The sequence below is a fragment of the Pseudomonas sp. MYb118 genome (assembly GCF_040947875.1).
In the GTDB taxonomy this organism is placed as follows: Bacteria; Pseudomonadota; Gammaproteobacteria; order Pseudomonadales; family Pseudomonadaceae; genus Aquipseudomonas.
In genome coordinates, this window is the sequence record NZ_JBFRXN010000003.1 from 396,694 (window position 1) to 450,431 (window position 53,738).

The 53,738-nt window shown below is 60.6% G+C and carries 60 protein-coding genes and 1 pseudogene (2 of these 61 only partly in view); 21 read left to right on the top strand and 40 right to left on the bottom strand.

Annotated features, from left to right (window positions below; genetic code table 11):
- A protein-coding gene (locus tag ABVN20_RS23210) for a LysR substrate-binding domain-containing protein (protein WP_368558084.1) crosses the window boundary here: on the bottom strand, positions 1–57 show its 5' end (the start). 849 nt of this gene lie to the left of the window's left edge; the window shows 57 of its 906 coding nt (coding positions 1–57); the start codon lies at positions 55–57; the stop codon falls past the left edge of the window.
- Positions 58–188: 131 nt separating this feature from the next.
- On the opposite strand from ABVN20_RS23210, the gene ABVN20_RS23215 reads away from it, so the two are divergent.
- Entirely contained in the window at positions 189–938 is a 750-nt protein-coding gene (locus ABVN20_RS23215) for an SDR family NAD(P)-dependent oxidoreductase (RefSeq protein ID WP_368558085.1), read from the top strand.
- A 68-nt stretch (positions 939–1,006) separates the two neighbouring features.
- Complete coding sequence (locus ABVN20_RS23220) at positions 1,007–1,963, top strand: zinc-binding dehydrogenase (RefSeq protein ID WP_368558086.1); 957 nt, start codon at positions 1,007–1,009, stop codon at positions 1,961–1,963.
- Between the two features lie 18 nt (positions 1,964–1,981).
- On the opposite strand, the gene alaE is transcribed toward ABVN20_RS23220, so the two are convergent.
- The 4 genes from alaE to ABVN20_RS23240 form a co-directional block, all read right to left on the bottom strand.
- On the bottom strand, positions 1,982–2,431 hold the full coding sequence (gene alaE / locus ABVN20_RS23225) for an L-alanine exporter AlaE (RefSeq protein ID WP_368558087.1): 450 nt from the start codon (positions 2,429–2,431) through the stop codon (positions 1,982–1,984).
- A gap of 198 nt (positions 2,432–2,629) precedes the next feature.
- Positions 2,630–2,923, bottom strand: a complete 294-nt coding sequence (locus ABVN20_RS23230; protein ID WP_368558088.1) for an antibiotic biosynthesis monooxygenase — start codon at positions 2,921–2,923, stop codon at positions 2,630–2,632.
- A gap of 19 nt (positions 2,924–2,942) precedes the next feature.
- A complete protein-coding gene (locus tag ABVN20_RS23235) occupies positions 2,943–3,914 on the bottom strand; it encodes a zinc-dependent alcohol dehydrogenase family protein (RefSeq protein ID WP_368558089.1) in 972 nt (323 codons plus the stop codon).
- Positions 3,915–4,065: 151 nt separating this feature from the next.
- A complete protein-coding gene (locus tag ABVN20_RS23240) occupies positions 4,066–4,368 on the bottom strand; it encodes an ArsR/SmtB family transcription factor (RefSeq protein WP_368558090.1) in 303 nt (100 codons plus the stop codon).
- Positions 4,369–4,477: 109 nt separating this feature from the next.
- Between ABVN20_RS23240 and ABVN20_RS23245 the strand changes: the two genes are divergently transcribed.
- Positions 4,478–4,834 carry a VOC family protein gene (locus ABVN20_RS23245; protein ID WP_368558091.1) on the top strand — a complete coding sequence of 119 codons (357 nt, stop codon included), beginning with the start codon at positions 4,478–4,480 and terminating at the stop codon, positions 4,832–4,834.
- Between the two features lie 143 nt (positions 4,835–4,977).
- A complete protein-coding gene (locus ABVN20_RS23250; protein ID WP_368558092.1) occupies positions 4,978–5,307 on the top strand; it encodes a DHCW motif cupin fold protein in 330 nt (109 codons plus the stop codon).
- Between the two features lie 37 nt (positions 5,308–5,344).
- Here ABVN20_RS23250 and ABVN20_RS23255 read toward each other — a convergent pair whose 3' ends face one another.
- A complete protein-coding gene (locus ABVN20_RS23255) occupies positions 5,345–5,671 on the bottom strand; it encodes a barstar family protein (RefSeq protein ID WP_368558093.1) in 327 nt (108 codons plus the stop codon).
- 114 nt (positions 5,672–5,785) lie between these two features.
- The gene (locus ABVN20_RS23260; protein ID WP_368558094.1) at positions 5,786–6,250 is read right to left on the bottom strand and encodes an Lrp/AsnC family transcriptional regulator; all 465 of its coding nucleotides are present in this window, start codon (positions 6,248–6,250) and stop codon (positions 5,786–5,788) included.
- Positions 6,251–6,460: 210 nt separating this feature from the next.
- On the opposite strand from ABVN20_RS23260, the gene rarD reads away from it, so the two are divergent.
- The 3 genes from rarD (at position 6,461) to ABVN20_RS23275 (ending at position 9,021) form a co-directional block, all read left to right on the top strand.
- Positions 6,461–7,420, top strand: coding sequence for an EamA family transporter RarD (gene rarD / locus ABVN20_RS23265; RefSeq protein WP_368558095.1), 960 nt, complete (start codon positions 6,461–6,463; stop codon positions 7,418–7,420).
- Between the two features lie 118 nt (positions 7,421–7,538).
- Complete coding sequence (locus ABVN20_RS23270; protein WP_368558096.1) at positions 7,539–8,759, top strand: colicin E3/pyocin S6 family cytotoxin; 1,221 nt, start codon at positions 7,539–7,541, stop codon at positions 8,757–8,759.
- Positions 8,760–8,766: 7 nt separating this feature from the next.
- Positions 8,767–9,021: a colicin E3-like toxin immunity protein gene (locus ABVN20_RS23275; RefSeq protein ID WP_368558097.1), complete on the top strand. Its 255-nt coding sequence runs from the start codon at positions 8,767–8,769 to the stop codon at positions 9,019–9,021.
- Between the two features lie 380 nt (positions 9,022–9,401).
- Here the strand turns inward: ABVN20_RS23275 and ABVN20_RS23280 are convergent, their stop codons facing one another.
- The 3 genes from ABVN20_RS23280 to ABVN20_RS23290 form a co-directional block, all read right to left on the bottom strand.
- Positions 9,402–11,822, bottom strand: coding sequence for a TonB-dependent siderophore receptor (locus ABVN20_RS23280; RefSeq protein ID WP_368558098.1), 2,421 nt, complete (start codon positions 11,820–11,822; stop codon positions 9,402–9,404).
- Between the two features lie 86 nt (positions 11,823–11,908).
- Positions 11,909–12,829 carry a FecR domain-containing protein gene (locus ABVN20_RS23285; RefSeq protein ID WP_368558099.1) on the bottom strand — a complete coding sequence of 307 codons (921 nt, stop codon included), beginning with the start codon at positions 12,827–12,829 and terminating at the stop codon, positions 11,909–11,911.
- On the bottom strand, positions 12,826–13,338 hold the full coding sequence (locus tag ABVN20_RS23290) for a sigma-70 family RNA polymerase sigma factor (RefSeq protein ID WP_368558100.1): 513 nt from the start codon (positions 13,336–13,338) through the stop codon (positions 12,826–12,828). The genes ABVN20_RS23285 and ABVN20_RS23290 overlap by 4 nt, the downstream gene beginning before the upstream one ends.
- Before the next feature lie 226 nt (positions 13,339–13,564).
- On the opposite strand from ABVN20_RS23290, the gene ABVN20_RS23295 reads away from it, so the two are divergent.
- Positions 13,565–14,104 (top strand): kinase inhibitor, encoded by a 540-nt coding sequence (locus ABVN20_RS23295; protein ID WP_368558101.1) that lies wholly within the window; start codon positions 13,565–13,567, stop codon positions 14,102–14,104.
- Positions 14,105–14,149: 45 nt separating this feature from the next.
- Here ABVN20_RS23295 and ABVN20_RS23300 read toward each other — a convergent pair whose 3' ends face one another.
- The gene (locus ABVN20_RS23300; protein WP_368558102.1) at positions 14,150–15,613 is read right to left on the bottom strand and encodes an ATP-binding protein; all 1,464 of its coding nucleotides are present in this window, start codon (positions 15,611–15,613) and stop codon (positions 14,150–14,152) included.
- 346 nt (positions 15,614–15,959) lie between these two features.
- Here ABVN20_RS23300 and ABVN20_RS23305 point away from each other — a divergent pair, with 346 nt between their 5' ends.
- Entirely contained in the window at positions 15,960–16,580 is a 621-nt protein-coding gene (locus tag ABVN20_RS23305) for a LysE family translocator (RefSeq protein ID WP_368558103.1), read from the top strand.
- Positions 16,581–16,636: 56 nt separating this feature from the next.
- Here ABVN20_RS23305 and ABVN20_RS23310 read toward each other — a convergent pair whose 3' ends face one another.
- Both ABVN20_RS23310 and ABVN20_RS23315 read right to left on the bottom strand, forming a co-directional pair.
- Positions 16,637–17,074 (bottom strand): acetyltransferase, encoded by a 438-nt coding sequence (locus ABVN20_RS23310; protein ID WP_368558104.1) that lies wholly within the window; start codon positions 17,072–17,074, stop codon positions 16,637–16,639.
- 182 nt (positions 17,075–17,256) lie between these two features.
- Positions 17,257–17,673 carry a winged helix-turn-helix transcriptional regulator gene (locus ABVN20_RS23315; protein ID WP_368558105.1) on the bottom strand — a complete coding sequence of 139 codons (417 nt, stop codon included), beginning with the start codon at positions 17,671–17,673 and terminating at the stop codon, positions 17,257–17,259.
- Positions 17,674–17,772: 99 nt separating this feature from the next.
- On the opposite strand from ABVN20_RS23315, the gene ABVN20_RS23320 reads away from it, so the two are divergent.
- Positions 17,773–18,693, top strand: coding sequence for an aromatic alcohol reductase (locus ABVN20_RS23320; RefSeq protein ID WP_368558106.1), 921 nt, complete (start codon positions 17,773–17,775; stop codon positions 18,691–18,693).
- 19 nt (positions 18,694–18,712) lie between these two features.
- Here ABVN20_RS23320 and ABVN20_RS23325 read toward each other — a convergent pair whose 3' ends face one another.
- Positions 18,713–19,297, bottom strand: coding sequence for an ABATE domain-containing protein (locus ABVN20_RS23325; protein WP_368558704.1), 585 nt, complete (start codon positions 19,295–19,297; stop codon positions 18,713–18,715).
- 129 nt (positions 19,298–19,426) lie between these two features.
- On the opposite strand from ABVN20_RS23325, the gene ABVN20_RS23330 reads away from it, so the two are divergent.
- The gene (locus ABVN20_RS23330; RefSeq protein ID WP_368558107.1) at positions 19,427–20,302 is read left to right on the top strand and encodes an alpha/beta fold hydrolase; all 876 of its coding nucleotides are present in this window, start codon (positions 19,427–19,429) and stop codon (positions 20,300–20,302) included.
- Positions 20,303–20,366: 64 nt separating this feature from the next.
- On the opposite strand, the gene ABVN20_RS23335 is transcribed toward ABVN20_RS23330, so the two are convergent.
- Complete coding sequence (locus ABVN20_RS23335; RefSeq protein ID WP_368558108.1) at positions 20,367–21,398, bottom strand: alpha/beta hydrolase family protein; 1,032 nt, start codon at positions 21,396–21,398, stop codon at positions 20,367–20,369.
- Positions 21,399–21,591: 193 nt separating this feature from the next.
- On the opposite strand from ABVN20_RS23335, the gene ABVN20_RS23340 reads away from it, so the two are divergent.
- A complete protein-coding gene (locus tag ABVN20_RS23340; protein WP_368558109.1) occupies positions 21,592–22,392 on the top strand; it encodes a GNAT family N-acetyltransferase in 801 nt (266 codons plus the stop codon).
- A gap of 73 nt (positions 22,393–22,465) precedes the next feature.
- Here ABVN20_RS23340 and ABVN20_RS23345 read toward each other — a convergent pair.
- The 5 genes and pseudogenes from ABVN20_RS23345 to ABVN20_RS23365 form a co-directional block, all read right to left on the bottom strand.
- Positions 22,466–22,768 (bottom strand): annotated as a pseudogene (locus tag ABVN20_RS23345) (tyrosine-type recombinase/integrase); the annotation flags it as partial.
- An 18-nt stretch (positions 22,769–22,786) separates the two neighbouring features.
- The gene (locus ABVN20_RS23350) at positions 22,787–23,695 is read right to left on the bottom strand and encodes an aldo/keto reductase (RefSeq protein WP_368558110.1); all 909 of its coding nucleotides are present in this window, start codon (positions 23,693–23,695) and stop codon (positions 22,787–22,789) included.
- Positions 23,696–23,710: 15 nt separating this feature from the next.
- A complete protein-coding gene (locus tag ABVN20_RS23355; protein ID WP_368558111.1) occupies positions 23,711–24,022 on the bottom strand; it encodes a DUF1330 domain-containing protein in 312 nt (103 codons plus the stop codon).
- A gap of 123 nt (positions 24,023–24,145) precedes the next feature.
- Positions 24,146–25,114: a quinone oxidoreductase gene (locus tag ABVN20_RS23360; protein WP_368558112.1), complete on the bottom strand. Its 969-nt coding sequence runs from the start codon at positions 25,112–25,114 to the stop codon at positions 24,146–24,148.
- 23 nt (positions 25,115–25,137) lie between these two features.
- Complete coding sequence (locus ABVN20_RS23365) at positions 25,138–25,662, bottom strand: NAD(P)H-dependent oxidoreductase (protein ID WP_368558113.1); 525 nt, start codon at positions 25,660–25,662, stop codon at positions 25,138–25,140.
- 141 nt (positions 25,663–25,803) lie between these two features.
- Between ABVN20_RS23365 and ABVN20_RS23370 the strand changes: the two genes are divergently transcribed.
- The 4 genes from ABVN20_RS23370 to ABVN20_RS23385 all read left to right on the top strand — a co-directional run bounded on the left by ABVN20_RS23370 (position 25,804) and on the right by ABVN20_RS23385 (position 29,445).
- Positions 25,804–26,757 (top strand): LysR family transcriptional regulator, encoded by a 954-nt coding sequence (locus ABVN20_RS23370; protein WP_368558114.1) that lies wholly within the window; start codon positions 25,804–25,806, stop codon positions 26,755–26,757.
- Positions 26,758–26,895: 138 nt separating this feature from the next.
- Complete coding sequence (locus ABVN20_RS23375; RefSeq protein WP_368558115.1) at positions 26,896–27,642, top strand: SDR family oxidoreductase; 747 nt, start codon at positions 26,896–26,898, stop codon at positions 27,640–27,642.
- A gap of 41 nt (positions 27,643–27,683) precedes the next feature.
- On the top strand, positions 27,684–28,595 hold the full coding sequence (locus tag ABVN20_RS23380) for a LysR family transcriptional regulator (RefSeq protein WP_368558116.1): 912 nt from the start codon (positions 27,684–27,686) through the stop codon (positions 28,593–28,595).
- A gap of 424 nt (positions 28,596–29,019) precedes the next feature.
- A complete protein-coding gene (locus ABVN20_RS23385) occupies positions 29,020–29,445 on the top strand; it encodes a PaaI family thioesterase (protein WP_368558705.1) in 426 nt (141 codons plus the stop codon).
- Positions 29,446–29,729: 284 nt separating this feature from the next.
- Here the strand turns inward: ABVN20_RS23385 and ABVN20_RS23390 are convergent, their stop codons facing one another.
- The 8 genes from ABVN20_RS23390 to phnD form a co-directional block, all read right to left on the bottom strand.
- On the bottom strand, positions 29,730–30,242 hold the full coding sequence (locus ABVN20_RS23390; RefSeq protein ID WP_368558117.1) for a DUF433 domain-containing protein: 513 nt from the start codon (positions 30,240–30,242) through the stop codon (positions 29,730–29,732).
- Between the two features lie 17 nt (positions 30,243–30,259).
- Positions 30,260–31,087 (bottom strand): phosphonoacetaldehyde hydrolase, encoded by an 828-nt coding sequence (gene phnX / locus ABVN20_RS23395; protein WP_368558118.1) that lies wholly within the window; start codon positions 31,085–31,087, stop codon positions 30,260–30,262.
- An 80-nt stretch (positions 31,088–31,167) separates the two neighbouring features.
- The gene (locus ABVN20_RS23400) at positions 31,168–32,037 is read right to left on the bottom strand and encodes a LysR substrate-binding domain-containing protein (RefSeq protein ID WP_368558119.1); all 870 of its coding nucleotides are present in this window, start codon (positions 32,035–32,037) and stop codon (positions 31,168–31,170) included.
- A 10-nt stretch (positions 32,038–32,047) separates the two neighbouring features.
- Positions 32,048–33,343, bottom strand: coding sequence for an MFS transporter (locus ABVN20_RS23405; protein ID WP_368558121.1), 1,296 nt, complete (start codon positions 33,341–33,343; stop codon positions 32,048–32,050).
- 125 nt (positions 33,344–33,468) lie between these two features.
- A complete protein-coding gene (gene psrA / locus ABVN20_RS23410) occupies positions 33,469–34,560 on the bottom strand; it encodes an iron-containing alcohol dehydrogenase PsrA (RefSeq protein WP_368558122.1) in 1,092 nt (363 codons plus the stop codon).
- A gap of 127 nt (positions 34,561–34,687) precedes the next feature.
- Entirely contained in the window at positions 34,688–35,506 is an 819-nt protein-coding gene (gene phnE, locus ABVN20_RS23415; protein WP_368558123.1) for a phosphonate ABC transporter, permease protein PhnE, read from the bottom strand.
- Positions 35,503–36,300 (bottom strand): phosphonate ABC transporter ATP-binding protein, encoded by a 798-nt coding sequence (gene phnC / locus ABVN20_RS23420; RefSeq protein ID WP_368558125.1) that lies wholly within the window; start codon positions 36,298–36,300, stop codon positions 35,503–35,505. Before phnC ends, phnE begins: the two co-directional genes overlap by 4 nt.
- Positions 36,297–37,166 carry a phosphonate ABC transporter substrate-binding protein gene (gene phnD, locus ABVN20_RS23425; protein WP_368558126.1) on the bottom strand — a complete coding sequence of 290 codons (870 nt, stop codon included), beginning with the start codon at positions 37,164–37,166 and terminating at the stop codon, positions 36,297–36,299. The genes phnC and phnD overlap by 4 nt, the downstream gene beginning before the upstream one ends.
- A 109-nt stretch (positions 37,167–37,275) precedes the next feature.
- Between phnD and ABVN20_RS23430 the strand changes: the two genes are divergently transcribed.
- The gene (locus ABVN20_RS23430) at positions 37,276–38,133 is read left to right on the top strand and encodes a LysR substrate-binding domain-containing protein (protein ID WP_368558127.1); all 858 of its coding nucleotides are present in this window, start codon (positions 37,276–37,278) and stop codon (positions 38,131–38,133) included.
- Between the two features lie 10 nt (positions 38,134–38,143).
- On the opposite strand, the gene ABVN20_RS23435 is transcribed toward ABVN20_RS23430, so the two are convergent.
- The 3 genes from ABVN20_RS23435 to ABVN20_RS23445 are packed head-to-tail and all read right to left on the bottom strand — an operon-like array spanning position 38,144 to position 40,017.
- Entirely contained in the window at positions 38,144–39,037 is an 894-nt protein-coding gene (locus ABVN20_RS23435) for a DMT family transporter (RefSeq protein WP_368558128.1), read from the bottom strand.
- A 9-nt stretch (positions 39,038–39,046) separates the two neighbouring features.
- A complete protein-coding gene (locus ABVN20_RS23440) occupies positions 39,047–39,499 on the bottom strand; it encodes a DMT family transporter (RefSeq protein WP_368558129.1) in 453 nt (150 codons plus the stop codon).
- On the bottom strand, positions 39,496–40,017 hold the full coding sequence (locus ABVN20_RS23445) for an N-acetyltransferase family protein (RefSeq protein ID WP_368558130.1): 522 nt from the start codon (positions 40,015–40,017) through the stop codon (positions 39,496–39,498). Before ABVN20_RS23445 ends, ABVN20_RS23440 begins: the two co-directional genes overlap by 4 nt.
- Positions 40,018–40,177: 160 nt before the next feature.
- On the opposite strand from ABVN20_RS23445, the gene ABVN20_RS23450 reads away from it, so the two are divergent.
- Entirely contained in the window at positions 40,178–40,738 is a 561-nt protein-coding gene (locus ABVN20_RS23450) for a helix-turn-helix domain-containing protein (protein ID WP_368558131.1), read from the top strand.
- A gap of 393 nt (positions 40,739–41,131) precedes the next feature.
- Here the strand turns inward: ABVN20_RS23450 and ABVN20_RS23455 are convergent, their stop codons facing one another.
- Together ABVN20_RS23455 and ABVN20_RS23460 are read right to left on the bottom strand one after the other, a co-directional pair.
- Positions 41,132–42,070 carry an AraC family transcriptional regulator N-terminal domain-containing protein gene (locus tag ABVN20_RS23455; protein WP_368558132.1) on the bottom strand — a complete coding sequence of 313 codons (939 nt, stop codon included), beginning with the start codon at positions 42,068–42,070 and terminating at the stop codon, positions 41,132–41,134.
- Positions 42,071–42,092: 22 nt separating this feature from the next.
- Positions 42,093–42,926 carry an oxidoreductase gene (locus ABVN20_RS23460; RefSeq protein WP_368558133.1) on the bottom strand — a complete coding sequence of 278 codons (834 nt, stop codon included), beginning with the start codon at positions 42,924–42,926 and terminating at the stop codon, positions 42,093–42,095.
- A 416-nt stretch (positions 42,927–43,342) separates the two neighbouring features.
- Between ABVN20_RS23460 and ABVN20_RS23465 the strand changes: the two genes are divergently transcribed.
- Positions 43,343–44,272: a ZIP family metal transporter gene (locus tag ABVN20_RS23465; protein ID WP_368558134.1), complete on the top strand. Its 930-nt coding sequence runs from the start codon at positions 43,343–43,345 to the stop codon at positions 44,270–44,272.
- 62 nt (positions 44,273–44,334) lie between these two features.
- Here the strand turns inward: ABVN20_RS23465 and ABVN20_RS23470 are convergent, their stop codons facing one another.
- From ABVN20_RS23470 to ABVN20_RS23490, 5 genes are all read right to left on the bottom strand, one after another.
- The gene (locus ABVN20_RS23470) at positions 44,335–45,357 is read right to left on the bottom strand and encodes an SMP-30/gluconolactonase/LRE family protein (RefSeq protein WP_368558135.1); all 1,023 of its coding nucleotides are present in this window, start codon (positions 45,355–45,357) and stop codon (positions 44,335–44,337) included.
- Positions 45,358–45,394: 37 nt separating this feature from the next.
- Positions 45,395–46,783: a tripartite tricarboxylate transporter permease gene (locus ABVN20_RS23475; RefSeq protein WP_368558136.1), complete on the bottom strand. Its 1,389-nt coding sequence runs from the start codon at positions 46,781–46,783 to the stop codon at positions 45,395–45,397.
- Entirely contained in the window at positions 46,780–47,256 is a 477-nt protein-coding gene (locus ABVN20_RS23480; RefSeq protein WP_368558137.1) for a hypothetical protein, read from the bottom strand. The genes ABVN20_RS23475 and ABVN20_RS23480 overlap by 4 nt, the downstream gene beginning before the upstream one ends.
- A 63-nt stretch (positions 47,257–47,319) precedes the next feature.
- On the bottom strand, positions 47,320–48,240 hold the full coding sequence (locus ABVN20_RS23485; RefSeq protein WP_368558138.1) for a hydroxymethylglutaryl-CoA lyase: 921 nt from the start codon (positions 48,238–48,240) through the stop codon (positions 47,320–47,322).
- Positions 48,240–49,526 carry a hydroxymethylglutaryl-CoA reductase, degradative gene (locus tag ABVN20_RS23490; protein WP_368558139.1) on the bottom strand — a complete coding sequence of 429 codons (1,287 nt, stop codon included), beginning with the start codon at positions 49,524–49,526 and terminating at the stop codon, positions 48,240–48,242. The genes ABVN20_RS23485 and ABVN20_RS23490 overlap by 1 nt, the downstream gene beginning before the upstream one ends.
- A 134-nt stretch (positions 49,527–49,660) precedes the next feature.
- Between ABVN20_RS23490 and ABVN20_RS23495 the strand changes: the two genes are divergently transcribed.
- Positions 49,661–51,031 (top strand): PLP-dependent aminotransferase family protein, encoded by a 1,371-nt coding sequence (locus tag ABVN20_RS23495; protein ID WP_368558140.1) that lies wholly within the window; start codon positions 49,661–49,663, stop codon positions 51,029–51,031.
- A 62-nt stretch (positions 51,032–51,093) separates the two neighbouring features.
- Here ABVN20_RS23495 and ABVN20_RS23500 read toward each other — a convergent pair whose 3' ends face one another.
- The gene (locus ABVN20_RS23500; protein ID WP_368558141.1) at positions 51,094–51,486 is read right to left on the bottom strand and encodes a RidA family protein; all 393 of its coding nucleotides are present in this window, start codon (positions 51,484–51,486) and stop codon (positions 51,094–51,096) included.
- Between the two features lie 112 nt (positions 51,487–51,598).
- Positions 51,599–52,486: a LysR family transcriptional regulator gene (locus tag ABVN20_RS23505; RefSeq protein ID WP_368558142.1), complete on the bottom strand. Its 888-nt coding sequence runs from the start codon at positions 52,484–52,486 to the stop codon at positions 51,599–51,601.
- Between the two features lie 118 nt (positions 52,487–52,604).
- Between ABVN20_RS23505 and ABVN20_RS23510 the strand changes: the two genes are divergently transcribed.
- A protein-coding gene (locus ABVN20_RS23510; protein ID WP_368558143.1) for an MFS transporter crosses the window boundary here: on the top strand, positions 52,605–53,738 show its 5' portion. The gene runs 39 nt beyond the window's last position; 1,134 of the gene's 1,173 nt are visible here — the first part of the coding sequence; the start codon lies at positions 52,605–52,607; its stop codon lies beyond the right edge, outside the window.

Here is a 53,738-nt window from a genome sequence, read left to right on the forward strand (position 1 = left end):
GAAGCTTCCGGCTTCCACCACCTGGATGAATGCCTTGACCGCCGTGAAGTAGTCCATCGTTCGATTAGCCCGTATTTGGGAACAGTGGTGTCATTTTTAGCTAATTTATCCCGAGTTCGCTATCTCATAAATTGATCTCACCGAAACGAAGCCAGCCATTGGGGCGGGCTCTTCAGGAGATCAGGCAAATGACTCAACAACTCAAAGGTAAAGTGGCACTGGTAACCGGCGGCTCCCGTGGCATCGGCGCAGCCATCGCCAAACGTCTCGCGGCCGATGGCGCCCATGTCGCGTTCAGCTACGCAAAATCGCCAGAGCAGGCGCAAAAGGTGGTCGCAGAAATTCAGCACCATGGCGTTCAGGCGCTGGCCGTCCAGGCCGATCAGGGCGACTCCGCCCAGGTCAGCGCCCTGGTGAAACAGGTGCACCAGCACTTTGGCCGCCTGGACATTCTGGTCAACAGCGCCGGGGTGTTCGTCACCGGTCCCGTGGGCGACCCGGAGGCCGACATCGCAGCCTTCGACCGCCAGCAAGCGGTCAACGTGGGTGGCGTGGTCACCGCCGTACGCACTGCCGTCGGCCTGATGAATGACGGTGGCAGGATCATTTCCCTGGGCACCACCGGCGCCGATCATGTGCCGTTCCCTGGCGCCGCCGACTACGTTGCGACCAAAGCCGCAGTGGCTGCCTACAGCCGTGGCTGGGCCCGTGACCTGGGCCCGCGCAACATCACCGTCAATGTCATCCAGCCGGGCGCGATCAACACCGAGATGAACCCCGAGACCGCCGATCACGCGCCGTTCCTGGCCGGCCTCGCAGCGCTGGGTCGTTACGGTCAGCCGGAAGACATCGCCGCTGCCGTATCTTTCCTCGCAGGTCCCGAAGCCTCGTACATCACCGGTGCCACGCTCAACGTCGATGGCGGCCAGAGCGCCTGATCGACTGTCCCGCCGCCCTCACACAGGGCGGCGGTTCGTTCTCAACCCTTGTAATCGACGAGGCAGCCATGACTCAACGCATCCGCATCTACCAACAGGGAACCCCGGCGGTTCTCCAGCTCGAAACCTCCACCCTGGAAAACCCCGCCCAGGGCCAGGTGCTCATCCGCCACGAAGCCATCGGCGTGAATTTCGTCGACACCATGTTCAGGGATGGTACCTTCAAAGTGCCGCTGCCGTTCAGCATGGGTGTGGAGGCCGCCGGTGTCGTCGAAGAGGTCGGGCCTGAAGTGTCTCACCTGAAAGTCGGTGATCGTGTCGGCTATTTCTTCGCGTTCGGTGCCTATGCCGAGCGGCGGGTGATTGATGCCAGCGCACTGATCAAACTGCCCGACGACCTCTCCAGCGAACAGGCGGCGGGCCTGTTGTCGAAGGGCTTGACCGCGTGGTCGCTGGTCAAGCGAGCGCATGCGGTCAGGCCCGGCGAAACCGTGGTGGTGCAGGGCGCCTCCGGTGGCGTAGGCACCTTGCTCGCGCATTGGGCGAAATCCCTCGGCGCGACCGTGATTGCGACGGTGGGCTCGGCGAACAAGGCGCATATTGTCGAAGGCTGGGGGTTCGATCATGTGCTGCGCACCGACGAGCCTGAACTCGCCGAGCGGATCAAGGCGGTGAACGGTGCAGTCGACGTGGTCTACGACCTGATCGGTCGGCAGACGCTGGACGCGTCGATCCATGCATTGCGCGATGGCGGCGACCTGGTGCACGCCGGCAATGCATCCGGTTCGGTGGTCGCGGATACGCGGTTGCTGGCTGCGCGGGGCATCGAATATGTGCAGACATCCACGCCGCGATACGTCAATGCGCAGAACCAGAACATGGCTGCCTCCGAGTTGTTCGAGCGGTTTCGCGAGGGGGCTCTGGGTCCATTGGCGCTTTCCCGGTATCGGCTGGCAGAAGCGGCAGAGGCCCATCACGCCATCGCAGCACGCAAGCACACCGGTTCGATCGTGCTGATTCCCTGAAGCGGTAGAGGTTCGCGGCTACACATTCAACGACATCGGCTTTTCCCCTCCTGGCGGCAGCCCGAAGCGCCTTCTGACAATATTCAGGAACGCGCCATAGGGCCGCCCCAACGCCAGCATGATCACCGTCACACCGAGCGAGCCGCGCAGCAGCTCGGCGCCGCTGGCACCGCTGATGGTCAGGATGGCCGCATAGATCGGCACCTGGAAACTGACCAGCGCCAGTGAGTCCCAGGCGATCTGCGAGAACCGGCCCGGACCGGCAAACCGCATGATCCAGTCACGCCACAGGCCATAGGGGCGACCGGAAACCACCATCAGCGCGGCGCCCAGCAGGCGCGCGTGAAACACCTGATCCCAGGTCATCCCGGCGATGAACCGCTCGTTGAGGATGCCGGTCGTGGTGAAAAACACGATCAACGCCAGCGTGTCGGCGGCGAAGGATCGCCAGCGGGTATTTTCAGACAAACCGGTTTTCTCCTGACTGACATGAAGCGTGAAGCCCCTGTGGTAGCGAGCTTGCTCGCAAAAAAAAGCCGGGTGACCGTGGGCTCACAGGCACCCACACCCTCTAGTGGGAGCGAGCCTGCTCGCGAAAAGTTTCCCGGAAACCGCGGGCATCCAGACAGCCCGCGTTATCCTGACGACCATTACAACTTCCCTACGCTAAAACCGCTCACCCTCGATGTGATAAACCGTCGGCTCCTCGCAAAAGTATTCCTCCAGTCCCAGCATGAATAGCCGGTGGTCCTCACTCGCCTCGAAGCCCGGCGTGTGATCCTCGAGGGATTGCCAGCGCACGATCAGGTTGAAGTGCTCCGGGGTTTCGATCCCTTGTGCGAGCACGTGCCCCAGGTAACCCTTGGCGCGGCACAGCAGCGGGGCGACCTTGGCAAAGGCGTCCCTGAAACCTTCAATCCGTTCCTTGTGAACGGGCAGTAGAGCGATCTCGTAAATCATGGCGTAACCTCCAGTGAGTTCAGGCTTGCGATGGCTCGACGGCGATCGCGATTTTCCCTTGAAGGCCATTGTTGGGGCTTTCCAGCCGCGCATGGGCCTGGGCGAGGTCGGCCAGCGAGTAGACGGCGCCGAGGTGGGGACGCAATTGGCCGCGCTCGATCAGGGCGCTCAGCTCGTCGAGCTTGCCGCGGTTTTGCCGGGTGAACACGAAGTGGTAACTGGCGTTCTTGCCCCAGGCGTTGATGACGTTTTGCGGCTGGGCAATGTCGACGATCGACACCACACGACCCAGTTGGGCCAGCACATCGGGGCTGCGCGACAGGGTGTTGCCACCGATGGTGTCGAATACCACGTCGACGCCTTTGCCGTCGGTTTCACGCAGGATGGCGTCGACGTAGTCCTCTTTTTCGTAGTCGATCATCACGTCGGCGCCCAGCTTGCGCACGAACTCGAAATTCTCTTCACGCACGGTGGTGAAGACCTTGGCACCCATGGCTTTCGCCACCTGGATCGCCACGTGTCCGACACCACCCGCGCCACCGTGCACCAGAATGCTTTCGCCCACCCGCAGTACCGCTCGCACGGTGAGTGCTTCCCATACGGTTCCACCGACCAGGGTCAGGCTGGCGGCCTCAAGATGGCTCAGTGAAGCGGGCTTCTTCGCGACGATGTTTTCGGCCGCGACGTGGTATTCGGCATAGCTGCCAGGCCCTTCGAAAATCTGTGGGGTGTACCAGACTTCATCACCGGCACGGAAGGCTGTCACACCCGGGCCGACCGCTTCGACGACGCCGGAGACGTCGTGCCCGGTAATGGCGGGAAGGGGCACCAGGTCGGCGTAGTCGCCGCGTCGTACCTGATAATCCAGCGGGTTGACAGAAGTGGCGTGAACGCGCACCAGCACCTGTCCTGCCTGGGGGACGGGCTTGGGCACGTCGCGCAGTTCGAACGATTCAGGGCCACCAAATGCTTTGAGTACCATTGCTTTCATTTTAGTTTCTCTCTTCGGTAAAAAGGGATATCGAGAAAAGTCGATGTATCACGGTAAATTTTTATGCACGGTTTTGCGCTAGCTCGTCATGGTTGATCCTTGTTTCTGGAAAAAGGGATATCGGGAATTACCGATATATAAAGGTAAAAAATTACAGCTCTTTGCCTATGATTTCGGCCAGGGCGCTGATGGCGGCCTCGTTACGTTTGTAATAGGTCCACTGACCGATACGCCGTACTTCGACCAGGCCGGCTCGCTGCAAGGTGGCCAGGTAATCGGACACCGTCGATTGCGACAGACCCACGCCTTCCTGAATGCTGCTTACGCAGACCCCCACGGTGTGTACGTCCCCTTCATCCTGCGCGGGGAAGCTGTTCACGGGATCCTTCAGGCCTTTGAGAATATCAAGGCGGGTCCGGTTCGAGAGGGCTTTGAAGATTTCAAGTAATTCCATGTCGCCAAGATATCGGAATTTACCGATATGTCAATCTGTCATTCCGTGATGTGGCGACGAAAGGTAAAGTCAGTGCTTGCGAGCTTGATTATCCACTGCCGAGGTCAGCATGCCCTTAACCACTCTTTTGCGTTGTAACGACTTGGCCGACACCGCCAGTTTCTATCGCGATGTGCTCGGTTTCACCGTGGCGGAGTCTGCCGAGTCGACCATCACCGTACGCCTGGAGGATTGCAGCCTGACCTTTACCCAGGCCGACATCTGGGGCAGCCCGGTGGCCTTTTCGGGCACTCTGTATTTTGCGATTGCCCAGGTTGACCGGTATTACCAGTCGTTGAAAGACCAGGTCGACCTCGCCTGGCCGCTGCAGGACATGCCCTACGGTTCAAGGGAGTTCGGCCTGCGCGATTGCAACGGGTACTACCTGGCATTCGCCCAATTGAACACCACCAACCAGCCCCTGTAGGAGCGAGCACGCTCGCGATGGACGCAAGAACACCTCGGGGCAACAGACACCCCTCTGTATGGCGTATTTAAGCGTCGTCTGTGCCTATCGGCAGGAATGTCACCCCGGTAGGGTGCAGGCTCCATCGACTGAATGAGACCGCCATGCAGCTCACCGCTATCCCGTTTGGTACGACCGACTGGTCGAGCATTGAAGTCACCACACACCCGGGCGAGACCGGTACGGCCTACTGGCACACCTGCCAGTTCGGAGCGATCCGTGTTCGTCAGGTAGAGTACAGCCCAGGCTACCTTGCCGATCATTGGTGTCGCAAGGGGCACATTTTGCTCTGCCTGGAAGGTCAATTGGAGACGGAGCTGGAAGATGGCCGCGTCTTCACGCTGAGCGCGGGCATGAGTTATCAGGTTGGCGACAACGCCGAAGCGCATCGCTCATCAACCCTCGTTGGCGCCAGGCTCTTCATTGTGGATTGACCGTCTCCGCGTTGCGACGCTGACTTGCGCGTGCCCCTCACACATTGAAAGCAAGCGCCAGCAGAGGAGGGTCGCCACCGTTGATGACCCTCCAGTTCACATAAGCTGCACACTCCACCAGTGCTGCAAATTGATCCGGGCAACGCAGCTTGAAGCCCTGGGCGTTGTCGATGACCAGCGCAAGCGTTTGCCCGCTTTGCACGTGCACCGAGGTCATTTCGGCGCTGGGATCGTCGAGGTAGCCGAGGCAGTCAACCCAGGCGTCCATGTTGCGACCGTAAAAGGCGGGGAAGCCGAACGCTTGCGCGAATACGCTGTGGAACGTGGGCCAGTCGGTGATCAGATCTGCGTTCAGCCGTACCATTGTTCAGATTGCCTGCGCTTCATAAGGGAGGCGCAGGTTATCGGAAAATCATGACGTTCGAGCCGTTTTACGCAAGGCATCGCGCTGAGCCAATCGACATCGACCCTTGAACCGTCAACGATCAACCGGCACGGTCATGCCTGTCTTGATGGTGCTCATTGAGACGAGTGTCCTGAAGCGTTTGACGTTGTTGCTTTCGAAGAACAGCTCGCGTGTCAGTTGGGTGTAATGCTCCATGTCTCTTACGAGCATGATCAAAACAAAATCGAACTCTCCGGCAACGTAGTAGCACTGCTGGACCTGAGGGCATTGCAAAAACGTCTGCTTCATCGCATCCAGCCATTCGAGTCGCTCACTTTCAACTGCGACCTCGGCGATCACTGTCACGCCGTACCCCAGGGTGGCAGCGTGGACTTGAGCGACCGTTTTTTGGATCACGCCCTCGGCGGCAAGGTTTTTCAGGCGCCGGTTCACGGCGGCGGATGACAGGTTGACCCGCTCACCCAACTCGATCTGAGAGAGGTTTGCGTCCTGCTGTACTTCCCGGAGTATTGCCCGGTCGAACTGATCAAGGCTCATTGGTGGTCCTCGCGTAACAGGATTTCGCAACGATGATAGATGCGAAATCCTATTTCATGAAGTGGCGTTATTTAAAGAGTTTTATCCACGAATCCAGAAATAGAATTTACCTGGCTTGAGTGCGCCGTGTTCTCACACCAAGCGCTTTGCCATGCCTGCCGTTCGAGTGCGGCAGTTCAATTCATCTTCTTCGGATTCGGTGCTCTCAACATGAATGCCAGCCCCATCACCGGCGTGCGATCCGGTGTGATCCTGAACGTTGCGGCCTCCGTTTTGTTCGCCGTGATGTATGTCTACACGGGCCTGCTGTCTTCACTTAGTGGCGAGCAGATTTATGGCTGGAGAATCTTGCTGACGATCCCGTGCCTCACGTTGCTGATTATCGCGACCGGCGAGTGGCAGGAGGTCAAGGCCATCTGGAAGCGAGTGCTGGGCGAGACGGGTTTCTGGGCAAAGCGCCTGTTGTCTTCATTCCTGCTCGGGGTCCAGCTTTGGCTGTTCATGTGGGCGCCGGTGAATGGTCACGCGCTGGATGTGTCGCTTGGGTATTTCCTGCTGCCGCTCACGGCGGCCGTGGTGGGGCGGTTCGCGTTCAACGAGAAGTTGAGCGGCTTTCAACGAGCAGCCTGTCTGATTGCAGGTGTGGGCGTCATCAACGAACTGGTTTCGGCGAGCCAGGTGTCCTGGCCGACGTTCCTGGTGTGTCTGGGCTATCCGCTGTATTTCTATCTGCGCCGCGTGATAGGAACCAATAATCTGGGTGGCCTGTGGTTCGACCTGGCCCTCAGCCTGCCGGTGAGCCTGTACTTCATCACCACTTCCAGCGACCTGCTGGCGACCTCCAGCAGTCCCGTCTACCTTGTCGTGCTCATTTTGGGCCTGGGAGGCCTTAGCGCTTGCGCCCTGGCGTGCTCGGCGATGTCGGCGCCCAAGTTGAACCTGGCCCTGTTCGGGTTGCTCACCTACGTGGAGCCGGTGCTGCTGGTTTTCGCTTCGCTGATATTGGGTGAAACCATCAAGGCGTCCCAATGGCCCACTTACATCGCCATCTGGCTGGCGATTTGCGTGCTGGTCGTCGAAGGGGTGCTGGCCGTGAGGCGTGGCCCATCAACTGCATCGGATAGCGTCCTGGTCACCCCTGATGCGATCAGCTCAAGGCCGTCTTGCTGAGCAGAGACAACTCTGCGTCGCATTAAAGAACCGTCCTACAGCCACGATCAATCCGCTTCGCTAACGTCGCACCACCCGTTTCCCAAGGGTTGACGACGTACGAACACAAGGATGATCAGTGGCTGGCAGCAAGGATATTCCCAGGCTACAAAACCCACCGTCGGGCGACGGCCATCATGTGACCTATCGCCTGATGAATGCCACCGAGCTGGCCGAACGGGAGGCCAGGCAGAAGGCCTACGATGCCATGCTCGCGCGGCAGCAGGCGTTCGAAGACAGCCGGGCGGTGGTGGCAAGCGAGGCGAAGGCGGTTCGCAATGGCTGCGTGTTCGCCAAATCCTGCAAGCTGCCGGACGCCATTATCGACTACTCGAACCCTTCGGGGATGGTGCCGACCGACAGCCTCAAGGATTACGGCGAAGTGGCCTGGCTCGGCGCCTCCGAGGTCAACAACGCAGGCCTGGCGGAGCTCAACCGCATCGGCGGTGCGGCGCTGGCCATCGGCCGGCTGGCGCTGTGGACGCCGGCTGTCGCGGCGCCCACCGGTGTACTCAGCGTGGCCGGCTCAACCGCCCTGGTCGCGCTGGTGGCGGTGTTCTGGTCGCCCAGCCTGGGCGACAGCGCGCTCTACAGCGAAGAGCAACTGCGCAGCCTGAAACAGGCCCGCACCCGCGTGCGCCTGCACGTGGAGCAGCAAGCCGATGGCACCCTCAAGGGCTATGGCTTCTACACCGGCACCAAGCGCGATTGGGAAATGGTCGATGTGGTGCAGCTGGCGTTGCGCGACAGCCAGTACGTCGCGGACCTCGGAGAAGGTATCGAGCTGATCTGGACCCCGGCGGTCGATGGCTCGGACATTCTCGGCATTCCCAAACTGGAAGCGGCGCCGCAAGCACCGCACATCTGGGTGTATCCGCCGACGAAACAGGCTGAGGCGATCATCGTCGATCCGGTTTACCCGCCGGATTACCAGGATTTCATTCTTGTGTTTCCGGTGGGGTCGGGGGTTAAGCCGCTTTATGTGGTGATCAGCAGGCCGCGCAAGGGTGTGACACCTGCGGATCATGATTACCATCCGGCACCAAAAACCGAGGAAATAACCGCATTTCCCGGACTCAAGGAAGCCAAGAAAATGAACCCTATCGTAGGGGGTGGCGGACTGAGAGACCGTTGGAAAGATGCGAAGGGCAGACGGATTTACGAGTGGGACTCAAGGCACGGTGAGCTGGAAGTATATCGGGCCAGCGACGGGAGCCATTTGGGATCCTTTGATCACCAGACAGGTGAGCAACTCAAAGGCGCTATACCTAAACGCAACATCCCCAAAAAATATTTGTGAGGTGACGATGGGACTCAAACTCAGGCTTGAGTGGTACGACAAAAAAACAGAGCTGGGTGAGGGGAAGGAATACTCCCGCGATCTCGGCAATGATGATTCAGTATTCATCGCCCTGGGCATCCCTGTTGAAAACAATGTCAACAATGGAGGGTTCAACGTCGATGAAAATTGGCGCGCTGTGATCCAGCCTTACTTCCAGCATACGATCGTCTTGGCCAATTACGATTACCAGATGTCGTTTGACTATCGCGATGTTTGGTAGGCCGAACTGGCCCTATCGCGAGCAGGCTCGCTCCCACAGGGGAATGCGATCAACTGTGGGAGCGACGGTGCGACGATTCGACCTGCTCGCGATGGTTGTCAACGATGGCGCGGGTTGCCTGATGCCCCGCGGTGTTCTTGCGTCCATCGCGAGTAAACTCGCTCCTACAGGGGGGTGGGGCTGATTGGCTTTTGATTTTCTGTGGGAGCGAGCCTGCTCGCGATGGTCGTCAACGATGACGCGGGTTGCCTGATGACCCGCGGTGTTCTTGCGTCCATCGCGAGCAAGCTCGCTCCTACAGGGGGTGGCGATTGGTTTTTGATTTTGTGTGGGAGCGAGCCTGCTCGCGATTGGGGTTGATCAGCTTTGCACGCAAACCCTCACAAATCCGCCTTCACCGTCAGCATGAAGTTACGTGGTTCCCCGTAATAGTTGCCAAACCCCTCGCGCCCGATGCTCTGGTAATACTTGCGGTCAAACAGGTTGTTGCCATTGACCGCCACCGACCAGGTGTCGTCGATGCGATAGCCGATCCGGCCGTTCCACACGGCATACCCCGATTGGCTGTTTTTGATGGTGCCGGTGTTGTTCAACCGGTAGTTGTCGCTCTGCGCCTCGACACCGGCGCCGACGCTGAAGCGATCGAGGGCGCCGTCCAGGGCGTAGTCGCCCCACACCCGCAGCACGTGACGCGGCACGTAGCTGTTGAACACCGCGCCTTCACTGGTGGAGTCGATGTTTTCCAGGGTCTTGGTCTGGGTGTAGGTGTAGCCGGCGAGCATTTGCAGGCGGTCGATGACTTCGCCGCTGACTTCCGCTTCGAAGCCCTGAGCCCGTACCTTGCCGGCGTTGACGTAGCAGTAGCCGTCGGGCGATGCGCAGGTGGAGTTGTAGTCGGTTTGCGCCTGGTCCTTCTGGATGGTGCGGAACAGGTTGAATGCGGTGTTCAGCCGACCGCCCAGCCATTCGCCCTTGATCCCCAATTCATACGAGGCGCCGACCATGGGCTTGAGCGAGCTGCCGCCCTCGGAACGGTACTGACCCTGCGGGGTGAAAATATCTGAGTAGCTGGCGTAGGCGGTGAGGTTGTCATTGAGGTCGTAGAGCACTCCGGCAAACGGTGTGACTTCGCCAGTCTCGGTGCTTTTGCTGTGCTCGGGATAGTCCCAGGCAACGGTGTAGGAATCACGCTCGGACTTGTACCAGCTGACCCGACTGCCCAGCACCAGCGTCAGCGGGTCGGCCAGTTTCAGGCGCAGGGTGGAGTAGGCGCCGTACTGCTTGGTGGTCGACTCCACCGGACCGCCGTTGTAGGAATTGGCGTAGTAGTAGCTGTCCGGCGGCTCGGGGATGTGGGCGTTGGGGGCGAAGGGATTCTGCTTGTCCGGCAGGCGGATCAACAGGTAACTGTCGTCCTTTTTCGAGCGACTGGCGTTGGCGCCCACGGTCAGTTCGTGTTGCTGGCCAAAGGCATCGAAGTGGCCATCGACGTAGGCGTCGAAACCGTAGTCAACCTGGTCATAGTCGAACAGGCCGGAATACATGCTCATCGCCGGTGTGGTGCCCGCCGTGATGGTGCCTTCGGAAAAACCGTACTTCATGTCCTGGGTGTTCTTGCTGTACACACCGGCGACCTTCAGCGCCCAGTCATCATTGAACTGATGCTTGAGGTCGGTAAACACCGTGGTCCGGTGGCTTTGCCAGTCGTTCCAGGATGCGCCCAGGCACGTGGAACGGCTGAGTTTCAGGTCGCTGCCATCGCTGTAGCGCGGCAGGCCGTGCCAGCACGGATTGGCGTCGACATCCTCATAGGCCACGCCCAGCCCGAGTGTGGTGGCGGGCGTCAGGTCGAAATCCAGCGCGCCATAGAACACCTGGTCCTGGCGTTTGGCGTGGTCGTAGAAATACTGGCGATCCTGCTGCGCCAGTACCGCGCGACCGCGAACAGTGCCACTGGCGTTCAACGGCCCACCGGTGTCCACCTGGCCGCGGTAGTTGTCCCAACTGCCGGCAGACAGGGTGATTTCGGTATGGGGCGTGGCCGTGCCGCGCTTGCGCACGAAGTTCACCGCGCCCACGGTGCCGCCCGAGCCCTTCATCATGCCAGCGGCGCCGCGTTGCACTTCGACGCGGTCATACAGTGCCATGTCGCTGCTGAAGCTGTCGGCCTGCACGTAGTTGTTGCCCATGTCCAGCGGCACACCGTCGTACTGATACTGGCCGAGCATCTGGAAGCCCCGGGAGTAGAAATATTTGCCGCCCATGGGCGAGTCATACACGGTGATGCCCGGGGTCTTTTTCATCACCTCTTCGATGGTGTTGAGGTTCTGGTCATCCATGAACTTGCGGGTCAGCACCGTCACCGATTGCGGGGTTTCACGCAGCGAGTGTTCACCTTTGCCGATGGTCAGCCCGCCGGTGGTGTAGGAACCGGTGCCCTCGGTCGTGACGGGCAGGGCGCTCGCATTGACCAGGGTCGCCCCCAGTTCCATGGCACCGGCCTGCACCCGGGAAATCACCAGGGTCGAACCTTGCTGGCTGTACGTCAGGCCGGTGCCTTGCAGCAGTTGCGCCAGGGCGCTGGCCGGTTCCAGGTTGCCGCGAACCGCCGGGGCCAACTGGTCGGGCACGATGCTGTGATCCACCGCCAGCGTCAGGTGCGCGGCTTCGGCCAATTGGCGCAGCGAGGTGGCCAACGGCTGACGCGGCAGGTCAAACTGCACTGGCGCGGCCCAGGCATGGCTGGCAACGCCCAGCGCGACGGCCAAGGTCAGGGATTTCATCAAGGTCAGGGACTGCATGGATGGGTCTCGTAAGAGGTGGGGATACCTACTGACGGACGACCCGACAAAATCCCTGATGTGCCAAGTGCAAATTTTTTCAGGCGTCACAAACCACGCAGGTAGGTGATGCCGTCGCGGTTGCTGACCTCGATGGGCGCAATGGCCGGCAAGGCCTGGACGAAGCCTTCGACGTCGTCCAGTTGCACCACGGCGTTGATGCGCGGTTGGCCCTTGCCCGGCAGCACCCGCACCGGTTGACGGCGGTAACGGGACAGGCTGTTGGCGACTTCTTCCAGCCCGGCCTGCTCCAGCACCAGGCGACCCATTTCGAAGGCAAAAGCGTTGCTCGCGGAAATGTCGAGCATGTGCGGCGCGTTGCGGTTGTCGCTGCTGGCGACCTGGCCCGGCACCAGCACCAGGCGACCACGGCCATTGTCCACCTGCACCGAGCCGCGTTCGACGCTGACCCGCAGCTCATGGGGCTCACGTGCCACCACAAACCGTGTGCCCAGCACCGTGACCTGGGCGAGGCCGCCATCGACCCGGAACGTGCGGCTGCTTTCACGGGCCACGTCGAAAATCGCCTGCCCCTGTAGCAGGTGCACCAGGCGCTGGCCCTGATCGAAACGCACCTGCAGGCGAGTATCCGCCGCCAGATGCAGCTCGCTGCCATCGGGCAGACTGACGCGGCGGCGCTCGCCGACCGTGGTGACATACTGCGCTTCGAACTCGTGAGGGGTGCGATAGCGCCAGGCCAGCCCGACCGCCAGCAAGCCCACCAGCCCCAGTACGCCACGGCGCATGAAGGCGCGCCGGCCCTGACGCTGTTCCAGTGCCTTGGCCAGGGCCTGGGTGCTGGCCGTTGAGGAGAAGTCCCCCCACAACTCGCAGAACGCCTGATACTCGCGCGCGTGCAGCGGATTGGCCGCTAGCCACTGGCGCAATTGTTCGTGATCGGGATGATCCTGGGGCACATGCATCAGCCGCGTGAACCAGCGGGCCGCTTGTTCGCGTACCGAACTCATGATGTCAGCAACTCCTTGGCGGCACGCAGATCCATCAATGCGCGGATCAGATGCCGCTCCACTGCACTGAGACTGATCCCCAGCATGCGCGCGATGTCCATCTGTTTATGTCCTTCGATCCGCACCAGCCAGAACACCTCGCGGCAACGCGGCGGCAGGCAGTCGATGATGCGTTGCAGCGCCTCCAGACGTTGGCGCATGTCCAGCAAGTGTTCGGGCGTGGGGGCGAAATGCTCGTTGAGCGATTCATTGGCCACCGCCAGACCTTCAGGGTCGTCCAGCGAGCAGAAACGCCCGGCCTGGCGGAAATGGTCGATCAGTACCGACTGCGCCACCGTGCGCAAATACGCGTTGGGCTGCTCGATGCGGGTCTTCCTGTCCACCAGCAGGTAGCGGATGAAGGCGTCATGCAGCACATCCTGCGCCAACTGAATACAACCGGTGCGCCGACCCAGGCTCAACAACAAGTCGGTGTAGGCCCAGCGCAGGTCGATTCGATTCCAATTCATTGCCACCGCAGGTCCATGCCAGCTACTAGGGGAGGGAGCGTGCGGCGAGGATAAAGGGGTCGCGGTTAAATGGGAAGTATTATCAAATGAGAACTTGATTGTTCTACGGGTGACCAGCAGGTGCCCAGCCATACCAAAGCATGAAAAAACCGCGTTGAAGTATGAGTGTCGGCCTCTGGTTGGCGATTTAGAGTGGGCCGACACCCGTCGCCAACTTGAGGTTGCCATGAAAATCAGACAGATCTTGTGCGTGCTTTCCCTTGGAGTCTCCTTCATCGCCCATGCGCAGGAGTTTTCCCTGACCAGCAGTGACATTGCTCAAGGCGAGCCGCTGACCCGCCGTGAGGTCTTCAACGGCTTTGGCTGCGAGGGCGATAACCTGTCCCCGCAGTTGTCCTGGCACAACCCGCCCGCCGGCACCAAAAGCTACGCCATCACCGTTTTCGATCCTGACGCGCCTACCGGCAGTGGCTGGTGGCATTGGACCGTGGCCAATTTGCCGGTGACGGTCACCAGCCTGCCGCGAGGTGTGGGGGCAAACCTGCCCGTCGGAGCTGTCCAGGGGCGCACCGATTATGGCCAGGCAGGATTCGGCGGCGTCTGCCCGCCCGCAGGCGACAAACCCCATCATTACCAGTTCACTGTCTGGGCGTTGAAGGTCGACTCATTGCCGCTGGATGCTCAGGCCAGCGGGGCGTTGGTGGGCTATCTGCTCAATGCCAATGTTCTGGCCAAAGCGACGATTACCCCAACGTATCAGCGCTGACAGCGAGTGGCGCCAGACGCGCCACTTCTTGCGCTGTCGCCCGCCTCAGGATGAAGCGGGCACTTGGCCTGGCAGCGAGAAACACACCTTCGCTCCGTGCCCCGGTTCGCTTTCAGCCCAGATGCGTCCTCCATGGGCCTCGATGATCGAGCGACATATCGACAGACCCATGCCCATTCCTTCCGGTTTGGTGGTGAAAAAGGGATTGAACAGCCTGGGCAGGTTCTGCGCAGGGATGCCAGGGCCGTTGTCCTGAATGCGCAAGCGCACATCATCACCCGGCGCCGTCTCCAGCAGGATAGAAAGTCGTCTCCCTCTGGGTGGCGTGCATGACAAGGCCTGTAACGCATTCAACAGCAGGTTGATGATGACCTGCTGCAACTGGATGCGATCGCCCTGGACCCACAAACCGTCTTGCCGTGGTTGAAACTCGATGTTGACCTTGTGCCGTCTGGTCTCCCGGCGCGTGAGCAGCAACGCCTCTTGTAGCACTTCCTGGAGATTGATCGACAAGTACCGCGGTTCGGATTTGCGCGACAGCGCTCGAATGCCACGAATGACTTCGCTGGCGCGATGGGCTTCGCTCATGATGCGCTGGATGGCACCGCAGACCTCAATAACGTTAGGCTCTTCGCGATTGAGCCAGCGCAAGCCTGCCTCTGCGTTGGTCGTCACTGCCGCGAGGGGTTGATTGACTTCATGGGCAATGGACGCCGCCATTTCCCCCAGGATCGTGACGCGGGTCACGTGCGCCAACTGCGATTGGGACTGGTGAAGCGCTTCTTCGGCACATTTCGCCGTGGTCACATCCATCAAGGCACCGAGGTACTCACAGCACCCCGATGAGTCAGCCGCCCGTTGCGCGAGCATGCGCACATGCTTGCAACGGCCATCGGGCATCAGCAGCCTGAACTCCGCCTCCGGGCACTCGTGGTGGGCGTAAGCCTCTTCAATCAGTTTTTTCAGATCGCCGGTGTCGTCGGGGTGAGTGCGTGAAATCATCTGTTGCAGGGTGGGCTGCTCGGGCCCCTCGAACTCGAATATCCGCCGCGCCTCCTCAGACCAGTTCAGTCGCCCATCCGGCAGCTTCATGCCGACGCTACCGGTGCGGCTCAGCCGCTGGGCCCCGGCCAGGCACGCTTCGCTGCGGTGCAATAGCTGCACCTGTTGCTGGAGCGCTTCCTTGGCCGCCTTGCTCTTCAAGGCCAGGATTGCGCTGATGGTGATGGCCGCCAGACTGACCAGGCAACGTGCGAAGGGCGGTGCCTGCCATGCGTCGGCGGGAGAAACGTGAGAAAGCAGATACGCTGCCAGCGTCAGCAAGCAGCACAGCAGTGAGACCGTGCGCATGCCCCGGTAAGAGAACAGATCACTGGAGATCAGGATCACCGCGACGTACAGCACCGCGATGGCCACATCCAGCGAGGTCAGCCAGTCGACCAGAAAAATCACCAAAGCGAGGGTGACCGCTCCAAGCCTGAGCATCCATACATGGGGCGTATTGATCAATGCACTGTGCCTGGACGTGACTGAAGGGGCCATTTTCATTCCGACGGATTTTTCTTGTGGGGGTGCATTGGAATGTCAGTGAAAGCCTGCCGTCGCCAGACAGCCATTCGAGGCATCCATCAGCCATCAGTGCCTGATCAGGGGGATGTCGCCGGGCGGGATTTGACTGACCGCAGGCCAATGCAAGCGGATTCACCTACGGGTAGCGTCTTGCTCAGGCTTCGGAATTTAACAGCCCGCCTGCGCCGTACGATACTCATACCTTCGGTTAGTCAAGGTGTGTGCCGCCATGGCACGCACTGCGAGGGCGCTGTAGCATCAGCGCTGAATGGTTATGGAGCGGCCTATGAACCTTGCGACGCTAGCGTTATTCCTGCCCGCCTGTTTTGCGCTGAACATGGCGCCGGGGCCTAACAACCTGCTGTCGATCAGCAACGCCACCCGCTACGGCTTGCGCACCGCTTGCGTGGCTGGCGCGGGGCGCTTGCTGGCCTTCGCGATCATGATTGCGCTGGCGTCGGCAGGCCTGGCGGTCGTGCTGCAAACCTCGGAACTGGTGTTCTACGCGATCAAGATCATTGGTGCGGCGTACCTGTTCTACCTGGCCTACCAGCTCTGGAGCGCCGCGCCACAAGCCGAGGTCGAAGCGCAGCAGGCGAGTGCAGGTCAGTGGACACTGGCACGGCAGGAGTTCTTCGTGGCCGCGGGCAACCCCAAGGCCATCCTGATTTTTACCGCGTTCCTGCCGCAGTTCGTCGACCCGACGGCCGATGTCGGTCACCAGTTCGCGGTGCTGGGGGCATTGTTCTTGCTGCTGGAATGGATCGCTATCGGCATCTACGCCTACATCGGCCTGCACATGCGGCGCTGGTTCGCAGAGCCTCGGGGCAAGAGGATCTTCAATCGCTGCTGTGCCGGCCTGTTGTCTGCGGCGGCTTCGATGCTGTTGATGGCGCGGCGCGCCTGATCACGGGAGGTCGCTCGTTCCCGGGCGTGATCCCGGGAATGAGCTGCAACACCGACTCAGGCCGGCAAGCTCATGTGCAACAGCGGGAAGGGCCGGCCTTCGCCGTCCAGCGGCGAGCGGCCCGTTTGAACGAATCCGTAGTGCCGGTAGAAGCCTGCCGCTTCGGGGTTTTGCTCGTTCACATCAACGCTCAGCACTTTGTGCGACTTACGGGCATGGTCCAGCAGTGCACTGCCGATACCCTGGCCACGCAGGTCGGGGTCGATGAAGAGCATTTCCACGTGGCTCTCATTGAGCCCGAGAAAACCCTGTGGACGGTCCTCTGTATCCACCGCCACCCACAGCTCGACGGCGGGGAAGTAGTGGTCGCGCAACTGCGGAAGCAGTGCGTCGATATCGGACGCTTGCAGGAAGTGGTGGGTGGCGCGAACCGCGCGCAACCAGATGTCAAGCAGCAGCGGATAGTCCGCAACAGTACCCTGACGAATGATCATGTAGTCATCTTTGTTAACGGGATGTCGGAAGAGTGGTACGCCATTGCAAGGCGACCGCGTAAAGGTCGGCATCTCGTATGCCCGCTTCGCGAATTAACGCCTGGGCGGTGCACGGCAGGAGTGGCCGAAGAGGAGGGGACGTGGATTTTAACCGGGGTTGCTGGCCAGGTCCATGTCAGCGGTCAGAGATGCGCTCTACCTGTGTTGTCAGTGTCGAAGCGTACTCTTGCGTCACGAAACCCCTCGGCGTTCTCCAGAAGCCAGGTCCACAGCGGCACCATGCGCGCCAGAAAACTTCTTCCCAGTGCCGTCAGCTCGTAATCGACCCGTGGCGGCACCTCGTTGTGATCAAAGCGGCTGATCAGCCCGTCACGCTCCAGTTGCCGCAGGCTGCGGGTCAACATGCGTTGGGTGACGCCAGGCAGGCGCCTGCCAATTTCGGCGTGGCGCAGTTTTCCCGATACGCCCAGCGTATGGACGATCCCCAGTGACCAGCGATTGCCAGCGTGGGTCAGCACTTCGCGCTTGAGTCCATCGTCCTCGGCGCTGAGTGCATCGCACACCACCTGCGACTGGCGGATCACCTCTTCTTCACTCATTTCGTCATGCGGTATCACGGGTGTGCCTTCTTCTTGAGCGGTAGCCAATAGTGGCAGGATAAAAAACACAGTTTGCCTATCACCTTTTGGGAGTTACAGATGCACGCGAATACCAGCGTAAAAATCGACCGCATTCTCGTTCTTGGCGCCGGTGAGCTTGGCCTGGCCGTGCTTCGCGAACTGGCGCAACGACCGGCCGCCCACGTCAGCGTGATGTTGCGCGCAGCGGCACTCGACGCTGCGTCCGCCAGCAAACGCCAAACCCAGGAAGAGCTGAAAACCCTGGGTGTCGAGGTGGTCACCGGCGATGTGGTCAACGACTCAGAGCCGCAGCTCGCCGCTATATTCAGCGGTTTCGATACCGTGGTCAGTTGCCTGGGCTTCGTCGCCGGCGCTGGCACTCAACTCAAACTGGCTCGTGCGGCATTGCAGTCCGACATCAAGCGCTATGTGCCCTGGCAGTTCGGTGTGGACTACGACGTCATCGGCCGTGGCAGCCCGCAGGATCTGTTCGATGAGCAACTGGATGTGCGCGATCTGTTGCGTCATCAGGCCCGTGTGCAGTGGCTGATCATTTCCACCGGCATGTTCACCAGTTTCCTGTTCGAGCCGAGTTTCGGCATCGTCGACCTGGACGACAACACCGTACGCGCCCTCGGCAGTTGGCAGACCGCCGTGACAGTCACTACCGCGCAAGATATCGGGCGACTGACAGCCGCCATCCTGTTCGACCCGGCGCTGATCAATCAGGTGGTCTACACCGCAGGCGACACCCTCACTTACGCAGAGCTGGCAGACACGGTTGACCGCATCCTAGGCAGAACGGTCGAGCGCAGCGAGTGGACGGTGCCGGCGCTCAAGGCCGAGCTGGCGGTCGCACCTGGCGATGCGATGCGCAAGTATCGAGCGGTATTCGCCGAGGGCAGAGGTGTCGCCTGGGATAAGGCCGATAGCTACAACGCTCAGCGGCAGATCGAAACGACCACTGTTGCCCAATGGATCGAACAGCATCTGTACTGATCGGACAGCCTCGACGACGTTAGTCTGCAACCCCCTGACGCCGCTTGCGGAACTCGGCGACCTTATGCCGGTTTCCGCACAGCGCCATGCTGCACCAGCGTCGTTTGTGCGACTTGGTGCGATCGTAAAACATCAGCGAGCAGTCTGCGCTTTCGCATTTGCGTACGAGGGTGAAATCGCCCTCGGCCAACAACTCGGCGGCGGTGTAGGCCAGACGGCCAAGGCGCTGGCTGGCGGTGTCGCCCTGGCGGAAGCGATCGAGCTGCGGCGTGCCCGCTTCATCCCACACCAGTTGCGGCACTGCGTGCAACAGAAAGCCATTGAGCGCCGCTGGATCCGCCACGCGATTTGCCTGGCGAGCGGCGAGCAGGTCTTCGATGCAGTCGCGCAACATGCGCAATCGGACGAGCAATTGCCCGTCGCTCAGCGCCATTTCGTTCGCCGGTCCAAAGCCGATCTGCTCCAGCCACGTCGCCGCATCGGCATCGCTGTCAAGCAAGTCGCGCCGCTGGCCGTCGACCATCATTTGCGTATTCAGCAGGTCCAGCGCGGGGTGGTCGGCAAGTATCAAGGGCTTGGGCAGTTCGATGGGAGAGGTGCTCATGACAAATTCCAGGGAGTCGATACGTGAATTGTAACCTATAAAAAAGATTTGACCAGTTACAATAATCATGCAAAATGGATTTCAGTAACCGGCAAAAATCAATTTAACAAGTTACACGAGGATTGGGCCATGACTACATTCCACCAGGTTGCCTACAAGTTCGTCGAAGCCGATGGCGTGAAGGTTTTCTACCGCGAAGCGGGCGCTCCGGATGCTCCGGTGCTGTTGCTGTTGCACGGCTTCCCCAGCTCTTCGCACCAGTTCCGCGACCTGATTCCGCTGCTGGCGGACAAGTACCGACTGATCGCGCCAGACCTGCCCGGTTTCGGCTTCACCGAGGTGACGGCGCAGCGCAATTACCGCTACACCTTCGATGCCATCGGCGAGACGATTCGCCAGTTCGTCGATGTGCTGGATCTCAAGCGCTATGCGATGTACTTCTTCGATTACGGCGCGCCCACCGGCCTGCGCCTGGCGCTGGCCTATCCGGAACGGGTGAGCGCGATCATTTCGCAGAACGGCAATGCTTATCTGGAAGGCCTGGGGGACGCCTGGGCACCGATACGCCAATACTGGGCAGACCCGTCGCCGGCCAATCGTCAGGTGATCAACGATGCCATCCTGCATCTGGAGGGCACTCGCTGGCAGTACGTGGAAGGGGTAAGCAATCCAGATGTTATCGCCCCCGAGGCTTACTATCTGGATGCGCTGCTGCTGGAGCGGCCGGGTAACAAGAACATTCAGCTCGATCTGTTCTACGACTACCAGAACAACCTGAAGCTGTACTCGGCGTTTCAGCAGTTCTTCCGCGATACGAAGGTGCCGACGTTGGCGATCTGGGGCAAGGGGGACCCTTTCTTCATTCCGCCAGGGGCTGAGGCCTACAAACGCGACAATCCGAATGCCGTGGTGGAGTTGCTGGATACGGGGCACTTTGCGCTGGAGACCCACGTCGAGCATATCGCTCAGCGAATTGTCGAGGTGGTGGGCAACCACATCAACTGAGACGTGCACTGTCGGCGCGCCGCGTGGTGCGCGTCGACGGTGTTTTCCAATTAAACGGGGTGGTTCATGGCTTTGGTGTTGCCAGAAAATCGCTAACCAGCGTCACAACTTGCTGCTGGATCAGCTCGCGTGGACGCGCCTTATCGCCGTCGCGACAAATGATGCCGTCGCCTGGGGCGTCCTCCTCGAGCATCTCGATCGCTCCGGGTTTGCAGATCGACATGAAACTGAAGTGGGTGGCGTCGCTGATCTCGACATAACGCGTAGTAGCCCGTGGCAGGCGTTTAACCAGGTTGGCCGATTCCAGTTGCGCTGGCAGATCTTCGGAGGGCGCTCCGGCGGCAATCACCAGCGTCGGTACGGTGAGCGCGGCGAGGCTCGTATCAGTCATGCCGCGAGACAAGCCCAGATCCAGCGAAACGACCGCCGTGACCGCCTTGTAACGCATGTCGGCAGCCAGTTGGGCCCTTGCTTGCGGGGTACTGGCAGTATTCATTTGCTGGTAAACGCTGCAACTGGACAGTTTTGCATGGACCTTGCAGTCCCGGTCAAAGCGCTCGGGGTCGAAACGGACGCCGGCGATTTCCATGGCTGTCCAGCCACCGAGCGAGTGACCGACTACGGCAATTCGCGCAGGCGAGACTGAGCCAAAGTGCTCCGGCTGCGCGATCACGGCCTCGATCGCGCGACGCAGGTCAACCGGTCGCTGCCACAATTGCGCAGCAGCCTGCGGGCTGCGGTCGTGGGTGGTGCTGCCGGGATGGTTGACCGCCGCGACGATGAAGCCCCGTTCGGCCAAGGCACTTGCCAGCCACATCTGGTTGCTCCAGTTGCCCCGATAACCGTGGGAAAGCACGACCAGCGGATGTTCGCCGGACGTAGGCGGCGCATCACGTACGGCAGAAGCACTGACGAAGACCGGATTGTCGTCGATCAATTGTGCTGGCGCGGTGGTGGAGGCGGGGTACCAGACGACCATATCCAGGGGGCGTTGCGGGTCCGCAAGGGTTGCGGTGGAGAAGCCGATGGGGTGGGTGTCAGCCAGTGTGGTGGCAGACAGTCCAATCAGCAGCAAGGCGCCGAGAGCAGTTTTCAATGGTGATTCTTCCTTGATTGCATTTGTCGAATTCAGGTGGGGCCAAATCTCTCAAGCTGCCGTCGTTCGCGGGCGGCGGCTTAAGACCCAAAGTGCATAGTACAGCTGAGTTCGTACTGGTGCGTACCTGGACGCAAGCGTATTGTTCGATGCGCTTTACCCCTCCAGGAAATTCTGAAGTAGGACAACGAACATGGATGTTGAACTGGCTCATAAGATTGAGGCCGCAGAAAGCGAGTATTTACGTTCGCGCGTTGAGAGTCTGGCAGAAATCAGCGGAAATCCTTATGGGGCACGTGTTTTTTTCAACGCGGACTTTCCGTGCTTTCAAGTGAAAGCATCGCCTAGCCCAATGTTCAACCGCATCTACGGTGACATCGCCAGCGATCCCTTGGCCATGTTGAAATTGCTCAATGAGTCAGCGGAGCGATCGGCTGTAACCCCACTTATCGGAAAATCTTCGGCGTTGGAGCAATGCGTTGTTTTGGGCGAAGCACGGCTTGAGCGTTTGAGGGGCTGGACTCATCTGCAATTAGTTTGCGCCATTGAAAAAGTGGTATTGAGTCGTCACTCATTCGAAATTGAAGAGGTCACGCCGAATACTCTGGCTCTATTCGCAGAAGTGCATGCGGGTGGCTTTCATACCAAGCCGGAGCATCGGCTGCTGAATCAGGCTTCCTTTGCAGGGCAGATGTCTGACGGACGTCTGAAAATCTACGTCTTGAAAGCGCAAGGCGTGGTGGTAGCAGGGGCTGCGATGTACTTGGCCAGCAATGGCATCACCTACCTTGGAACGGCGGCAACCCGAAAGGATGCCCGGGGCTACGGCTGCCACGGAGCCCTGATTTCTCACCGAATAGAGCAAGCAAAGAAGCATGGCTGCCAGTGGGTCGCTGCAACCGCGCTGGCCAGCTCCCAAAGCCGCCGAAATCTGGAGCGTGCCGGGTTAACGGCATCCCATGCTCAAGCGCTATACCGTCTGGCAGATAGCTGAGATAAACGGCTGAGAATGAGCGTCTGCTCTTAGCCGCTAGCGACGGGATGACTAGCCCGTCGCCATTGCCTGCTCACACCTCAGTCTGCTCGGCCATCTCAAGCGCGTCGTCCACTTCGATACCGAGGTATCTGACAGTGCTTTACGGCTTGGAGTGACCGAGAAGTATCTGTGCTGCTCTGGTGTTTTTCGTTCTCCGGTAGATCAATGATGCCTTGATCCGCATCGTATGAGTGCCATATGGCACTGGGTCGAGGCCGATGGAGGTCACCCAAGGTTTCACTATGCGTGAGTATTGGCGCGTGGATAGATGTTCGGAAGTTCTTAGCCGACTTGGGAACAGGAAGTCTCCATTTTGGAGTCGAGCCTGTTACACCCTGTTGAGGCTATATCTTCAAATCACTTTTGTTGGATCGCCCATGGACCAAGCGATACCACCGCCGCGATCCATCTTGATAATCGCCTCCATGTCGGCATCGTCGATTGCAAAACCGTCCAGTTCGAGGTTTTGACGCATACGAACTGGATTTAGGCTTTTGGGAAGAACTGCGTACCCGTTCTGGATGCCCCAGCGCAAGAGAAGCTGGGCCTCAGTAACTCCATACTTCGCCGCCAAGACCGCAAAAAAGTTGTCTCCAGCCTTCAGGTCCTCTGGCTTGGCGCTGTCTTGCCCGGTACGCCATGTGGAAAGCGGTGCGAGACTGCTGTAGGCAATAGGAGCAATACCATGCTGCTTCATGTAAGCGATCAGTTGCGGCTTTTGTGACCAGGGGTGAAGCTCAATCTGATTGGCTTCTGGCATGGGTAGGCCGGCTGCTCGAATCTCCTCGATATGGGCCTCGGTGAAGTTGCTTACTCCAATGCTGCGTACTTTGCCAGCCTGCTTCAGCTTTACAAGTGCACGCCACTGATTGACGCGCTGGCTTCCGCCATGTGGGGAATGGATCAAATAGAGGTCAACATAATCCAGGCCGAGGCGTTTAAGGCTCATCTCACATTCAGCGAGGGTTTGCACTTCGGTTTTGGCGGTTTCGCCCCATTCCGAGGCGCCTGGCCATAACTTGGTGGTTACGAAGATATCGTCACGAGAGAGACCGTTATCTTTGATGCCTGCTCGAATCCCTTCTCCTACGCCCGCTTCGTTGTCGTAAACAGCGGCAGTATCCATATGCCTGTAGCCGACTCCAATTGCAGAGCGCACGGCCGCTGCAACGTCGTCCTTGGTGATCAAGTAGGTGCCGAACCCAATAGCCGGTATGTTGACAGCGGCGTTAATGGAGAATGATTTATTCATGATATTCATTGCTCGCTCCATCTTTTACAGGTTGATCGGTAATCCCGAAATAAGCGAAAGAAATCCGCCAGTTGTAGCTTTGATCCGCAATTCTTTGATCGGGGCATAGTCGGGTGCTTGGTAGAAGTCTGTGGCGTCCTTCAGGCTAGGGAAGCGAATAACCACGAACACAGGCTGTGCTTCACCTTCGACCGGGTTGAGGCCGGATGCCATGATTTCAACGACCCCGCCGTACTTCTGCACGAGTGGGGTTGCCTTTTGGCTGTACTCGGCCATTAATTGCGGATCAATCACAGTAAAATTGCCAACTAGGTAACCGGGTTGTTCAGCAGTCATGCCCTTTCCTCCCTCAACAGTTAGGTAATGTCTAGTGACGTAGTGATTTCGATATTTTTCCTGGTCGAAGTGGGTCGGATATTTAAGAGTCACGAATCCACCTAACAAGCACTCCGGCTTTACTCAGGGCGAGAGATAGAGCTTGCCGTGAGTGAGACGACTTTCGATATCACGATGTGCATCGGCTGCTCGGCTGATTGCATATGACTTAGCGTTGGGCATACGTAGCCAGCCAGCCTCAATGCCTTCGATGACGCTGGCAGCGCGCCTCTTGAACTCCAACGGCTCCGCGATGTAACTGAAGACCGATCCCGCAGCGACGCGCGTACAAGCGGTAGTTAATTCTGCTGGAGATATTGCAGGTGCAGGGCCCGAGGAAATCCCACAGCAGACAGCCATCCCACCTCGCGCAAGCCCTTTCACGGTGTTGACGAAGGTAGCAGCTCCCACAGAGTCGAACGCTAGATCGACCCCTTTGCCGTTGGTCACCAGTAATAGCTCATCCAGGAACTGGTAATCACGGCCATAGTTAATGACTTCATCTGCCCCGCATGCTCTCGCAACGTCGGCCTTATCGTCGCTTGAAACTGTACCTACTACCCAAGCCCCCAGATGCTTGAGCCACTGCACCAGCAATTGCCCAACACCTCCCGCCGCCGCTTGAACCAGCACGCGATCACCTGGTTGGACAGAGCGATATTCTGTGGCCAGGTACTGAGCCGTTAAGGCTTGAAACAGTAGGGATTGAGAGACACTGAAGGAGTCTGGCACCGGCACAATCAATTCTGCCGGCACTACGATCTGGCTTGCATAGGAGTTCGGGACGTTGACCCACGCCACACGCTGGCCTACTGAGAATGGGACGTTACCACCAGCCTTGCGTACGCGTCCGACCCCCTCAAGACCTGGAGTAAAAGGTGTGGAGACTGCATGAACCCCCAATCCTTTTCGTAGATTTATGTCGAGAAAATTAACGCCCGCAGCTTCCACATCCACAAGCACTTCACCAGCACCGGGTCGCTGAACATTGGAGCCCCTTTCGAGAACCAATTGCTCAGGCCCTCCCAGCGCTTGCACGATGACTCGTTGCATAACGATCCCCCTGCGGTTATTGCTTAGCTCGCCAGTGTCTCGGAGAGCCTTTGTTGAAAGCTCTCAATCTTCTGCTCCGAGGCGCCGAGCGCTTCATGGAAGGCCACCGGTGGCAGGTAGGTCATGCCGACATAAAGTGCACTGGCCTTCATCGGAGTCAGCACCTCCTCAATCGTACTTTGCACAAGCCCTTCGTGTGAGAGTGTGTATTGAGTTGCGCCGGTCGATACCACCACCTGCATAGCCTTACCTTGCAAGGCTTGGCCTTCAGGACCAAACGCCCAGCCATAAGTCCAGACCTCGTTCAGGTAGGCCTTGAGCATGGGCGTCAGGTTGAACCAATGGATCGGAAACAGGAACACGATGCGTTCCGCTGCCTCATGAGCGGCCTGCTCGGCAGCAAGATCAAAACCAGTCAGCTGTTGGCCATAAATCGACTCCAGATTGCGCACCGTCACGTTCGGGAACTGTTCCGCAGTCTCCTGGAGCGCTTTGATAACCCGCGATTGGTCTGGATAAGGGTGAGAGGTAATTACAAGCGTTTTCATGACAGAGCTTTGGCCCATTCAGTAAGTGATGGCTGCATTCTGTCTAGCTAGACTCGATACGTGAATGTGTCATAGGGTTTATGATTATGAAACTCAAGGTTTATAATCGGGAGGCCCCAATGCAAGCCAGGGAATTACTCTATGGACTCTTCACAGCGTGTTCGCGCCATCCTCTCGTTCGTTCACGCTGCTGATGCGGGGAGCTTCGCTTCAGCGGCCAGGGCGCTAGGCGTTTCGTCTGCTGCCGTGGGCAAAAACATTGCAGGCCTGGAAAAAGCGTTAGGGGTGCGTCTCATCAATCGCACCACTCGAACCATGAACCTCACCGAGGAGGGCCAGGCTTTCCTGTATCAGGCGAGAATAGGACTTGAGGCGCTTGATTTGGCTGCACAAGCGGCTGTAGCCCAGAGCGCCACGCCTGTGGGGAGTGTGAGGATTTCTACCAGCGTCGGTTTCGGACGTGAACAACTGACGCCCGTGCTTCCTGGATTGTTGGAGAAGTATCCAGGTTTGTCTGTGGAGATCGATTTCGATGACCGAGTCATTGACCTCGTTCATGATGGCTACGACATCGCGCTAAGAGGAGGACGGATTGCCGACTCTTCGCTCGTTTCCCGTCCTATCTGCGACTTCAAGCGCGTGCTGGTCGCTGCACCCAGCTACCTCACTCGGTATGGTACTCCGCGTCAACCGAAGGATCTCGTCGGGCACAAGCTCTTGACCCGACGTTTTTTAGGAGGCCGCTTGGTGCCTTGGGAGTTTAGAACTGATGAAGGCGGCATCATCACTTTCGACACCCGCTCAGCCATCATGACGCTATCTTCTCCGGAAGCGATCACCCATGCCGCCGTCGCAGGCGCCGGAATTGCCACCATTGGCGTTCATCATGCTTGGCGGCATTTGCTTACCGGCCAGCTCAAGGTTCTTTTACTGGATTCGCACGACCCAGGCGGCTTCGAGATGACATTGCAGTATCCCCACCGAGCGCTCGTACCACCACGGGTCCGTGTCACCGTGGACTATCTACTGGAGGAATTCGCCAAGCTTGAAGAACTGCACGTGCCTTTTTCTACCCTGAACGACTATCAAGCTTAAGCTCGAATATTGATTAAGTTTCATAGATATATGCATGTGATTCATGAGTGTATGTTCTGAGTAGAAATTCTCCTTGGCCCTCGTGCCAATTATCCTGAGTGAACAGCCTCAAGACTTGGGGCAGGTCAGAGGAGTCAAATGATGAATACAGAAGTCAGCGGAAAGGTGTGCATTATCACAGGGGCTAGCAGCGGTCTTGGTCAGGCGCTGGCACGCTTACTGGCGGCTCAAGGCGCAATGTTGGCCATAGGTGCTCGCCGCGAGGATCGTATTACTGCACTCGCTGATGAACTGAGAGAGACAGGTGCACAGGTGGTGGCCATGGTCACGGACGTCACGAAGCGCTCAGACGTAGAAGCGCTTGTCGAAGCTGCCAAGAGTGCTTTTGGGCGCGTTGATGTCCTCATCAATAATGCGGGCGTGATGCCGCTGTCGTTGCTGGCAGATGGCAAGATTGAGGAGTGGGAGCAAACAGTTGATGTAAATCTTAAAGGTGTTCTCTACGGAATCGGTGCTGTACTGCCCATCATGCAGGCCCAGCGTGCTGGTCACGTTGTCAATATTGCCTCTACAGCAGGTCATCGCGTTATTCCCACCAGTGCAGTGTATTCGGCAACAAAACACGCGGTCAGGGCTCTCTCAGAAGGTTTCCGCCAAGAAGTCGCAGAGTTCAACATTCGCTCCACTATTATTTCTCCGGGCGCCATGTCGAGTGAGCTGTTGGACGGTATTTCTGACGAAGCTCTGGCATCGCAGCTTCGCGAAAATATCGTGTCTTATATGTCCCCAGATGATGTGGCCGAAGCTGTCATTTTTGCGATCAGTCGGCCCGCGAACATTGGCATCAATGAGATACTGGTTCGTCCAACATTGCAGAAGTCTTGATGCGCGATGCTTGAGTGCGGCGGTCATGGGTGTGAGAGTTTATGAACCGAGATGAATTGGCAGATCTCAGCTCGTTCGCCATTGTGGCGCAAGAACGAAGCTTCACCCGTGCGGCAGTACGGCTGAACATTTCTCAATCGGCGCTGAGCCACACCATCAAGCGTCTCGAAGATCGTCTTGAGCTGCGATTGCTGGATCGCTCAACCCGCAAGGTTTCGCTCACCCCAGCCGGAGAGCGCCTTCTGGGAACGCTGGCACCGGCTCTCGAAGACATCGCTTCTGAACTGTCAAATCTTGCTGGGCTTCGTCAAAGCCCTGGGGGAACAATTCGCGTGACCGCACCAGGTCACGCGGCCAGGTCGATAATAATGCCGCAGATCCTGCGGCTGACTGAGCAATACCCCGACCTGTCAGTGGAGCTGACAGAGGATGTGTCCCTACCGGACATCATTGGTGCCCGATTTGATGCGGGCGTGCGTATCGGCGAGCACCTCGCGCAGGATGTTATTGCTATCCCTATCAGCCCGCCCTTGAGGCTCGCCATCGTGGCGGTTCCGGAGTTCTGGAGAAAGCACCAAATACCGAAATCACCTCGTGATCTCCCAAGCGATAAGTGCATCAGTTACAGACGCCCTTCCACCGGCAGGGTTTATGAGTGGGAGTTTTCCAAGGATGGGGTCGCCCTCTCGATCAGTCCCTCGGGGCGCCTGTGTTTCAACACGTCGGCCTTAGTCCTACACGCTTCGTTATCTGGGCACGGTATTGCCTGCGTGCTTGAGGATGAGGCAGAGGAGCACATTCAATCTGGACGCCTGGTCCGAGTTCTAGAAGACTGGTGTGAGGCTTTTCCGGGTTACCACCTCTACTACGGTAGTCGCCGACATAACGTTGCCGCGCTCAAGCTGCTGGTGGAGGCGCTTCGCTATGACCGAGGGTCGCAACCGGCGGGATAGTCATTAGCCCAATTGCTATGAGCGTGCGCCAGTGCGCTGTAGGCGGGTAGTACCAACATAACACTATCTACCATTTTCAATGCCGTCGGTGATCGAAGGGGCATGGACGAGGGCGAATACCCCTTTTTTTATGCTGGAGTGTTCGCGGCATGAATGATCCTGAATAGGAGTTGATGTAGCGCGATGTCGACATAGACTGCTTTAGGTAGTAACGGCAGGTAACTTAAGGTTTTTCAATAGTCTTCCCAGACTTCACACCGTACTCAGATGTAACGATCTGCTTAAAGCGTTGTTACTGTTGTAATTCGGCGAACCGTAGCCAGTTCAAAAAAAGATCTGAATTTAGCAAACGGCGCAATCTTGGCCATAAGCATGCGTGCGTCAGCACAAACTACAGAGGCTTTTCCTAATGACTGAAGATACGATGAGCGATGCCAGTGTGTTGAGCGCTCTGATTGCCGTGAATGAGCAAGCTACTTTCAACCGATGGGCGGGATTCAAGGTAGTAAGCGCCTCAGCTGGCGAAGTAGAGTTGAGGATGTCTTGGCGTGAAGAGGTTGGGCAGTACAATGGATTTCTCCACGCTGGGCTGATCGGCGCTTTGCTCGATACTGCCTGTGGCTTTGCGGCAAGCACGGTGTCCGGTCCAGTACTGGCGTCCCAGTTTTCGGTCAGGTGCATCGCACCAGCCAAGGGGGGGATCTTTGTCGTCAAGGGGCGCGTAGTGAAAGCTGGCAGACGGCAGGTTTTTGCAGCTGCGGATCTGTACTGTCAAAGTCTGGAGTCGAAGGAGCTGACACTCTGCGCAAACGGAGATGCGATTCTAGTCCCGGTTGGAATACCCCAGTGAGCGTTATGCGCATTGTCTGAGGCTCAATGGCGGCTTCTGGCCGATTTCTGCCGGCCGCGAAGGGGAGCCCCGGCCAAAAACTGCGATTGATCAGACCTCAGAAGCAGTATTTACGGTGACCCAGGCGTGGTCAAACGCGGCAACAAACCTGAGTGTTTTATCCCGTACCCCGTGCCGACAGCACGAGACACTGCACAGATCAGCTGCAGGGTGTGACGCTGGCTTCCATCATGCGCAAACACCCCCAGGCTTTTATAACGGTGTAAGAGTTTGCCTTTTGGTGATTAGGATTTGCGCGGGCAGCCTCTGCGAGGGTGGGATTTCTGGTATAGACGGGCATGTTCGATCATTTCCGGTGTGAGGAATGGATAGTCGTCCCGGATAGTTTCGAACGGCACTCCCTCATCAACCGTGGCCAGTAAGTTCTCTATCGGCAGTCGTGAGCCTCGGATGACCGGCATTCCACCGAGAATCTCTGGATCAGACACTACGGTTTCGCGTACTGGTTGGTCTTTATTCAGGCGAGTGTCCAGTGGCTCGTTGATGCAAGGCGATTGAGCTGGTGCGTGGTTAGTGGACACCGAGAAGGGGGGCCACCAGATCGAAAGAAAACGATAAAACCCGTGCCCAAGGCGCACAAGCCGGCGGATTCTGGCGTGGTGGTAGGCAATGGCGCAAGGTTGTGTAGCTTTCAGGAAGTAATTTGGCTGCCAGTTAAACAAGCCGCCAGGAGTTGGAAGCCAGGAGGTAGGCAAGCGACCTGCAACAGCAGCCGTGACCGCCCAATCAACGGTCACGCCCCCTGCATGCAACCTTAGAAACTCTGCGGCATCTCCCCCCGCGCCATCCGCGCATTGATCTCCTCGATCACCCCCGGCAACTCCACAATCGTATCAATCAGATAATGCGGCCGAGCCCCTTCGAACATCTTGCCAATCCGCGCACGTTCCTCAGCCAACTTCTGCGCCGGCAGTGCCTTGTATTGATCGTAAGTCAAACCCAGTGCATTGCCCGAACAGGTCAACGCCACCGTCCACATCCCGGCGCTGCGGCCTTCGAGAATACCCGGCCAGGTGTCATCGACCTTCACGCAGGCCGCCACATCGTTGATGCCCAGGGCAATCACGTTCGCCAGGGCCTGGGCCGGGTGAGGGCGGCCGTTGGGGACTTCGTCGGTGGCCACCACGTGGTCGGCGACGTAGCCGTTGGTGCGCGCCAGTTCGACCACCTTGGCCATGACCACTGCCGGGTAGCCGGAGCACGAACCGATTTTCAGGCCCTTGTCGCGCAGCGCGTCGATGGTTTGCAGTGCCCCCGGAATCAGCGCCGAGTGCAGGGCGATCTTCTCGATTTGCAGCGGCATGAAGCGTTCATACAGCGCCGTCACGTCGTCATCGGTGGGCAGGCGGTCGAACACCGCGCGGTAGCGCTCGGCAATCTGCGGTTGGTTGCACAGGGTGCGGATGTGGTCCCACTTGCCCATGCCCATCGGGCCGCGGGCTTCTTCCAGGGATACGGCGACGCCGAATTCGGCAAAGGCCTCGACGAAGATCTGGGTGGGGGCGAAGGAGCCGAAGTCGACGACGGTGCCGGCCCAGTCCAGGACCACGGCTTGCAGTTGTTTGGGTTGCTGATAGTGCATGGTGGATCTCCAGTTTTCGGGTAGGGGGTGGCCGTCCCTCTCGCTGGTGAGAAGTAGGCCTGTTCAAAGGTGCAAAAGCGTTACAGCGGGATGGGGCTTGAGTCGAACAGCTCGGCGATCATCGGGCGGTTGCGGCGAATACCCAGGCAGCACAGGTGGTAGTCGATGGAAAACGGGTGGTTGACGAACACGATGGGTCTGGTGCCCGGCGTTTCGGCGTATTCGACAGCGGAGACGAAACTAATGCCGATGCCCTGGGCGATGGCGTGGACGATGGCTTCGCGGCTGTTGAGTTGCATCACGCAGTTGAGCGAGACGCCCAGTTGCTGGCAGCTTTCTTCCACCAGTTGGCGGGTGCGTGAGCTTTTCTCGCGCAGAACCCATTTCTCCTGGCTGATCTGTTCCACGTGCACTTCCTTCTGGCTGGCCCAGGGATGGTCGTCGCGCACCACGGCGATGATCGGGTAGCGCCGATACAGTTGCGTATCGAAGCGATGGTCGAACTCGGACAACGCCAGGATCGCCACGTCGATGTCGAAGTTGAACAGGCGGTTCAGGGTTTCCTTTTCCGGGGAAAACGAGGTTTCCAGTTCGATGTCCGGATGGCGCTGCATCAGCTCGTAGGTCAGGTTCATGGCGATGGGCGGGGAGACCGCGCCCAGGCGCAACATGCCGGATTTGCGTTGCTTGAAACTCTGTAGCAGTTGCACGGCTTCGTCTTCCTGGCCAAACAGGCCCTGGGTGATCGCATAGAGTTGGTGGCCGGCCGAGCTCATCTCGATGAACCGGCCACGGCGATGGAACAGTTCCACGGAAAATTTCTTTTCCAGCGCGTTCACCTGCTCGCTGATGGTCGGCTGGCCGACGTGCAAATACTCCGCAGCCAGGGTGAAGCTGCCGGTCTTTGCCACCGCATGAAAGGAACGCAACCATTTGTGGTACTGGTACATGTAGGGTCACTCAACGTCGGATGAATAACGCGACCGCCGCGCTGCATAGGCAGGCCGTCGTCACCACGATGAAAATCAGCGAAGTGTTGCCGGTACTGTCGAGCATACTGCCGATCAGCGGTTCCGCCAGGCCGGCGAACAGGTAGGACGAGAAGTTCATCACCCCGGTGGCCGTGCCGGCACGCTTGGCGCCGACCAGGTCGGGGCACAGCGCCCAGAAACTCGACGCCGGGCCGTAGACGAAGAAACCGCAGAGGAACAACGCCACCAGGCCGGTGGCGCTGTGCGGTGCCAGGGTCCACATCCACAGGCTGGTGCAGGCGCCCAGGACCATGTAAAGCATGATCGCCAGGTAGCGTTTGGAGCCGAACAGCTTGTCGGAGATCCAGCCATTGCTCAGCGCGCCGATGGCCATGCCCACGGGCAGGGCGACGGTGATCCACTTTGGATCGACCAGGCTGTCGCCGCTCTTCCAGTTGGCGCCGAGAAAGTGCACCGGCACCCAGACGATCAGGCCGTAGCGCGCCGCGTTCTGGAAGCCCAAGGACACGGCCGCGATGACCAGGCGGAAGTTCTTCAGCACGGCCTTGTAGCGCTGCGCCGAGGTTTCGACTTCGCCGTGGGCGACTTCGTGGTCCTTGTCGTCGGCGTTGGCCACGCCGGTGTCGGCCAGCGGTTCGAAACCCAGATCCTGCGGCCGCTCACGGGCGATCAGGTAGAAGAGGATGCCGCCGGCGAGCATCAGCAGCACCGGCAAGCGGAAGATCCAGCGCCATTCCAGGTGCATCACTTCCAGCACCACGATCGAGGTCACGTAGGACAGCACCGAGGCGCAACCAGCGGCGAACACATACAGGCCGTAGACCTTGCCGCGCTCGCCGACACTCCACCAATTGGAAATCAGCCGACTGCCCGGCGCCCAGCCCAGGGCCTGGAAGTAGCCGTTGACGCCCCACGGCAGGATCAGCGCGGCGAAGTTGCTGGCAAAGCTGGTCACCCAGTTGGCGGCGCAGGACAACACCGCGCCGGCGGTCATGATGCGCCGGCCACCGAACTTGTCGGCGAGGTTGCCGTTGATGGCCTGGCCGATGGCGTAGGCCCACAGCATTACGGCCGAGGCCCAGCCCAGATGTTCCTTGGTGAAGCCGAACTCGGCCTGGATACCGGGGATGGCGAAGCCGAAGGTCTGGCGGCCAGTGTAGAAAAACAGGTAGCAGAACATCGCCGCCAACAGCATGCGCCATTGGGCGACCCGGAAAGAGGCGGTGTGCGCGTCCAGGGCAGGCATGGTTTGAGCACGATTCATGATCTTTTCCTTATTGTTGTTCGGTTGTACCGATTAACGTCGCGGCGTGCTCACTTTTGTGGGCACAGCAGGAAATCGTCGCGGCTGCTGGGGCCGCTGACAGTGCTGGTTCGGGTGTGCGGGTTTTAAGCGGCTTGAGCGCCGATGAAGTTCTTGCCCCGGGCGCCTTGCAGGGCGAACTGGATCATCTGCTCGGCCTGTGCGGCCGTGACGCCGTAGTCGGAAAACTCGGTTTTCACGTCGAGGCTTTGCAGGAACTCACGCAATTGGCGTTGGGCCTTGTCCAGGTCGTTGCCGAAAATGCTTTGCAGGGTGCGGTCCCGCGCTTCGTCACGGCCCCAGGCCAGGCCCAGCACCAGCGGCAGGGTGAACGAACAGGCGATGCCGTGGGGCAGGCCGTAGTGCAGGGTCATTTCATAGGAAATGGAATGGGCCAGGGCGGTCTTGGTATTGGAGAACGCCATCCCCGCCTTGAGCGCTGCCAGGGCCATGCGCGAGCGCAGCTCGGGGTTGAACAGGTCACGCTTGAGCAGCGGCAGGCATTCGAGAATGTCGGCGATGGCAGACACCGCGAAGGTGTCGGAGATCGGGTTGGCGTTGACGTTCCACACCGACTCCAGCGCGTGGGACAGGGCGTCCAGGCCGGTGGAGACCGTCACGCTGCCTGGTACGGTGAGCATCAACTGCGGGTCGATGATCGCCACCTTCGGCCAGGTGCATTCCAGGTGCAGCGAGTATTTCTTGTGGCTGGCCGAATCCCAGATGGTCGCCCAGGGCGTGACTTCGCTGCCGGTGCCGGCAGTGGTCGGCGCGGCGATCAGCGCCTTGCTGCGCGCAGGCGTGAAAGGCTTGCCGCTGGCCAGCAACGCGAGCAGTTCATCGAAACGTCCCGATTCAGTGCCGACAATCAACGCCTTGGCGGTGTCGATGGCGCTGCCGCCGCCGACGGCGACCACGGTGTCGCAATCACCAGCCTGCTGCCAGAAGCGTTCATAGGTTTCACGCAGTTGCGCCACGTCGGGGTTGGGCTGGACGTCTTCGACCACATGCACCAACCGATCACCCAGCAGGTCCTGGAGGCGGTCGACCAGGCCAAGGCCGCGGGCCTCGGGGAAGGTGACCAGGGCGACTTTCTGGTTTTCGGTGATATCGGCCAGTTCAAGCAGGCTGCCCCAGCCGAAACGGGTATCAACTGGGTTGTGGAATCGGGCAGTCATGGTGGTTCCTTTGTTTTTGTTGTTGGAAGTGGCCCCATACTCGGGGCGCTTCAACGACAGCTCAAATCAATAAATCGCAGGCTTTAATTGGTTGAGCCGATAGTGGGATGAAAAGGGGGGCTCCGGATCAGTCATGGGCGCCACGCTGGATGGCGTTGCGCAGCCGGCTGGAGAGCGCATCGGCGACGATCACCATGAGGGTGATGACGATGATGCAGGTGGCGGTTTCCGGGTACTTGAACAGCTTGAGGCTGCTCACCAGCTCGAACCCCAGCCCGCCAGCACCGACCATGCCCAGTACGGTGGCCGAACGCAGATTGACCTCGAAACGGTAGAGCACCACGGCAATCCAGGCGGTGATCACCTGGGGCAGCACGCCAAAGACGATGACCTGCAACGGTCGGGCGCCGGTGGCCTGCAAGGCTTCGATCGGGCCCTGGTCGATTTCCTCGATGCTCTCGGCGAAGAACTTGCCGAGCATACCCAGGCCATGCAGGGCCAGCGCCAACACGCCGGGGAAGGGGCCCAGGCCGACGGCCGAGACGAAGACCAGCGCGAGGATCAGTTCGTTGATGCTGCGGGTGACGTTGAGCAACTGCCGGGTGGCCTGGAACACCAGGCGGTTCCTGCTGAGGTTGCGCGCCGCCAGAAAGGACAACGGGATGGCCATCAGCACGCCGAGCAACGTGCCCCAGATGGCGATTTGTACGGTCTCCACCGCTGGCGCCAGCAACCTGGGCAGAATGCTCAGGTCTGGTGGCACGGTGCGGGCGAGGAAGTCGCCGATCTGTGGCAGGCCGGCGGCCAGTTCGCCCACGCTCAACTGCGCGCCTGTGGCACTCCACTGCAAAATCACGATAACCGCCAGCACCAGCGCGCCGGTGGACAACCAGCCACGGCTGCCGGTGGGCAGCTTGACGGTCCAGAGATAGTCCTGCTGTTTCATGCGCCAGCCCTCAATGCCGTGGAATGGGTGTGCGGGTCTGTTTGCGCCGCGTCTTGTACGTCGGTTGCCGGGCCGGGATAGATGCGCTGCAGATCGGTCTCAGTCATACCGGCGGTGTCACCGTCGTAAACCAGCCGGCCGTGGGCCAGGCCGACAATGCGGTCGCCGAACTCGCGGGCGTAGTCCACCTGATGCAGGTTGCAGACCACGGTGATGCCCAGTTCGCGGGTGGCATCGCGCAGGTATTGCAGGACCAGGCGCGCGGTCTTGGGATCGAGGCTGGCCACAGGTTCGTCCGCGAGGATCACCTTGGGCCGTTGCGCCAGGGCACGGGCAATGCCCACACGTTGCATCTGCCCACCGGACAGTGCATCGGTGCGTTCGTGGGCCTTGTGGGCCAGTTCGACGCGTTCCAGGCATTGCATGGCCAGCGCCACATCGTCGCGGCGAAACAGTTGCAGGATCGAGCTGAGCGTGGACACCGCGCCGAGGCGCCCGGTCAGCACGTTCTTCAGCACGCTTAGCCGTGGCACCACGTTGTGGTGCTGGAAGATCATCGCCGCCTGGCGCCGCAGCGGGCGGGTGTCCTGGCAGGTCCGCGCATCAATGCCCGCCACGGTGAGCGTGCCGGAGTCGGCTTCGGCCAGCCGGTTGATGCAGCGCAGCAGGGTGGATTTGCCCGCGCCGGACTGGCCCAGCACCACCACGAATTCGCCGGCCGCAACGTCCAGGTCGATGCCGCGCAAGACCGGGTTGGCCCCGTAATGCTTGGTCAGTTGGCGGATGTTGATCATTTCATGCTCCGCAGATCCAGATCGAGCACCTTGGCGGTCTCGCGCACCACGTCGTAGGCGCCATCGCTGGTCGGCTGGAAGCCGTCCAACTGACCCTGGTCACCCCACGGCACGTCCTTGATCGACGCCAGGGCAGCAGCGACTTTTTGCTTGAGCGCCGGGTCAAGGTTCTTGCGCCAGACCATCGGCGATTCCGGGATCGGCCGCGAGCTCCAGACCACCTGGAAGTCGTCCTGCTTCACCAGGCCCCGGGCCACGGCATTGGCCAGGATGCGGTCGGCGACGGCGGCGGCATCGACCTTCTGGTTAGCCACTGCGAGGATGCTGGCGTCGTGGGAGCCGGAGAAAATCACCCGCGAGAACAGTTTTGTCGGATCAAAACCCGCCTGTTCCAGTCCGGCCTTGGGGAACAGATGGCCGGAGGCGGAGCTGGGGTCGACAAAGGCGAAGGTGTGGCCCTTGAGATCGGCGAGGCTGGCGATACCGCTGTCCTTGCGCGCCAGGATCAGGCTCTTGTAGGCGCTCTGCCCGGTTTTCTTGGTGACGGCGACGGCGAACGCTTCGACATCGGCCACCGACGTGGCGAGCACGTAGGAGAACGGCCCGAGGTACGCCACGTCGAGCTTGCCGGCGCGCAGGGCTTCGATGATGCCGTTGTAGTCGGTGGCGACAAAGGGTTCGACGGGCATGCTCAGTTGGCTTTCGAGGTTGCTCAGCACCAACTTGCTGGACTCGATCATGGCCTGGGAGTCTTCCGAGGGAATCAGGCCGATGCGCAGTTTGTCCTGCGCGGTTGCCTGGCTGGCAAGGCTGAAGGACAGGCAGGCGAGGGCCGCGACACGCAAGAATCTGGAGATATTGTTCATGGCATTCCAGGAGGTGGGTTGGAGTGACCACAGGCTAGAAATGTCACGTGACAGTCATACGATCAATTCAATATGGGTTCAGGCAGCTAACTATTGATGGAGTCTATGGATGTCGACGGCGAAAATGCGCGCCTTCCTCGCGGTGGCGCGTCACGGCAGTTTCAGTGCGGGCGCGCGTGCGCTGGGGCTCAGCCAGCCGACGCTGACCACCCAGGTGCAAAGTCTGGAGCGGCAGTACAACCTGGAACTGTTTCACCGTCGCGGGCGGCGTATCGAATTATCTGACGTCGGCCGTCAGCTGCTGCCCATTGTCCAGGCCATGGCGGCGCTGGACCTGGACGCGCACAACCTGTTGCGCGACTCCGGCCGGCTCGACAGTGGTCAGCTCAAGGTCGGGGCAGTGGGGCCGTTTCATGTGATCGAAATGGTCGACAACTACCTGCAACAACATCCGCGCATCGACGTGTCGATCCGCGTCGGCAACTCGGCGCAAGTGCTGGCGGACCTGGAGAACTACGTCACCGATATCGCTGTGCTTGCCGGGCGCCAGGATGATCCGGACCTGTGCGCTGTGCGCTACGCCCGGCACGCGATCATCCTGTTCGCGCACCATCAACACCCCTTTGCCCAACGGGGTTCGGTGCGCCTCGAAGAACTGGAAGGGCAGCGGCTGCTGCAACGCGAAGCCGGCTCCACCACGCGCCTGGTGCTGGAGCAGGCCTTGACGGCAGCGCAGATCGTTCCGCGCATCGCCATGGAAATCGGCAGCCGCGAAGCCATGCGCGAAGCGGTGGTGCGTGGCCTGGGGCTGGGCGTGGTGTCCGAGGCGGAGTTCATTGCCGATCCGCGGATCCAGATCGTGCGCATCGAAGGTGATCCGCTGTACACCGAGACCTATTTGTATTGCCTGGCTGAACGGCGTTCCAGCCGGTTGATTTCATCGTTTTTTGATGTGGTTGCGATGTAGAGGCGAGGGTTCACACGGCCTGAATTGGCTTTGGACCCAGCAGGGCGAGCGCAATGCCGCCGAGCACGATCAAAGACGCGACCACCATGCGCAGCGACAGGGGTTCGTTGAGCAGCATCACGCCCGCCGCCGAGGCGAGTACCGGTACGCTCAGTTGCAGGGTCGCGGCGGTCTGGGCGGCGAGCCTTTTCACCACCGCGTACCACACGACGTAGCCCGCGCCGGACGCCAGGACTCCGGATGCCACGGCATACAGAAGGCCGGTCGGGGTGATGACCAATGGGGTTTGCAACAGGCTCACGGCGGTGACGGCCACGACAAAGGGCAGGCTACGCAGGAAATTCCCCGTGGTGTCTCTGGCCGCGTCCACCGAGCGTTTGCCCATCACTGAATACGTGCCCCAGGCGAAGCCCGCCGCCAGCATGAAAAACGAGCTGATCGCGCCGGGGGCATTGCCGCCGGGGGCCAGCAGGACGATCAGCCCGCTGAACGCCACCAGCATGCCCAGCAGAACCCTGGCCCGCAGTTTTTCGCCGTTCTTCCAGCCCCAGCCGAACATGGTGAGCTGCACAGCGGCGAACAGGATCAGCGCGCCGACCCCGGCGTCGAGCTGGATGTAGGCCAGCGAAAACAGATAGGCATAGACGAACAGATAAAAACCACCGCGCCAGTTGCCGCCAGGTTTTTTCGAGCTGCCCGGTTTCAACAACAGAAGCAGCGAGAGGAAGAGGGCGCCGCTGAGCAAACGGGTCGTCGTGAAAGACTGCGGGTCGATGTCGCCGCTTCTCAGTGCCAGGCGACAGAAAATCGAGTTGGCGGCGAAGGCGACCATGCTGAACAAGGTGGCGGTGAGCCACAGCCATTGAGGTGAATTGGCATCCTGCGAGTTATTGTTATTGTGCATCGCGTTTACTCAAAAGGTTCGAGAAGCAATCAATACCGCCCCGCTGATCAATAACACGATACCGGCCAGCGGCGTCAGCAGTTCGTGAATATTCAGGCGGCCTGCGCTGGCGGCATCGACCAGCAAACCCACCAGCAGCTGGCTGGCGATCAGGATCGAGGCGGTGGTCGCCGCTCCCAGTCGCTGGTAGCCGGTGATGCTGGCGAACACGAAAAACGAGCCGAGGATACCGGGCAGCACATGCCAGTAACGTATCCCGCCCAGGGCTTCCTGGATGCCCGCCAGCCCGGACTTGCCAATGAGCAGGGTCAGCAAGAGCACGAAACCGACCACCGAATTGGTCAGCAACGCCACCAGTGCGCTCGATGCGCCGCCGCTGATCTGCACCATCAGCAGGTTCTGCACGACCAAAGCGGCGCCGGCGGCAATGAGTAATCCCAGGGTCAGGTAGGACATGGTCATGGGCGCTGCGGATCGGCGCTGCGGGCGTCGAGCTTGAGCTGCAGGAACGTCAGGTCCAACCAGGTGCCGAACTTTACGCCGACCTCCCTGAGGGTGCCGGCGTGCTCGAAGCCGAGCTTCTCGTGCAGGCGGATCGAAGCGAGGTTGCCGGCCTCGATTCCCGCGACCATGACGTGCTTGCCGATGTCGCGGGCGCGTTCGATCAAGGCCTGCAACAGGTGTTTGCCGAGGCCGTTGCCGCGTTGGTCGCCGCGCACATAGATCGAGTGTTCGACGGTATGCCGGTAGCCATCCCACGCGCGCCAGTCGCCAAAGGAGGCGTAGCCCAGCACGCTATTGTCGGCATCTACGGCGACCAGCACCGGGTAGCCCAGGCGTTGCCGGTCGGCCAGCCAGGCGCTGCGGTTGGCGGTGTCGACCGTGGTTTCGTTCCAGATGGCGGTGGAGTGCTCGACGGCATCGTTGTAGATCGCCGTGATGCCTTCGATGTGGTGTTCGCTTGCGTTAACGATTTGCATGGCCTGTGTCCAACTGGCGGTGTCACTATAGTGAACAGCTTAGGCAATTGGGTGGGCGGGTAGGAAGTCCAATATATCTATCGGTTTCTGGAAATTCGATAGTGCGGCTCTTGGGGTGTCGTACTACTATAGTGGACTTGTTCAGAGGCGCCATGACCTGATGAAAAATGAAATTGACCTGCGCATAGGCGCCCGGATACGCATCGAGCGGGAGAGTCGCGGCTGGTCGCTGACCGACCTGGCCACGCGTGCGGGCGTGTCCCGGGCGATGGTTTTCAAGGTGGAACACGGCGAAAGCAGCCCCACGGCCAACCTGCTCGGCAAGCTTTCAGGGGCGTTCGGCCTGAGCATGTCGACGCTGATGGCACGAGCCGAGTTACGCCAGGGGCGTCTGCTGCGGGCTGCCGATCAACCGCTGTGGACCGACCCCGCCACGGGGTACCAGAGACGGCATGTTTCGCCCCAGTCGGATCTGCCCCTGGACCTGGTGCAGGTGACGCTGCCCGCCGGAAAACGCGTACCCATGCCGGCTTCGGCGTATGCGTTCCAGCGCCAGTTGATCTGGGTGATCGAGGGGCAACTGGTGTTTGCCGAAGGCGATGTGCAGCACCGGATGGGGCAGGGTGACTGCCTGGAGCTGGGGCCGCCGACCGATTGTGTGTTCATCAATGACAGCGATGCGCCTTGCGTGTACGCGGTGGTGGTGTTGAGCGTTTCCTGATCATGCCGCCATTTCACCTTCTTCTGTGGGAGCGAGCCTGCTCGCGATGGCAGCCCAGACACCACCGATCATCAGGCACCCCGCGTAATCGTTAACGACCATCGCAAGTAAACTCGCTCCTACAGGTTCGGGGTGAACCACCCATGCCACGACCCCTGTAGGAGCGAGCTTGCTCGCGATGGTGGCCCAGACACCACAGGGCATCAGGCACCCCGCGTAATCGTTAACGACCATCGCGAGTAAACTCGCTCCTACAGGTTCGGGGTGAACCACCCAGGCCACGCCCCCCTGTAGGAGCGAGCTTGCTCGCGATGGTAGCCCAGACACCACGGGGCATCAGGCACCCCACGTCATCGTTAACGACCATCGCGAGCAAGCCCGCACCCACAGGGCTTAGTGCGATGACACATAAACCGAGCCTGACGCCGGCGCCGGCAACGCGTAGGTTGCCTTCATCCACTCGATCTCCGCCTGTGGCGTACGGCCAAAGAACCGTTTGAACTCGCGGCTGAATTGCGAGGCGCTTTCATAGCCGACGTTGAAGGCCGCCGCCGAGGCGGTCATGGCTTGGCGCAACATCAGCAGGCGCGCCTGGTGCAAGCGCGTCGATTTCAGGTATCGCATGGGCGAGGAGTCGGTCACGCTGCGAAAGTGCAGGTGAAAATTGGGCACGCTCATGCTCGCTTCCTGGGCCAGTTGCTCGACGTCCAGGCGCTCCTGATAGCAGCTGTGGATCTTGCGGATCGCCCGGCTGACCTTGCCGAAATGGCCCTGGCGATTGAGCGCGGCGCGCATGGAACCGCCTTGCTCGCCGATGAGAATGCGGTAGTAGATTTCCCGCACCAGCGACGGCCCCAGAATAGGCGCCTCACCCGGCACACTCATGGCTTCGAGAAAGCGCAGCGTCGAGCCGCGCAGCGAGTCGTCCATCGGTGAGGCGTACATGCCTTTGGGCTGGGCATTGCTGGGGCCGTGGACTTCATCGACTTGCAGCATCAACTCGCTGGCCATCTGCAAGTCCAGGCGCATGTAGATCGCCAGCATCGGCTCGGCCGCGCTGGCATCGGTCTCCATGGTGAAGGGCAGGGGCACGGACACCACCAGATAGTGCTGGGCGTCGTAGACGTAGACGTCATCGCCCAGATAGCCGCGCTTGCGCCCCTGGCAGAGAATGACGATGCCCGGGTCATAGAGCACCGGCGTACGGCTCAGCGGCTGGTTCGAGCGCAGGAAGCGCACATCTTCCAGCGCACTGAGGTTGTAGCCTTCGACCGGTGCCAGTTGGCTGAGCAACTGCACCATGCGCGCGGTGTTCGGGTCGGCCCGGTTCATTCCGTCATCCTGTGTACAGCGCTCAATTGTCAGTGGAGCGGGTCAGTGTTTCCCATTGGTCGATCTCGGCGAGCGCGCGTTGCAGTTTGTCGCGGACCAGGCCCAGGGCATCACTGCCCAGCAACAGGTGCGCGGGCGGGTTCGGGCTGGCGATGACCTGCAACATCGCCTGCGCGGCCTTTTGCGGATCGCCCAATTGCTTGCCGCTTTTTTCCTCGCGCGCCATGCGTACCGGATCGAAGCTGGCGTCATAGTCGGCAATGCTGCGCGGTGTGCGCTGCATCGAGCGGCCCGCCCAATCGGTGCGAAACGAACCCGGCGCCACGGCGGTGACGAAGATGTTGAACGGCTGCAATTCCTTGCTCAGCGTATCGGAGATCCCTTCCAGGGCAAACTTGCTGGCGCAGTAATAGGCGATCCCCGGCATGGTGATGGTGCCGCCCATGGAAGTGATGTTGAGGATATGCCCGGCCCGGCGCTGGCGAAAGTAAGGCAGCAATGCCTTGGTCACCGCGACGGCGCCGAACACATTGACATCGAACTGACGGCGCATGTCTTGCAGAGGGGATTCTTCGAAGATGCCCTCATGACCATAGCCTGCGTTATTGACCAGCACATCGACCGGGCCATACGTCGCTTCTATCTCGGCAACCACGCTGTCGATGCGCTCGAAGTCGGTGACATCCAGGATCACGCCATGGGCGTTTTGCCCGGCAAGTGCCTCAAACGCCCGCAGGTCGGCCTCGTTACGCACGGTGCCGATGACGCGGTGGCCGCTCGCAAGCGCCTCCCGCGCCAGCGCGCTGCCGAAGCCGCTGCTCACACCGGTGATGAATAGGGTTTTGGTGCTGGTCATGGCGAACTCCCGTCAAAAGGTGAGGTGCCATGGTAGCCATCGACCCGTCAGCGACCTATGCCGGTTCATCTTCAAGCATTGCCTATTCCTATCAGGGCAAATAGAAGGAGTTATTTCGTTCGCGTGTTGTCACTTGAAATACGAGCCAAGGTCAGTGCCTGCACTTGCACACCTTGGCGTCGCAATTTCATGCACACTGAGAGGTAAGCACATGAACAGCATCATCTATATTGTTGGACTGGTCGTGGTGATCGCGGTCGTCCTGTCGTTCCTGGGCCTCGCTTGATTTCTGTCCAAAGCTTTACAGATTGACGATCATTTTTGCGACGTCCGTTTCACCACCGCTTTGCCGGGGATGAACGGACGTACTTTATTGCCTGAAAACCGTTGAAAATGGTTTCTGTTCGGGGGAGGTCATGTCGCAACCTTCATCTTCCTTTCGTTCGGGTTCTCGGTCCTGGGTCAGCCATATCAGCCGCTCCGGTTGGCTGGGTTGGTGCTTCTGGTTGCTGGTCGCCGGTGTCGCGGTGTTGCTGCTGGTCAGTGGCTACGGTGCGTTTGTGGGTGCCAGCAGAGATTTCCTGCACCTCGCGGTCCTGGGTGGGCTGTCGGGGTTCGGGGCGACTGCGTTGGGGGCCTGCGTTGCGCTTGTGCTTCGGCAGATCTCGTCTCGTACCCAGGACACCATGCTGGGCTTTGCTGCCGGCATGATGCTCGCTGCCAGTTCCTTTTCGTTGATCCTGCCGGGTATTGCGGCGGCCAGGGAGCTGCTCGACAACCAGCTGCTGGCAGCGAGCACCGTGGTGCTGGGGCTTGGCCTGGGGGTTGCGCTGATGATCGGGCTCGATCGTTTCGTGCCCCATGAGCACGTCGAGAGCGGCAAGCGCGGGCCCGAAGCGAAGCGAATCAACCGGATCTGGCTGTTCGTGCTCGCCATCACCTTGCACAATTTGCCCGAAGGCATGGCTATCGGTGTGAGTTTCGCGTCCGGCGACATGACCGTCGGTTTGCCGCTGACCACTGCCATTGCCATCCAGGACATCCCCGAAGGGCTCGCTATCGCATTGGCACTGCGGGCGATCGGGGTATCGGCCGGCCGGGCGGCGATCATCGCCATTGGTTCGGGGTTGATGGAACCCTTGGGGGCGATCATTGGCCTGGGGCTTTCCAGCAGCTTCGCATTGGGCTATCCGGTTGCGCTGGGATTGGCGGCGGGGGCCATGATCTTTGTCGTGTCCCATGAAGTCATCCCGGAGACCCACCGCAATGGTCATGAGACGCCAGCCACCCTGGGGTTGATGCTGGGCTTCGGCGTCATGATGTTTCTCGACACGGCGTTGGGCTGATTCCAGAACTGTAGGAGCGAGTTCACTCGCGATGGTCGCTCCCACGGATTTCGGACCGATGTTTACTGGTGCGAATAGAGCTTCAACGCCTTGGCGAATCCCTGCGCGCGGAAGATCGCGCTGCCCTGGCCCAGATCTCCATCACTGGCCACCAGATACACCTCGTTGGTTCCCGGCTTGAGCGCCATGCTGGTGGATCGCAGGAAGTGCCCGTCATCACGCCCCGGGATCAGGATCTGGCCAATGGGCTGGCCGTTGGGGTTGAGCACCAGCACCCGTCCCTGGCTGTACATGGCCACGTAGAGATTGCCGTCGGCGTCGACGCGCATCGAGTCCGGCGACGGGCCGTGGAAGCGATAGACCACGGCCTCGCCGAAGGGCGCGATGGTCTGTGCGTCCTTGAGCTCGATGCGGTGCAACAGGCCGGTGGCGAATTCGGTGACCCACAGGGTCTTGCCGTCCGGGGACAGGGCGATGCCGTTGGCGATCGCCAGTTTCGGCAGGATCGGCACGATGGTGTCGCTCCCCGGTGCTACGTAGTAAACGCCGCCGCTGGGCTCGGTCGAGGTGCCCTTGAAGTCGGTGAAGTAGAAACCGCCCGCGTCGTCGAACACCAGGTCATCGACCAGGAAGTGCTTGTCGCCGGCAATGATCACCTGTTTGCCGGAGCCGTCGGCGTTGTAGGCCGTGAGGTTGCCGGTGTCCTTGAAGTTACCCAGGCCTGCGACATACAGGCGACCGTCCTTGTGAATGGCCAGGCCCGCTGAACCCAGCTCGTTTTTCGGCACGACGACGCTGAGTTTTTTCTGCGCATCGAGCTTGAGCACCTGGCCGCCGAACACCTCGACGAAGTACAGGTTGCCGTTGCGATCGAATGACGGCCCCTCCAGTTGCAAGCCCTTGTCCGACACCTTGAACCACTGCTGTGCGGTGACGGTGGGCAGGTTCTGTTCCGGTCCTGGAATGGCCTGCAACTGCCGGCCTTCCTTGGCGTAGGCCAGCGCCGGAATCGGCGTTTGCGCCTGGGCGAAGGGGGCGACGCTACTCAACACGAACAGCATGGAAACGAGTGTTTTGTTCTGCACGATGATCACCTGCCTGTTGTTGTTATTTTGCAAAGCATCAAGCGCCCAGCAGCGCAACCAGCGCCGGCACCGTGAGCACGGCGGTGTAGTAGCCCATGAACTGCACGCCGATGTTGAAACCCAGGAATCGCGAGAGGAAACCGCCCAGCAGGCCGACGGTGACGATCACCAGAAGCCCGAGCAAACCGCCTTCCCAGATGCCGATCACCAGGATCAGGCCGACGAAGGTGGCGATCACCGCCTCATGGCTGATCTTGCGCGTGACGAATGCCGCCGCCCGGTGCGCGTAGTTCATGGTGAAGGGGTAGGCCACCAGGATTGCGACGATCACCGCCAGCATGCCGTAGCCGAAAAACTCCCAGGTGCTGAGCAGCGAATGCAGGTTGTGCACTTGCCCGGTGGCCGAGTCCACGGTGAAACGCGGCGGTGCGTTGAACAGCGGCGCCGCCGGGCCTGCGGCCACCGGGCTCAAGGGCAGGCCGAAGGCGATCAGCGGGATCAGCGCCTCGGCGATGTAGGTGGATTCGGTCACGCCATTGCGCGCGGTGATCACCGTGGTCAGCTTGTGGTACACGTGCTTGACGCGCGCGCCGACCACTTCGCCCATGATCACGGTCATCGCCACCGGGCTGAACACGAACGTGGCGCTGGACACTGCCGCGGTGGCGGCCGTCCACAGGCTTTGTTTGCGGTCCAGCACTTTCAGCGGGTTGGGGAAGAAGCCGCCCCAGCTCTTCACGTCCGGCGACAGGGAAAAACTGCGCACTGCTTCACGGCGCATGGCCGCCCGTTCGGCCGGCGCCAGCATGGAAAACAGCGCCGCGATCAACGGGCCGATGGCGATGCCGAGGAAGTAGCTGACGCTGAGCTTGACCCCGTACTGGCCGGTAATGCTCTGCAAACCGACGATGATCATCACGAACGGGATCAGCGCCAGCACCGCCGCCAGGCGCCCCTTGGAAAACCAGGCGATGGCGATCGCCGCCGCCAAAAACACCCAGGGTGCCGCGTGCTTGATCATGTCGCCGAACGGCGCGAGCATCACCGCGAACAGCACGGCCATGGGCACGGCGATCAACGCGGCGATGACCGCGCCGGAAATCATCTTGCGCAGGGCAATATGCGGCACGCCCAGGTTGCGCAGGAAGTTGGCCTCGCGCATCAACGGCGTCGCCATGGTGTCCCCGGGGATGCCCAGCAGCGCGGTGGGCACGGCGTGGGTCATGTGCTTGGCCACGGCGCCGGCGAGGAAGAACGTCAGCACGCCGGGCGCTGGCACGCTGAGCAACACCACCAGCAGGGTCAGAGGGGCGAGGGTGGTGGTTTCGTCGCTGCCGGAGATCAGGCCGATCCCGGCGAAGATCACCGCGCCGAGCACACCCATGCCCAGGGCGATGAGGATTTGATCCAACAGGGCAGGCATCATGGCTGGCCTCCGTTGATCGCTACGGCGGGCTGTTTCGCGGTGGGGGACTCGTCGCTGGTCCTGGCGGGCGCGCCGAGGGTTTTCTCATGCTCGGCGAACAGCTCGTAGAGGTCCATCTCACGCAGCTCGGCCAGGGTTTCCGGCGGCAGGTCGGACAGCCGTCCCAAATCGCCGAACTCGCTTTGCAGTTCTTTCAACACCTCGCTGCGCCAGGCTGGATCGGCCTGTTCCTCGACCACATGGCGTTTGGGCTTGAACAACGCCGCACTGATGGCGCCGCCGACCAGGCAGCCGACGATACCCACCAGCATGGCGTAGGCGCGGGCCATCTGCGCCGAAGCGACCCAGTGGGACAGCACTTGCTGGGCGAGAAAAAACGCGCTGAGGCTGACCGCTGCGCCAATCGCGATGGAACAGATCAGGTGACGACCGTCTACGGTGTCGCCCCAGACTTCGTACAATTGAGGTTTCAACAGTGTTCTCCCACCGCCCTTACGGGCTTTTATTGTTATGCACGTGAAGAGAGTCGAGGCGTGTCAGCCTCCTGCCGCACGACGTTTGGCCAGCATCGCCCGGGCGACGCTGGAGGCTGTGGTGCGGCCCAGTTCGGCGTCGATGAAGCTGCCGATGTCGACCAGTGCCTCAAGGTTCACGCCGTGCTGGATGCCCATCCCTTCGAGCAGGTAGACGACGTCTTCGGTCGCGACGTTGCCGGTTGCGCCCGGAGAATACGGACATCCGCCCAAACCGGAAACCGAACTGTCGAATACCCGCACCCCGGCCTCCAGCGCGGCACAGATGTTGGCGATGGCCATGCCGTAGGTGTCGTGGAAGTGCCCGGCCAGCGGACTGATCGGCACCACGTCGGCACAGGCTTGGAGCAGGGCGCGGGTGGCCGTTGGCGTGCCCGCGCCGATGGTATCGCCCAAGCTGATCTCGTAGCAGCCCATGCCATACAACGCGGCACTGACGGCGGCCACGTCCCGCGGGCTGACCGCGCCACTGAACGGGCAGCCCATGACGCACGACACGTAGCCGCGCACCCGCACACCGGCTTCACGTGCGTGCACCAGCACTTCCTGGAAGCGGCCCAGGCTCTGGGCGATCGAGCAATTGATGTTCTTCTGCGAGAACGCTTCGGAGGCGGCGGCGAACACCGCCACCTCACGGCAACCGGCGTCCAGCGCCGCTTGCAGGCCCTGGACGTTGGGCACCAGCGCCGTCCAGGTCACGCCAGGGCGATGGGGCAGGGCCTTGAACACCTCAGAGGTGCCGGCCATCTGCGGCACCCAGCGCGGCGACACGAAGGCGCCGGCTTCCAGGGTACGCAGGCCGGCATCCACCAGCCGCGTGAGCAGTTGCGCGCGGATCGACGGTGACAGGGTCAGCCGTTCATTCTGCAAGCCATCCCGGGCGCCGACCTCGACCAGCCGCACGCTGTCGTCAGGCGCGCTCATCACAGCGCGCGCTTTTGCTTGAGCAGTTGCGCGGCGTTGTCAGCGCGCACATCCCGGGCCTCGACCATGCGCTTGACCAGCCAATCGACTTCCTCGCCGCGGGCTCCGGCCGACAGGGCGATGTTGCGTGCGTGCAGCGCCATGTGGCCACGCTGGATACCTTCGGTGGACAGCGCCCGCAGTGCGCCAAGGTTCTGCGCCAGGCCCACGGCCACGGCGATCTCCGCCAGTTCCTGGGCAGTCTTCACCCCGAGGATGCGCAGCGACAGTTGTGCCAGCGGGTGGGTCTTGGTGGCGCCACCGACCAGGCCGACCGGCATGGGCATTTCCAGGGTGCCGACCAGGTGGCCGTTGCCGTCCTTCTCCCAGGTGGTCAGCGAGCCGTAGTGCCCATCGCGACAGGCATAGGCGTGGGCCCCGGCTTCCACGGCGCGCCAGTCGTTGCCGGTGGCGACGATCAGCGGGTCGATGCCATTCATGATGCCCTTGTTGTGGGTGGCGGCGCGGTACGGGTCGACCACGGCAAAGTTGTAGGCATCGAGAATGCCCTCGATCACGTCCTCGCCCTTGTACTCGGAGGTGGTCAGCAGTTGCGGGGCAATGCGCACCTGGGCCCGGGCCAGACGCAGGTCGGCCAGGTTTGACAGGATCCGCAGGCGCACCTTGCCGCCGGTGATTTCTTCCATCAGCGGCGCCACGGCTTCGGCCATGGTGTTGACCGTGTTGGCGCCCATGGCATCGCGCACGTCGACGATCAGGTGCGCCACCAGCATCGGCCCCCGTGGGCTCTGGGCGAAGGTGTGGACTTCGATGTCCCGGCAACCGCCGCCGAGTTTGTTGAGCAACTGGTCCTTGCGGTTGGCCAGTTCGATGATTTCTTCCTTGCGGCGCATCAGGCTCAGGCGGGCGTTGTACGGGTCGGCGATGTCGACGATCTGCACCTGGGCGCGCATCAGCGGCAGGCTGCTGGAGGTCATGAAGCCGCCGGCATCGCGCGCCAGCTTGGCCATGAACGACGCGGCCGCGACCACCGAGGGTTCCTCGACCACCAGCGGCACGACCACGTCGCGGCCATTGATCTGGAAGTTGCTGGCCACCGCGTAAGGCAGTTCGAACTTGCCGATTACGTTCTCGATCATGCCGTCGGCGATGTCCAGAGGTAGGGCGCCGGCATCGCGCAGCAGAGCGACGTCATCGGCGGGTAATTGCAGCAGTTGTTGCAAATGCTCGAGGCGCTGGACAGGGGACAGACTGCGGAAATTCGGAAGGCGCGAGTCGATACTCATGGGTGATCCTGTGACGTTTATTGTTTTCGAATGACGTCACCCTAATGCGCCCTGTGCCTGCAAAGAAGGTACAGTTTGGACGGACAGTACCTAAGCTGTACCCTTGGTTCATCATTCACCCGGGACGATGAACCATGGTGCGCCTGACACTGGCCCAGCAATTGACCGCCACACTGGTCGAGCAGATCGAGAACGGCACCTACCGCGAAGGCGACCGCCTGCCGTCGCTGCGCGAATGCATGCGCCTGCTGGGCCATTCGAAGAACACCGTGATCAATGCCTACGAGGCGCTGGCCTCACAGGGCCTGGTCGAGGCCCGCCATGGCCAGGGCTTTTTCGTAAAGCAGGGCGCCTCCAGCCAACCGGAACCGGAAGAGCCGCCGCCCTATGCGCGGGCCATGGACACGATCTGGCTGATGCGCCAGCAGTTCGTCCGCGAGCCGGGGCATTCGCCGCTGGGCGAGGGGTTTCCGCCAGTGGACTGGCTGATGGACATGCGCCTGGACAAGTTCACCCGGCAGATCATGCGCACCGGCGTGACCACGTTATTCCGCTACGGCAATCGCCTGGGCAATGCCGGCCTGCGCCAACACCTGGTACAGAAGCTGGCGAGCTATGCGATCCACGCCAACCCCCGGCAGATCGTCACCACCCACGGCGCCAACCACGCGCTCGACCTGATCATCCGGCGCTTCATCGGCTTTGGTGACAGCGTGCTGGTCGAAGACCCCGGTTATTACCCGCTGTTCGGCAAGCTGCAATTGCAGGGCGCGCGCATGCTCGCCGTGCCCAGGCTAGCTGATGGTCCGGACATCGACGTGCTCGAGCGCCTGCTGCGCGAGCACAAGCCCAAGCTGTTCTTCATCCAGTCGGTGGGGCACAACCCCACGGGCTCGGACATTTCCCCGAGCAAGGCGCATCGCCTGGTGCAACTGGCCGAGGAACACGGCTTCATCCTGGTGGACGACGATGCGCTGGGCGATTTCAAGTCGGCGTCGGCGATCAAGGTGTCGGCGCTGGACCAGCTCAAGCATTCGTTGTACGTCGGCAGTTTCTCCAAGTCGGTGTCGGCGGCGTTGCGCGTCGGCTTCATTGCCGGGAGCAAGGACGTCATCGACGAACTGGGCGATGTGAAGATGCTGCTGCACACCAGCACCTCGGAATTCTGCGAGCGCACGGTGGATGTGATGCTCGACGAGGGGCATTTCCTGCGGCACCTGGTGCGCTTGCAGGACCGCCTGCGAGCCGCCACCAACGCCGGCTTGCAGATGCTCGACGAGATCGGTGCGCAGGTGTTCGCCAGGCCCGAGCAAAGTCTCTACCTGTGGGCCCGGTTCGCCCACATCGACGACGCCCGCGAGCTGACGCGCGAGCTGTTGCCCAAGGGCTTCATGATTGCCCCGGGGCACATCTTTTCCCCCGAGCAATCGCGTGTCAGCCCGTGGACACGGTTGAACGTGGCGTACCTGAATGATCCGTTGCTCAAGGCGGTGTTGAAGCGGTGACTGTGGGTCACTGATTTCAACTGTGGGAGCGGGCTTGCTTGGAGCCGGTCACAAGCCCTGTTTCAACGCTGTACCGCGATGCACTTGATCTCCACCAGCAGTCCTGGCCTGGCCAGTTCACTGACACCGATGCAGGTCCATGCGCAGGTGTTTCTTGGAAAAACCTGATCCTTCACGTCTCTGAACAGTGAGAGGTAGCGCTGCATGTCGACGTGATAAGTCGTCATCTCGACCACGTCATCAAACCCGCAGCCACCGGCCTTCAGGACCACACGAAGATTTTCCCAGGCGGCCAAAAACTGCTGCTGCGGATCTTCGATGACCTCAAGTTCCGGCGTGCGCCCGACCTGGCCGGCACAGTAGAGGGTTTTGCCAACCTTCACCGCCGGCGCGTAACCGGCCCGCTCGGCGAGCAGCTTCATGGAATCCGGAACGATGATCTGGCGATCGTTCATGGTTGTGCACCCTCCAGACATAATCGGATGAGCAACCTACTTCAACGGTCGTGAGATCGTCCAGCGCTCGCATGTCGCATCTCCCGACGGCGTAATCGAGCGACTTTCGGAATCACGGCGCCAACAAATGCTCGGCGACGAAATCCACGAACACCCTGATCTTGGGTGAGAGGTGACGGCTGGAGGGCCACAGCACGTTGAAGACGATGTGCTTGTCGTTGTAGTCGTCCAGCACCGTCACCAGTTGACCTCGCTGCAGTTGCTGGCGCACGGCGATCTCGGGCACGCAGGCGATGCCCAGGCCTTGTTCGGCAAAACACACCTGGGGATCGAGGGTGTTGGTCATCATGCTGGCGGGCAGGTCGATGTCAGGCTGCTGGCCATCGTTGCCCAGCGGCCAGGTGTCGAGCTTGCCGGTGCTGGGGTAGCGATACAGCAGGCACGCGTGCTCGGCCAGGTCTTGCGGTTGGCGTGGCGTGCCGGCCTGCTCGAAGTAGGCGGGGGCGCCGATGATGACCTTGCGGCAGGTGCCGATGTAGCGCTTCATCAGCCGCGAATCGCTGGGTTCGCCAGTGCGGATGACCGCGTCGAAGCCTTCCTCGATCACGTCCACCAGCCGGTCCGAGTAGTCGATGTCCAGCACGATGTCGGGGTACAAACGCTTGAACTGGGCGAACCTGGCCATGAACAGGGTGCCGATCGAAGGCAGGCTGACCCGCAACTTGCCCTGCGGGGTGCTCTGCGTGTGCAGCAACTCGGCTTCCGCCAGCTCCACCTCGCACAGGATGCGTCGGCATCGCTCCAGGAACAGTGTGCCTTCCGGCGTCAGGTTGATGGTGCGCGTGGAGCGATGGAACAGGCGCACGCCCAGGCGTTGTTCCAGGCGCACGATGGCCTTGCTCACGGCCGAAGCCGAAATGCCCAGTTGCTGGCCCGCAGCGGTGAAATTACGCGCTTCGCCGGCTCGAACGAACACGTTCAGGGCGCCCAGGTTGTCCATGCTTATCCTCGATTGATGACAGATCAGTCACAAGTATTTGGAACTTTAGCCTGTTTTTCATTGATCCACAGCGGGCCAGACTGTGCGGCACTGCAAACGGATGTTGAGAAGATCACCCATGACGACGACAAATACCGCAATTACCAGCGAGGAAAGACTGCCCCTGGGCGCCTTGCTGGCCATGGCCATGACCGGCTTCTTGGCCCTGCTGACCGAGACGATGCCGGCCGGCATGTTGGTGCAGATCAGCCAGGATCTGGACGTATCAGAAGCGTTGGCCGGCCAGTTCGTGACCCTGTATGCCATCGGTTCGCTGGTGGCGGCCATTCCGTTGACCGCCGCCACCCTCGGCTGGCGACGCCGGCCGCTGCTGGTAGCGACATTGCTGGCCTTGCTGGCGTTCAACACCCTCACCGCGCTGACCTCCAGTTACTACGTTGCCCTGGCCGCACGCCTGCTGGCAGGCATGGCGGCCGGCCTGATCTGGGGCATGCTGGCAGGTTACGCACGGCGCATGGTGGCTGACCCTCTCAAAGGGCGTGCCCTGGCGGTCGCAGGCTTGGGCGCGCCATTGGCGCTGTCCCTCGGTGTGCCCTTGGGCACCTTGCTCGGCAGCACGATGGGCTGGCGCAGTGCGTTCACCTTGATTTCGCTGTTGACGGTCATCGTGATCGCCTGGGTCCTCACCCAGGTGCCGGACTACCCCGGCCAGGCGGCGCAAAAGCGTGCGTCGTTGCGCCGGGTGCTGGCAACCCCGGGCGTGCTTGCGGTGATGGCGGTGCTGGTGCTGTGGGTGTTGGCACACAACATCCTGTTCACCTACGTCATGCCGTATCTGGCATTGGCCGACCTGTCGGCACGGGTGGACGTGGTGCTGCTGGTCTTCGGCGTTGCCTCGCTGCTGGGGCTGTGGATCACCGGCCTGTACATCGACCGCCAACTGCGCAGGCTGGTGTTGCTCAGCCTGGCAAGCTTTGCGCTGGCGGCGGTGGTGTTGGGGCTGGCCGGTAACCAGCCGGTGGTGGTGTATTTCGCGGTGGCGGTGTGGGGACTGACGTTCGGCGGCTCGCCGGCCCTGTTGCAAACGGCCTCGGCCAATGCAGCAGGTTCCGGCGCAGATGTCGCACAGTCGATCCTGGTGACGTCCTGGAACATCGCGCTCGCCGGCGGCGGCATCCTCGGCGGTGTGCTGCTGGAGACTGCCGGTGTCGGTGCCTTTCCCTGGGCCATGTTGGGGTTGCTGCTGCTCGGC

What these genes read in the sequence shown, in the direction of transcription:
- ABVN20_RS23360 (WP_368558112.1), bottom strand. Translation starts at nt 25,114, where the DNA reads ATGCAACGAGTCATCGTGCAAGCGCTGGGAGGGCCTGAGCAATTGGTT.
- ABVN20_RS23230 (WP_368558088.1), bottom strand. Translation starts at nt 2,923, where the DNA reads ATGATTTACGAGATCGCTCTACTGCCCGTTCACAAGGAACGGATTGAA.
- ABVN20_RS23375 (WP_368558115.1), top strand. Translation starts at nt 26,896, where the DNA reads ATGATGAATACAGAAGTCAGCGGAAAGGTGTGCATTATCACAGGGGCT.
- ABVN20_RS23445 (WP_368558130.1), bottom strand. Translation starts at nt 40,017, where the DNA reads ATGCAAATCGTTAACGCAAGCGAACACCACATCGAAGGCATCACGGCG.
- ABVN20_RS23255 (WP_368558093.1), bottom strand. Translation starts at nt 5,671, where the DNA reads ATGGTACGGCTGAACGCAGATCTGATCACCGACTGGCCCACGTTCCAC.
- ABVN20_RS23365 (WP_368558113.1), bottom strand. Translation starts at nt 25,662, where the DNA reads ATGAAAACGCTTGTAATTACCTCTCACCCTTATCCAGACCAATCGCGG.
- ABVN20_RS23250 (WP_368558092.1), top strand. Translation starts at nt 4,978, where the DNA reads ATGCAGCTCACCGCTATCCCGTTTGGTACGACCGACTGGTCGAGCATT.
- ABVN20_RS23465 (WP_368558134.1), top strand. Translation starts at nt 43,343, where the DNA reads ATGTCGCAACCTTCATCTTCCTTTCGTTCGGGTTCTCGGTCCTGGGTC.
- ABVN20_RS23240 (WP_368558090.1), bottom strand. Translation starts at nt 4,368, where the DNA reads ATGGAATTACTTGAAATCTTCAAAGCCCTCTCGAACCGGACCCGCCTT.
- ABVN20_RS23355 (WP_368558111.1), bottom strand. Translation starts at nt 24,022, where the DNA reads ATGACTGCTGAACAACCCGGTTACCTAGTTGGCAATTTTACTGTGATT.
- ABVN20_RS23350 (WP_368558110.1), bottom strand. Translation starts at nt 23,695, where the DNA reads ATGAATATCATGAATAAATCATTCTCCATTAACGCCGCTGTCAACATA.
- psrA (WP_368558122.1), bottom strand. Translation starts at nt 34,560, where the DNA reads ATGACTGCCCGATTCCACAACCCAGTTGATACCCGTTTCGGCTGGGGC.
- ABVN20_RS23215 (WP_368558085.1), top strand. Translation starts at nt 189, where the DNA reads ATGACTCAACAACTCAAAGGTAAAGTGGCACTGGTAACCGGCGGCTCC.
- ABVN20_RS23370 (WP_368558114.1), top strand. Translation starts at nt 25,804, where the DNA reads ATGGACTCTTCACAGCGTGTTCGCGCCATCCTCTCGTTCGTTCACGCT.
- ABVN20_RS23500 (WP_368558141.1), bottom strand. Translation starts at nt 51,486, where the DNA reads ATGAACGATCGCCAGATCATCGTTCCGGATTCCATGAAGCTGCTCGCC.
- ABVN20_RS23385 (WP_368558705.1), top strand. Translation starts at nt 29,020, where the DNA reads ATGAGCGATGCCAGTGTGTTGAGCGCTCTGATTGCCGTGAATGAGCAA.
- ABVN20_RS23315 (WP_368558105.1), bottom strand. Translation starts at nt 17,673, where the DNA reads ATGAGTGAAGAAGAGGTGATCCGCCAGTCGCAGGTGGTGTGCGATGCA.
- rarD (WP_368558095.1), top strand. Translation starts at nt 6,461, where the DNA reads ATGAATGCCAGCCCCATCACCGGCGTGCGATCCGGTGTGATCCTGAAC.
- ABVN20_RS23485 (WP_368558138.1), bottom strand. Translation starts at nt 48,240, where the DNA reads ATGAGCGCGCCTGACGACAGCGTGCGGCTGGTCGAGGTCGGCGCCCGG.
- ABVN20_RS23325 (WP_368558704.1), bottom strand. Translation starts at nt 19,297, where the DNA reads ATGAGCACCTCTCCCATCGAACTGCCCAAGCCCTTGATACTTGCCGAC.
- ABVN20_RS23380 (WP_368558116.1), top strand. Translation starts at nt 27,684, where the DNA reads ATGAACCGAGATGAATTGGCAGATCTCAGCTCGTTCGCCATTGTGGCG.
- ABVN20_RS23495 (WP_368558140.1), top strand. Translation starts at nt 49,661, where the DNA reads ATGGTGCGCCTGACACTGGCCCAGCAATTGACCGCCACACTGGTCGAG.
- ABVN20_RS23280 (WP_368558098.1), bottom strand. Translation starts at nt 11,822, where the DNA reads ATGCAGTCCCTGACCTTGATGAAATCCCTGACCTTGGCCGTCGCGCTG.
- ABVN20_RS23475 (WP_368558136.1), bottom strand. Translation starts at nt 46,783, where the DNA reads ATGATGCCTGCCCTGTTGGATCAAATCCTCATCGCCCTGGGCATGGGT.
- ABVN20_RS23400 (WP_368558119.1), bottom strand. Translation starts at nt 32,037, where the DNA reads ATGTACCAGTACCACAAATGGTTGCGTTCCTTTCATGCGGTGGCAAAG.
- ABVN20_RS23405 (WP_368558121.1), bottom strand. Translation starts at nt 33,343, where the DNA reads ATGAATCGTGCTCAAACCATGCCTGCCCTGGACGCGCACACCGCCTCT.
- ABVN20_RS23450 (WP_368558131.1), top strand. Translation starts at nt 40,178, where the DNA reads ATGAAAAATGAAATTGACCTGCGCATAGGCGCCCGGATACGCATCGAG.
- ABVN20_RS23440 (WP_368558129.1), bottom strand. Translation starts at nt 39,499, where the DNA reads ATGACCATGTCCTACCTGACCCTGGGATTACTCATTGCCGCCGGCGCC.
- ABVN20_RS23305 (WP_368558103.1), top strand. Translation starts at nt 15,960, where the DNA reads ATGAACCTTGCGACGCTAGCGTTATTCCTGCCCGCCTGTTTTGCGCTG.
- ABVN20_RS23460 (WP_368558133.1), bottom strand. Translation starts at nt 42,926, where the DNA reads ATGACCAGCACCAAAACCCTATTCATCACCGGTGTGAGCAGCGGCTTC.
- ABVN20_RS23430 (WP_368558127.1), top strand. Translation starts at nt 37,276, where the DNA reads ATGTCGACGGCGAAAATGCGCGCCTTCCTCGCGGTGGCGCGTCACGGC.
- ABVN20_RS23260 (WP_368558094.1), bottom strand. Translation starts at nt 6,250, where the DNA reads ATGAGCCTTGATCAGTTCGACCGGGCAATACTCCGGGAAGTACAGCAG.
- ABVN20_RS23490 (WP_368558139.1), bottom strand. Translation starts at nt 49,526, where the DNA reads ATGAGTATCGACTCGCGCCTTCCGAATTTCCGCAGTCTGTCCCCTGTC.
- phnC (WP_368558125.1), bottom strand. Translation starts at nt 36,300, where the DNA reads ATGATCAACATCCGCCAACTGACCAAGCATTACGGGGCCAACCCGGTC.
- ABVN20_RS23285 (WP_368558099.1), bottom strand. Translation starts at nt 12,829, where the DNA reads ATGAGTTCGGTACGCGAACAAGCGGCCCGCTGGTTCACGCGGCTGATG.
- ABVN20_RS23290 (WP_368558100.1), bottom strand. Translation starts at nt 13,338, where the DNA reads ATGAATTGGAATCGAATCGACCTGCGCTGGGCCTACACCGACTTGTTG.
- ABVN20_RS23235 (WP_368558089.1), bottom strand. Translation starts at nt 3,914, where the DNA reads ATGAAAGCAATGGTACTCAAAGCATTTGGTGGCCCTGAATCGTTCGAA.
- phnX (WP_368558118.1), bottom strand. Translation starts at nt 31,087, where the DNA reads ATGCACTATCAGCAACCCAAACAACTGCAAGCCGTGGTCCTGGACTGG.
- phnE (WP_368558123.1), bottom strand. Translation starts at nt 35,506, where the DNA reads ATGAAACAGCAGGACTATCTCTGGACCGTCAAGCTGCCCACCGGCAGC.
- ABVN20_RS23310 (WP_368558104.1), bottom strand. Translation starts at nt 17,074, where the DNA reads ATGATCATTCGTCAGGGTACTGTTGCGGACTATCCGCTGCTGCTTGAC.
- ABVN20_RS23245 (WP_368558091.1), top strand. Translation starts at nt 4,478, where the DNA reads ATGCCCTTAACCACTCTTTTGCGTTGTAACGACTTGGCCGACACCGCC.
- ABVN20_RS23435 (WP_368558128.1), bottom strand. Translation starts at nt 39,037, where the DNA reads ATGCACAATAACAATAACTCGCAGGATGCCAATTCACCTCAATGGCTG.
- ABVN20_RS23330 (WP_368558107.1), top strand. Translation starts at nt 19,427, where the DNA reads ATGACTACATTCCACCAGGTTGCCTACAAGTTCGTCGAAGCCGATGGC.
- ABVN20_RS23455 (WP_368558132.1), bottom strand. Translation starts at nt 42,070, where the DNA reads ATGAACCGGGCCGACCCGAACACCGCGCGCATGGTGCAGTTGCTCAGC.
- phnD (WP_368558126.1), bottom strand. Translation starts at nt 37,166, where the DNA reads ATGAACAATATCTCCAGATTCTTGCGTGTCGCGGCCCTCGCCTGCCTG.
- ABVN20_RS23505 (WP_368558142.1), bottom strand. Translation starts at nt 52,486, where the DNA reads ATGGACAACCTGGGCGCCCTGAACGTGTTCGTTCGAGCCGGCGAAGCG.
- ABVN20_RS23295 (WP_368558101.1), top strand. Translation starts at nt 13,565, where the DNA reads ATGAAAATCAGACAGATCTTGTGCGTGCTTTCCCTTGGAGTCTCCTTC.
- ABVN20_RS23340 (WP_368558109.1), top strand. Translation starts at nt 21,592, where the DNA reads ATGGATGTTGAACTGGCTCATAAGATTGAGGCCGCAGAAAGCGAGTAT.
- ABVN20_RS23220 (WP_368558086.1), top strand. Translation starts at nt 1,007, where the DNA reads ATGACTCAACGCATCCGCATCTACCAACAGGGAACCCCGGCGGTTCTC.
- ABVN20_RS23275 (WP_368558097.1), top strand. Translation starts at nt 8,767, where the DNA reads ATGGGACTCAAACTCAGGCTTGAGTGGTACGACAAAAAAACAGAGCTG.
- ABVN20_RS23320 (WP_368558106.1), top strand. Translation starts at nt 17,773, where the DNA reads ATGCACGCGAATACCAGCGTAAAAATCGACCGCATTCTCGTTCTTGGC.